Consider the following 56895-nt stretch of genomic DNA (forward strand, 5'->3'; position numbering starts at 1 on the left):
CTACATCACATATAGAAATAAAATCATTGATGCCTTGATCTTTCATTTCAACTTCCTTAAGCCAATTTAACTGTTTCATAATGAATTTTCAAATGAGGTGTTCGATGCGTAGATTAATTTAAATGGGCGCAAAAAGATTGAGTTATATCAATTTGCTATCTAGTATTGCTATTTTTGATCAGAGTGCTCTTTGATCTATTTGTGTATCGAATTTATATGCGACATTTTATTTTTTCGCTAAATTATTATATTTGCTTTTTATTCATTGGCTTTTTGTGTGTTTTGTTATTTATTCATGCTGGCAATTTGTTTGGCTGTTCTGTGCTTTTCATATAACTTAACCGTCTTACTGATTCCTTTTCGTTTTTTAGCCTGCCGTCTCGTTGTCGATATAGTCTTCAAAACGTCTATCAAAAGGAACTGTCTCGTGAAATTTCGAATGGGTGCGCTTCTCCTGACCGGCCTGCTGCTCGCGGGCTGTGACCAGGGCGGCAATAATGCCAGACACATTAAAGTCGGCGTGATTAATGGCGCTGAGCAGGACGTGGCGGAAGTCGCCAAAAAGGTGGCAAAGGAGAAATACGGTCTGGATGTTGAGCTGGTGGGCTTTAGCGGCTCGCTGCTACCCAACGATGCCACCAACCAGGGCGAACTGGACGCCAACGTCTTCCAGCATCGCCCGTTCCTCGCAGAAGATAACAAGGCGCACGGCTACAGGCTGGTTGCAGTTGCCAACACCTTCGTTTTCCCTATGGCCGGCTACTCCCGCAAGATTAAAGCGGTGTCTGAGCTGAAGGACGGCGCAACCGTTGCCATCCCTAATGACCCAACCAACCTCGGCCGCGCGCTGCTGCTGCTGCAAAAAGAGAAGCTGGTTACCCTCAAGCCAGACGTTGGCCTGCTGCCAACGGCGCTGGATATCACGGCAAACCCGAAGAACCTGAAGATTATGGAGCTTGAAGGCGCGCAGCTGCCGCGCGTGCTGGACGACCCGAAAGTGGATGTCGCCATCATCAGCACCACCTATCTCCAGCAAACCGGGCTGTCTCCGGTACACGACAGCATCTTTATCGAAGACAAAAACTCACCCTACGTGAATATTGTGGTCACGCGTGAAGAGAACAAAGACGCCGAAAACGTGAAGGAATTTATCCAGTCCTATCAGTCGCCGGAAGTGGCGAAAGCGGCGGAGACCATTTTTAACGGTGGCGCGGTGCCGGGCTGGTAAGCCCCGATAAAAAGGCCAGCGCTCCGCTGGCCGTCAAAGCGTTACGCGGGCATCGGTTCGGCTTTCGGGCCACAGAAAACCCTGACCAGACTGTGCGCCGGACGCGCGGGCGCGCGCCAGATCCCGCGAGTTTTCGATGCCTTCTATAAGAATTGATTGCGCGATACCTGCCCTGACCTCCTGTACAAACGGGGCAAGCGGCGCGCGCTCGCGCAGCGCTGAGCGGTCAATTTTCACCCCATCCAGCGGCAGCGCAAGCCGCGCGAACGCCTCCGCCAACTCCCGGGTTAAATCGTCCAGCCAGATTTGCCATCCCGCCTCTTTTAACCGAACAAGCGTGGCATGAAGGCGACGTTGCTCATCCTCGCTCAGCCGTGTGATGGTGAGGGGATCCTGAATTTCAATCGTTAACCGCTGCTGATGGCGTAACGCCAGCAACAACTGAATAGCGCGTTCGTCGAGAAGGTGTTCTGCCGGAAGGTTTAGCCAGTAAGCGTCCCGGGCAGGTATCTGTAACAGGGTGTTGGCCTGCCAGAAGAAGATTTGCAGCGCGCTGCGCGAGGGCAGCGAGGCAAACAGCACCTCAAGATTGACGTTATGGATCTCCACGAGAACTTCATGCGCGAACACCTGGCCCGAATGAAGATCGACAAGAGGCTGGAATCGCAGCCCTGAGATACGTTGCAACAAGGGAGAGGGAAGAACGGTATACATGGAACAGCCTTCAGGAAATGAAAAAAGGTTCCCGCGGACACGGGAACAAAAGGCAAACGACACACGGTCAAATTCTTAATTCAGGATCCAGCGAATGCTCTGGTAAAACGAGGGACCACGCACGGCCTTAAGCTTGTTCATGGCGTTGTTCTTATAAAAGTAAACCAGCCTGACGTTACACCCCAGCTGACGGGCGATTTGCTTGGTTTTGAGATTGCAGGAATAGCCGCGCAATACGCTGGCCTCCTCGCTGGACAGCCTCGCCGGGGTGCGTAAGCGGGTCGTCATGCCTACGTTGTAACGGCCAGACTCTTGCGGCGTCTGGCTCATCAGTATTTGCCACAGCGCTTTGATATCCCCCAGGGAGACTCTTTTGCTGATGACTCCATCAACATGTTTGAATTTCAAATAGCCGGCGGATAACGAATAGATATAGATCTTCGCCGTCACTTGTTTCTGTTTAATACAGAGAATGTCGTCATTCGTCGTCACCCGGAAATGACGCGTATTCAACGGATCATAAATGATGATATCAAAGAGTTGTTCACTCATAGCAAGTTCTTCGATATGGGTAAATCCATGGAAAATAACGTCGTGTTTTTCATCAGGCTCACGCTTTCCAAGCGATTGCAGGCCAATCATCGTGAATTCGCAGCTGTCAACAACGGCAACGTGAATTGTTTTTTTATTTTGCATTGGCATTCTCCTTTCGCTGAGTAAACAGTCCATATAAGAGAAAATGGCGGTTCGCACTCTCTTATTAAAAGAATAGCGAGCACTTTTTTAAATAACGCGATGCGATGGCATCAATGTAAGCCAATACAAACCGTCGAGTAAAGCTGAAGCCAATTATTAGCGGAAGATAAAATTGAAAAATGGTTTTAATGGTATATGCAATTGTTTTAATCTTCTAATAATATTCATGCCAGATTTTTATTCTGTAAATGAGCGGATAATAAGCATCAGAAGGTTGATTAATGGGGTTAATCCACCGCCTTTTCAGTGATTTACTGCTGTTTCTGTAAGAAAAATTGTGATCGTGGCAGGGTTATCGACAGGGCTTTATCTGCGAGGGGAAACGGCGTGCAGAATAAAATAGAATTTTTTCTATGAATTTAATGTCCTTGTTCAGATTTTTAAGCCTGAGAAGGATAAAATCCTGGCGCGAAGAGGTTGTGAGTGGTGAGTACATAAACTATTATCATTTTCCTCCGGTCACGAGAATTTAGAAAAGACATGAATAATACTGAACGTATCGTAAGGGTAATGGTGTTTTACAAAATAAATATATTTAAAGAGATAATATTCCGGGCGCTCCAGGATCTTTTACCCGATTACATACTGAACATTACTCAGGTCGATTCCACAGAACAGGCGCTGGCGGCGGTGGCGGATAATAACGTGGATGTTTTCTTCACTGAATTTAATTATCTGCTTAATCATAAAGAGTGGAGTGCGGAGGTCAGCAGCCGTTTTACATCTTTATGTAAAACCCATCACGTCAGGCGTGTTCTGTTGGTGCCCGAGCTGCCTTACGGGCTGTTAAAAAAAGTTCTGGAGATGAAATTTGAATTAACCATCAGTCAGCAGGATGAATTGACTGAACTGAAAAAGGAATTACCCGCGTTGCTCATGGCGGACGGGCAAAAACCGTCGATCTCTTCGTGGCTCAGGCGGGTAATGCGGTCCGGCTCCCGGGCGCGTTCCATCCTCTCGGCCAGAGAGTGGGAGGTGCTCCATCTTATCGTGGAAGGATTTTCAACGACGGAGATTGCCCGTCATCGAAACCGTTCGGTCAGTACCATTGCGACACAGAAACACAATGCAATGAAAAAGCTGAATCTTTCCAACCACAGCGAACTGATTAAGTATGTGCAAGCGGTTGGAAAGATGGAGGAATAGTTCACATCAGGGATAGATAATATTCAGCGTAGCCGATGTATTGATCTTACCCTGGCTCACCTGGGCGGGCGCCCACACGTAATAGTACGCCGCCATCGGAAGGGTGAAATGTTCGTCCAGCGCCGCGCCAGCCGCCACGCTGAAAATCATCGTGGCGTTGCCACGGCTGGTGGTTGAGGTAGAGAAGGTCACCGGCGTTTGCGGGGCGTCACGTTTTATCAGGCGGAGCCCCACGCCCTGCGCCGCGCTACTGCTGCTGTCGATCAGCACCGAGCTGTCGGTTGAGAGCAGCTGCGTGCTGGACAGAAACATCTCAATTGCCCGATCGGAATTGCCATTAACCCCGACGTTCTGACAGCTCATGTTCAGTGAAAAAGGCGTCAGCCCCGGCTGTGAGGATGCACTGAGCTGGGGAATGCCGAGCGTCGGCAGCGCCACGGTCAGCCCCGCATTATCAAAGGAACAGGTAGTCAGTTTCGGCGCGTATTTGATGATCATCGGTTGACCAAACATATCTCGGTTGTCGTAAGGCCACTTGAACCCGCTGAATAACCACTGCGCTATCTTGATGACCTGATTGATTGGCCAGGTGATGATTTCCCAGATGGATAACCCGCTCATGTCGCTGACGAACAGAACGTCGCTCATGTTCGCCGTATCCCCCGTCAGGGTGGTACCGCTCTGGTTAACGAGGGTGAAGCGAACCGTAAACGGTGTGTTCAGCTCAGACGCCGTATGGCTACCGCTGGCAGACAGGGTTTTATTGGCCGGGGGATCGGTGATCTCCGCCCGCACCATATACTTGTTATTGCTGAACCCGAGGATGGTCGCGTATTTGCTGTCGGTCGAGAGGATCGGCGTGTAAGAAAATTCACTGTTACCCGTCGTACAGTTGAACGAGCCGCTGTACTGGGTGCTGAAGCTGCCGGTCCATGTGGGCGTGGCCGGGCTCAGCTTATCCGATAAATCAATGGTAATCGGTGTGCCATAAACGATGCTGCTGCCGGAGCAGGTGGCATAGCTCATCCCGCTAATGCTGGTGAGGAGCAGGAACATGAATGATCGTAACATTTTGATAATCCGTAATTAATGGCAAACCGATGAGGGGCTGTTCAGCCCCCAGGCCGGGGAGGAGATTTCGCACTTTCCGCCGCGGAGATGCACGTTGAGCGCGCGTGGCGGCTGTTCAGCACGGATATACAGTACGCTGGCCTGGCCGACATACCCGACAGATCCACCGTGTTCATCCAGCACTTCAGTGCCAAAGGGCAGCGGTTTGCCGTCGGTGCGCGTCGCATGAAGTACCCATGACTGGCGCTTATCGGTGTCGAAGCGGATATAACTCACCGCCCCGTCGTAAGGAGCCACGTTAGCCATATTGCCGATCACCTCCGCGCCAGCGCTGTTTTCCGTTTCGGTTAACGTAATGGCGTTTTTGCGATACGGGGTGGCGTAAGGGACCAGCGCCACGCCATCGCGGTTCGTCATAATGCTTTCATCGCCGTTCACCATCAGTCCCTCCGCCTTTGGCGCATCGACGATAGTCATGGTTGTGCCGGTTTCGTTTGAGGCGAGAACGTGCCACGGGTAGGCCACCAGGCTTCCGCGCCCGCTGAGCCCGGTCTGGCGGTAGTCGGAGGATTCGCTGTAAGAGCCACCGAGTGTCGCGAAGTTCGAACGGTACGCGGCGTTAACGCTTGCCGCATTTTTACCCCCACGCGCATTACTGCCGGAGAGGGTATAGCTCAGGCGGTTCGACGCCAGCGCGTTCCCGCTCATGCTGATATTGCTCTGTTCGTAATGCGAATCGCTGGCTGTCAGGCTGGAGGTGATCCACGCATTATTATCAAACAGCGAGAACGGCAGGCTGAGGGAGAGGTAAAGGCGCGTCTCTTCTTCACTGTCCCTGTTCCGTACCCGGCTGGCCGACAGGGTATAGCTGGCGCGGCCGATGGCGTTGGAATAGCCCATCTGATACTCGCGCGTGGTTTGCTGTGAGTTCCAGTAATCGCGCTGTGTGCCGGAGACAAACACCGTGCCCCAGTTATTGAGCAGGCGCTGATTAAGGTTAAGCGTAAAGGTATTCTTGGGCTGCGCCGCGCGCAGGGCGTCCCAGGTGCTTAGCGACATGTCGGGCGCAACGCCAAACCGATCTTCATAGTCGTCGTACTGCGCTCTCAGGCGCTGATACCCTTCGCGCGAATAGAGCGCGTCGCTGAAGCTGTAATAGCCTTTAGTGGAATAGCGATAGGCCGCCAGGGTGAAGTTGGTGGCGGTTGTATCGATAAATTTGCTGTACGACACGCGATAACTCTGACCGCTGCTGGTGCGATCCTGTAGGGTGGTTTTGGCGTGGGTGACATCAAACGAAACCGCGCCAAACGGAAGGTTCCACCCGGTACCGACAAGCCCGGCCTGGTAGTTATCGCTAATAATCGTCCCGGTATACCCGGTGATGAGGTTATTAAACCCGTAGCGCAGCGTGGCCTGCATGAATGCGGGTTCGGCATCGAGCGTGTTCTGATGCACTTTACCCGCCACTACGCTGTACTGGCTCACCCCTTCTTTTAGCATCCCGGGCACGGCGGAAAACGGCACCGTGAAGGACTGCTGTGAACCGTCCGCTTCACGCACCACCACCAGCAAATCGCCCGCGGAGCCGGTAGGCTGAATGCTGTCGAGGGTAAACTGGCCCGGCGGCACGTTCTCCTGATAGATCACGTTGCCATTCTGGATAACTTTCACCAGGGCGTTCGTCCTTGCCACGCCGTGAACCACCGGTGAAAAACCCTGCTGTGAATTTGGGCGCATCTTCATGTCCGACGCCAGCGACACGCCGCGCACGCGCAGGGAATCAAACAGATCGCCAGGAATATAAAAGTCACCCAGCGTCAGGTTGGATTTCAGCGAGGCCAGGGGACGGCGCAGGTAGCGGGTATTATTCTGCCAGCTACTCTCTCCGCTGGCGGTTTTCCGCCAGGCGCTGCTGTCGCGAAACTGCCAGCCGAACAGGTTGGCGCCGGAATCCAGCCCGGCATAAAAATCATCATTTGTGTCTTTCGCAGTGCCTTTCGCGCGGGTGTTATACCAGGTCGTGTTCCACGAGAGCATCAGCGCCGGTATCCCCTCGTCCCAGAACTGGGGGGCAATGTAACCTTCTTCAGTACGCAGCACGGCCGCCTGCGGAACGGTAAGCGCCAGACTCAGGGTGCTGGTATCGGTTTTGACTTCACCGCCCTGAACCAGATCGCACAGCTGGACCTGCCCGTGCGCAATGGCGGGCGCAGGCACGGACGTGGTGTTGATGCCAAGCGACCGGGCATCTTTCCAGGCAAGGCGGATGTCGTCACGCTGTTCGCCGTAGATGACGGTATAACGTCCCTTCCAGCTGCCGTTTACGTAGATATCCATCTCCTGACTGCCGGCAGGCATGGCGTTGTTTTCGGAAAAGCGAGACAGATCGGACTCACCGGATGCGCCAGCAAGCAGGGAGGGATCAAACGAGACGGCCCCTGATTTATGCGAAAGCAGAAGCGTGCAGACTGCCAGCAGACAGAGTCTGTTTTGTTTCATTTTCATGGTGAGTCTTTCCGATCACTGACTGGTGAAAGTCCGGGTTTTATACGCGCCAAGATCGTCCACATACATCAGCTGGAAGGTCTGTCCGCGCTTAACCGTATTTTTGGCGGCGACCGTCAGCTGCCCAAACGGGGAAACCATCGGGGACTCCTGGAGCAATTTCGTTTTACCCAGCGAAATATTGGCGACCGTAATATGGAACGGACTGTTATTTGTAATGCGAAAGCGATCGCCGTCGGCGGCGAGCGTCAGTTTCGCCACCGCGTCATCCAGCGTGCCTTTCAGCGCAGCGGGCCGATAAAAAAGTTTGATACGGGATTTAATCGCCAGCTGAACGGTATTCTGGTTTTGCAGATTTTCAGGTCTGGGCGGAATGTCGAGAACATTCAGGAAAAAGACGGATTCGCGATCCGCAGGCAAGCTGGACGGCAGCTTTTTAATACGAAGCTGTTGACCATTATGTTCGTTAACCTTTATCACCGGCGGCGACAACAGAAACGGCACATTGGCTGTTTCCGGCGTGGAATTAATATCACCGTCATCTATCCAGGATTGTACCAGAGCCGGCGCATCGCCCGTATTCATTAACTGGACGATCACCTCTTTGTTATTTTCAGGATAAAGGACACGGGTGCCATTAATGACAATATTGGCCCATGAGTGACCCGTGCTTAGCAGTAAGCCTGCCAGCAAAATTGCCTTGCGCATGATTGCAACCTTAAATACAGGCTCTGCGAAAACAGAGCCTGTATAATCACTATTACAGGTAGGAAATGGTATACGTTACGTTGGAGCTTAACTCGCCCACGGTGGCGGCAGCGGCGTTTGTTTTATAGTAATAAACGTCCAGCGTCAGCGTTTCGGAATCTGGCGCGGTCGCTGTACCCATAATATTTGTCGTGTAAGGCTGGTTCAGGGTAATAGGCGTAGACGAACCTGGCTCCACTAACGCAAAGCCGACATTACGTGCCACGCTGGCATCGCTTTCGTTCACGCTGTTATTCAGCAGGTATTTACCGTCAGTGGAAATATTATCCGCGCTGGAGAAATACACTTTCAGCGGGGTACCGGTCGTTCCGGCTGCTGGTGAACAACCAGAGAATGTCAGCGCAATAGATTTTTTATTTCGGGTGATCAGGCCAACCGTGGTGCCCGCATCTTTTACCGAAATAGGGGAAAGCGCAACGGTAAAGTCCGCGCTTTTACCGCCGTTAATGGTACAGGTTGTATCGGTAATAGCGCCGGTAAAGTTAATGATACCACCCGCCGAATTGTCTGCGGCCACTGCGCTGGTAGAGGCAATAGCGGCGGCCAGCAGTGATACGGTCATGATCGATTTGAACATGATAAACTCCATGAAGATTTGTGTTATTTAAAAGAATGTTAATCGGCTACACATGTCCCTGATGTACCGGCTAGACGCATGGCGACTCGGGATAATGCTTTGACGATATTATGTTGCACTAAAAAAGTACATAACAAAACATTATTCCAATAACTTCTAAAGTTTAAGATTATAATCTTGTCAGTATGTTTTTTTTAATGTTTTAACCTAAATGCGTTGGTTCGAAGATTTTTATTAATGCTTTAATAATCGTTAATTAATGAAGCTTTATGAATTCATCCCTCAATTAATATCACGCGACTTGACCACACAAACTTTAGACTTATTATTGCCTGGCAAATGCACAAAAATTTAACAATGGCGTAATAATAACATGAAGTATCTCATTGATCTTACAATGCTTTATGAAGTCGACACCGGTATGATCATGATTAATGGAGAGGAAGAGTCATCCATTAAGTTATCTAACCAGGCGGGTCGTCTGCTTTATGAACTTATCATCAATAATGGTAAAACACTCGACAGAGACGACCTGATAAAGAAGGTCTGGGAGGATCATGGTTTCTCTGGTTCTTCGGTAAGTCTGAATGTTGCCATAAGTGAAATCAGAAAAGCATTTCGTACATTAGGATGCGACCCTTTACTGATAAAAACGATACGTGGCAAGGGATTTAGCCTTGCCGCGCATATTGAACACCACACGGTCAGGCCGCCGGTTATTTCAACGCTTAGCGAAGAATCTGCCTCTGAAGCATTCGATACGCTAGCGCATAAGAAAGATGCCGATCCGCCTAAACAAATAATATCGCTGCACAGACTCTTTATCTCTCTCTGCACGTTATTACTGATTATTGTTACTGGGACCGCTGTTTTACTGTTGCACCAACGGGATTCCTATGCCGAGAGCCTGAAAGATTCTGATATGCATCTGCTCGGTAAAGTGGACAGGTGTACGATATACCTGATCGATAAGAATATGTATCAGCCGCGACAGCACTACTTTAATCACGTAAAAGAGGTCATCGCCAGTCAACATATCGACTGTCAACATCAGGTTGCAGATGCTTACTATTCCAGGTTTAAAAAGTCGCAGATAGAAAATTATTTCCTGGCCATCTGTTATCAGCAGGACAGTATCGACGATTATAAGAACTGCATTTCTTACAGAAGCCTGACCGGGAGTTAAAATATGTCAAGGACTAAAATGAGTGTACTGTTCAGTATCGTACTGGCGCTGTCTGTCATCGCGTTGTTATGGGTCTATTTTACCAGAACGCAGGATGAGGGGTTTGGCTGCCAGTCAGATACCATTTCCTGGAAAACCTATTCCACGGGTGAGTCAACCGATATGTCGCTAACCACGCTTTTCCTGTTTAACAACAAAGATGTTGTGACGGTTATTCATAAAGGCGTACTCAAGAAAGAGGGCAAAAGCTACCTGATTGACAGAAATTACACGCTCAGCGTGGAAAAGGTCGACGGCAGCAATATCTTTTATATTAAGGATAAAAAGCTGAATAAATCTGAAGATGATGCGGCGCCGGATGGCGTTGTAAACGAAATGTTACTTGATAATATCAACTTCTTCTATATTACCAGCGTAAAAAAACATGCGTGGTTAATTAAGGGGCTGGTGTTGCCTGTAATGATGTGTGTGGCTGTCCCGACGTCCTGATATTTCTCTTTATTGAAAAATCGATATTTATCTATTACTCGGGAAATTGAGTAATTTACTCAATACGTAACAATAAGATACGAGAAATTTATTTATATTTTTATTGTTACTCTCCGTCGAGTGAATTTTTCTGTATTGCCTCGTTATTTTGCGGCTGTCTATACTCCGCCTCGAAAAAGGGGCTCCCCTTTTTATACACGTGGATTCTTTTTTGAAGGACTAAATAAATGAACAAACTGAACGCTATCGTTCTGGGCTCCCTGCTGTCTGTTTCTGCCCTGAGCGCAGTTAATGCAGCTGAAACGACGGCTTCTGCCACCTGGCAGGCAACCGCGACCAAAGACAGCGAATCCGATCTGGTTGTTACGCCAACGCGTGCTTTGAACTTCGTTTACAGCGCCAATACCAAATCTTTCAACACCGATACCGGTCTGTTTGATGTGGCTATCCGTGGCGATCACTCTACGGCGACCAGCTTCAAACTCGAAGCTATCCTCGACGATTCAAACAACACGCTGTTCAGCGTGGGTGGTGAAGCGACCAGGCTGAAAGTGGGTGCGCGTTGGGGCGGTAACGACCTGGGCTCTATCGGTGGCACCGTGGGGGCGAAATCGACCGCATGGACCACGCTGGTTGATTCTTCTTCTAACACCGGCGTCTCTTCTGGCCTGTGGAACCTGACCACCAGCGCAGGCGCGGCGGCAGATACCGAAATTACCGGCCAGGACAAATTCGTCTTCTACGTTGACTCCGCTCAGGACAACGCGGGTACTGCGAAAGAGTTCAAAGACCTGACCAACAGCCTGTGGGAAGGGACCGTGTCTGTTGCGTTCCGCGCAACCTGGGGCTAAGGCCTGATCGATCCAGGGGCGCAAGCCCCTGTTTAGGGAAATAGCATGTTTAACCTCAAATCCACCTTCTTATTTTTATTATTTATCTCTTCCTCCGCGCTGGCCATTAATGTGGGAAAAGTCACCACCATTATTTCTGCGGATGCTGACTCCACCGCCAAGGAAATAAAAAACGAAGCAGACAGCGTGCGTATTGTTTCTGTTCGCGCACAGCGGATCAGCAGCCCAATGGATGAAGGGATCGTCATTAATCCGGAGAAAGTGGACGAACTGTTGCTGACGCCCACGCGCATGGTAATGCCCGCCGGTACCAGCAATATCGTCAAATTTTACTATCACGGGAACGCCGATAACAAAGAGCGTTACTACCGCATTACCTTCACGGATGAAGGGGTAAGCGAAGAGGTGGACAGCGGTTCGCCAAAAAACGGCACCGGGATGACGCGTGCGGTGGTGAGCACCATTCTGGTGGTTCAGCCCCGGGATAAGAAGATTGATTTCGTCTATGTGGCGGGAAAAATAACCAATAAAGGGAACACCTCGTTTCGCGTCAATGCGACCGGGACCTGCCTGAAGCCGAATCCGGAATCCCCCGGCACGCCGTGTAGCAAAAACTTCTACCTGATGCCAGAGACCTCGCGCGCTATCGAGGATATCAACGTTACGGATAACCATTTTCATCTCGGAATATGGGACCTGAAACAGTTCATTCCTGTTAAGTAAGGATGCATGGTGAAAAATAAATTAGTGTTGCCGGTGATGATGGCTTGCGCATCCGGCACGCTGCCCGCGCTTGCGCATGCAGCCTCAAGCTCCGTGGTTATCGCTAATTACCGTTTTCCCGACTCGCTTTATGCACTGCTGGAGCAGGGGATCAAAATTCCCGTCTATCTGGTGAATACGCGTCCACACTCAGCACAACAAGGGAACCACGAAGGCACGGCGAACGAATATGTTCGTATCGGTGACGTGACGCTCTTTGCAAAAGATCTGAAGCTGGGGCTGAGGGATGTTCAGGTCCAGGAGTCTGATAACGGCATTCGTCTGTCAAAAGAGATGCGGGCGTTACTGCAAAGCATTAACGATAAGCAGTTTGATGACCAGATGCGTATTCCGGTTAGCGCGGGTTCGGCGTTCGAACTGGATCAGAAAAAAATGCGCCTGTTGCTGAATCTTTCGCAGAGTGACTACGGGGTGAATATTCGCCCGCGTGAGGTGGACATTGATGCGCCGGAGTCTGACGACCTGAGCGGCACGTTCTCCTACAACCTCGGAGCGTATCACACCGAGAGCGGCTACGGTGACAGCTGGTCGTCGGGCTATCTGAACGCGAGAAACTGGATCTCAATGGGCGTCGATCATGTCCTGATCGACGGCTCTGGCTACGTCAACGAGAACAGCAGCGATACCCAGATGAACGCGGTTATGTGGGAGCGCGACTATCAGGGGATGCGCTACGCCGCGGGCATGCTGAACGGCTGGGCGATGCAGTCTCTGGCGAGCGTCAGCGGGATTTCCGGCGGTGAAGTCTACGGCGTTTCCATGGGCAACCAGGCCAACTCCCGCAAGCGCGATAACACGCTCTCTCTGACGCCGGTGGTGGTCTATTTTCCCACGGCGGGCGAGGCCCGTATTCGTCGTGACGGGCAGCTTATCGGCATTCAGCGCTTTGACGTCGGCAACCATGAAATTGACACCAGCAGCCTGCCCTACGGGATCTACAGCGTCGAAGTTGAAGTGGTGAGCGGAAGCCGCACCGTGTCGCGCAGCATGTACACCGTAAATAAACCGTTCTCCAGCAACGTGTCGGAAACGCTGCGCTGGCAGATGTGGGGAGGGATGTATAGCCGCGATAAATCCGTCGTCAATTATAAAAAATACGCGAAACGCAAAAACGAGCAGGATAACACCTACTACTACGATTACGACACCAAACATAAAGACACCATGTCGCTGGTGGGAGCCTCGTTCAGCAAGCGCAGCGGGATGGTCGACTGGAACGCCTCTACCTACATGATGCGGGAACACATCGTCAGCGAGCTGTGGGCCTCCCTGAACCTGACGGGCTATTTCTCGGTGAATACCCAGACCATGGCCGCCTCCGACGGAACGTATCGCGCCAACTATGGGGCGAATCTCAGCCTGCCGTGGCAGATCGGCTCGGTGTGGTACTCCCATGAACAGCTCTCCAGCGGCAAGTTCCTGGATATCTATGAGAGCAAGGGCAACACCTGGGGCGCCTCCTTTAGCCTGCCGTCATTCGGCCTGCCCTCGGCAGGCAACCTGAGCCTGATGCGTCAGGAAGACGACCTCTATCGCTATAAACGCTATCAGCTGGACTACTCCCAGGGGTTATACGCCGGTCGCTACGGTACGGCGCGCCTGCGGGTGGGGATGTCGCGCAACAAATACGACGGGTATTACGAAGAGAAAGATCGTTACGTAATGCTCGATTTCGCCATACCGCTCGGCAATACCGTGTCGGTTGGCGTTTCCCACAATCGCGATACCGGCACGGCGTTGAACGTCAGCGCCAGCCGCCAGTTTGAGGGCGATTACCTGAAATCGGCTACCGCCAACGTCTCGAAAGCCTTTAACAGCCGCCAGGATCGCAGCGTAAGCGGCGGCGGCAGCGTGAACTTCGACACGCCGTGGAACAGCAACATCCTCAGCGTCCAGAGCGGCATGAGTAAAGGCTGGAACTCCACGCTGACCAGTGACGGCAGCGTGGGCTGGTCCAAAGAGGCCATCGCCGCCGGGAAAGGCACCGAAAGCGCAGGGGTGATTGTCAGTACCGGTCTCAAATCTGATGAAGCGCTGACCCTGAAGCTTAACGGCCGGGCAGAACGCATCAAAGGGGATAAAACCTGGCTGTCGCTGCCGGCATACCAGGCTTATGACCTGGAAGTGATGAACAGTGAAACCGGTACGGAAAGCTATGAGATTGGCGCGAATGCGCGTCGCCATATCACGGTTTATCCGGGTAATACCGTGGTGATGAAGCCGCAGGTGAAGAAAATCGTCACCCTGTTTGGTCGTCTTGTGGATGCAAACGGGGCCCCGGTTGGCGCCATGCAGATCAAAAACCACGTCGGGCTGACCCGGACGGAAAACGACGGACGCTTCGTGATCGACGTTGATAAGAACAACCCTGTCCTGAGTATCGCCACGCCGGACGACAGCGTCTGCGAAGTGCGCCTGGACATCGAGTCTAACCGCGGTGCGCTGTGGCTCGGGGACATCTCCTGCGACAAAGGCGATTTCGTCTGGCAGGAAGCAAAAGGAACGCAGGAACGTGACGATGAAAAAGATATTCGCTCTTAATTTACTGCTGATGAGCGCGGCGGCCCAGGCGCAGGAGCTGCCCTATTTAGCCATTAATAACCCGGACAATAACGGTACGGGAAACAGCGCGGGGCTGTTTAGTCTGAACAGCACGTCGACCGCGTTTTTACACGGTTCGCGCGAGTGGCCGACCCTGAGTGCGAAAACGAATAACGGTATCGCCACTTACATCCCGGACAACAGCTACAGCGGTCCGGCAGGCAGCGCGCTGACCATCGACTTTTCGGTGACCGGTTCCAGTGCCTCTCCGTTCTTTAAAGGGACGGCGTGTTCCTCGTCCTGCGGCAACACGGGGTACACCCCGACGACCAGCTATACCGACACGTCGATGGTGGTTAAGCCGCCGGTGATGGAGCCCGGCACGTCATACGGGCGCTGGGTACTGGGCGATCCGTTCTTTAACTATCTGCTCAACGCCGCGCCAGGGGATGAAGTGACCATCACCTCCACGCCGCAAATCAGCTCTATCAACAAAGTGACCACCACCAATACGCTTCACAAGGTGGGCACGCTGACCATGACCAACGCCAGGGCGCTTAACCTGGGGATTGACCCGATCAGCGGTGAGGTGACGATTGTCGATGGATCAACGGGGGCCACCTGCACCAAATACACCCGCAACACGGTCTCTGGCGTCCTGTGCGACCTGCTCGAATACACGTTTGTTGGGGAGGATATCTCCGGTTACAACGGGGGGCTGGCGCTCACCTCTTCCCGCGTCAACAGCGTTCTGCAATCGCACATGAGCGGCGGCACCGGGCTTGCCGCCGAGCTGACCTTCGATGAAAACACCTGGTACAGTATCTCCGGCGGTATCCTGAGCGATACGCGTGTCCTGGCGAACACCTTCCTTGCAGCGCCGCAGAAAAACGGCGGCAAAGCGTCCCTTAAAATCTTTTTGCCGAAAGCGTTAATTCTGAGCGTGGCGCAGGCGGGGGACGGCAGCAACATTGGCAATATCGTCAGCCTGTGTCTGACGCCCGGCAACAGCTCGCTGGCGGCGGATTTCTGCTTCCAGCCGGGGGGCGGCCTGGTGATTAACCCTATCGAGCCCGGGCTGGAGATTGTGCCAGACAACCCGGATTACACCCTAGATCCTGACGGTCTGGGCGGCTCCGGGAAAGGTATTATCGGCGAAGCGCCCATTGAGATCCCCTACACCATCACCTACAGCGGGGCGCAAAAAGATGCGGCGATTGCGGTCACGGTAAAAGTAACCGGGCCTACCCAAAGCCTGAATGGGGTGGACTACTGCGCCTTTAGCGGCAACGGTTTCACGGTTCCCATTCCGGGCAACGTGCTGGTGGGGAAAAGCCAGACGCTGATGGCGCACAACTGTAAAGGCGAAGTACTGTCGATCCCGGCACCGGCCACCCATGCGGAAGAGTGGGACAAAATGAGTTCCGGCGTGACCGATATGTGGCTCTGGAAAACACCGCTGGTCCTCCAGTTCGTTATGGATAATCCGGTATCGAAAACCACCTATGACGGAAATAGCTGGTTTGGCGAAGTGACCGCGCAGGGAAGAATAGATGTTAGCGCATCCTGGAATTAATCAACCATGACTGGAAAATTCCTGGCTATTTTTGCAATAAATTGCTTCATTTCCACAGGGGCAAATGCTTTAATTATCGAAAGTCTGAATATTGATTTTCTTCCCGAAAGAGAAGTTGTTTTTCAGCCGATAAAAAACGATACCAGCGAACGTCAGAATTATACCGTTTCGCTTATTCAGGTAGACGTTCCTAAAGAGAAGGGAAAAGAAACCGAAATAAAAGATGGCGAAGTCATGTATTCGCCTAAGCAATTAACGCTGGGGAGCGGTGAACGCGCGGGTTTTAAATTTTATTATACCGGCCCGCATGACAACAAAGAGCGATACTATCGCGTAAAATTCACCGAGACGCCGCTCCAGGCAAAGGTTGTCACGCGCAAAGGCCAGCGCATCCAATCGGATGTGGTGGTCTCGCTTGAGGCTATTTTGATTGTCCGTCCATGGACACGACATTTTGATTATGCGTTTAGCAACGGGGTGGTGAGTAATACCGGGAATACCTATTTTAAATATGTTTCCTCGGTCGGGTGCAGTACGCAATACAACAATTCAAAATATATTCCGCCGGGGCAACGGCTGGAAATAGATAATGCCGGGCAGGCTGCAAGGCGGATGATTATTTATGGCAATAAAATTATTCCGCTTACCACCTGCCCGTAGCAACCGCTTTCCTTCATAAAAGGAAATTAGCCTTTAGCATCATGCTAAAGATCCATCACTACAGGAGATAAAAATGAAAGCGATTTCATTCGTAGAAGCGAAAGACATTATCGGTGGCGCGTTAAACCCGTTCGCTGGTCTGGTTAAAGGTGCACAGCTGGGTTACGACACCGGCGCAAGCATCATGGGCATGGTTGGCGGTGTGGTTGGCGGAATTCTGGGTGGCGCAATGGGCTTCCTGGGTGCGCTGGTTGGTAGCTACAACTAATTCACGTTAACAGGAAAAGACTCATGCAAGTTATCGATTTCAAAAAAGCACAGGCCATCATCGGTGGTTGGGATCCGTTTGCTGCTGCTATTCAGGGCGCAAGCGCGGGCTATAACGCGGGCAGCCAGATGTTAGGCGCGCTGGGCGGCACCATCGGCGGCGTGTTCGGCCTGGTGGGCGGCTTCATCGGCGGTTTCTTCAGCGCCTAAGCGAGAAGCACGTTGTACGCATGGCCCGCATTGCCGGGCCATTTTTTTATTTCAGCCACGGATCATTATGTTTTCGCTCTTTCAGTATAAAAAACAGGGTAAGACCCCTGTTATTCGCCAGCATGAATTTACCGAATGTGGACTGGCCTGCCTGGCGATGGTGTTGGGGCACTACGACCACCATGTCTCCGTCAGCCAGCTGCGCCGGGAGATTTCCGTTTCCGCCGATGCGGGAACCTCAATGGCGGAATTGATGACCCTTGCCAGCGATAAAAATATGTCTGGCCGGGTGCTTAAAGGCGAAATCACTGAAATAGAAACGTCTGAGCTGCCGCTCATCGCCTTCTGGCGCGGCAACCATTTCGTGGTCATCGTGAAGATCGACAGCCGCAGCGTGACCGTTCACGACCCCGCCAGCGGCGTGCGTCGTTACCGTCTGAAAGAGGCGGAAAAACTCTTTTCCGGCTATGTTCTTGAGCTTAAGCCCACGCCGTGCTTCGAAAAGAAATCCCCGGATGAAAAGCTCACGCTTGGCCGGTTAGCCAATAAATCCCCGAGCCTGTTCCAGCGCCAGCTGCTGCTGTTTGTGCTCTGTATTTTTACCCTCATCACCATGCTGGCAAGCCCCACCTACGTGCAGCTGATTATGGATGAGGCCATTTCCCGCAGCGACAGCGATCTGGTGATCCTGCTCACCGCGATCTTCGCTATCGTCTTTATCTTTGAAGTCATCGGTAAATTCCTCAAGCAGCTGCTTGAGATCCTGATGCGTAACATTGCCTATGACGATTTAAGCCAGTCCGTGCGCCACTACATGCTGCGCACCCAGACCAGCTGGTTCCGCTCGCGCCCGCCGGGCATCGTGCTGGCTATTGAGAAATCGCTCCACGCCTGCGCGGAGTTCATCAGCAATGGTTACGTGCAAATTCTCTTTTCCAGCCTGATCGCCGTCACCAGCCTGCTGTTTATGCTGCTGTATAACGTCAAAATTGCGCTGCTGACGATGCTGCTGATGGGCGTGTTTTTCCTGATCCGCTTTTCGCTGATCGGCCCCTATCAACGCGCGGTGGATGACTCCATCGAGCGCACCGCCCAGTATGAATCCCTGCTGGTGGAGACGCAGAAAGGGATCATTACGCTCAAAGCGAACAATATGGAGCAGGCCCGGGATGCGGTGATGGATAAATCCCAGCGCGAACACATCGCCGGGCTGATGCGTAAAGAGCGGCTGCTGGCCCGCTTTGACGTGGCTTCGCTGCTGGTGATCAATGCCGAGCAGCTGCTGGTGGTCTGCTTTGGCGCGTGGCTGATCCTGGAAGGGCAGATGAGCATCGGGATGCTTTACGCCTATATCAGCTATAAGCGCTATTTTTCCGATGCCATGGTGCAGGTGGCGCAGAAGCTGCTGGACAAAAATGCCCTCAAGGGGCCGCTGGATCGCGTGGGCGACCTGCTGTTTGCCCCCTCTGAAACCAGCCAGTTTGGGAAGCGGATTGTCACCTCGCCGGTCTGTCTGCAATTTGAGGATGTCTCATTTGCCTATCCTGGCCGGGAGGCCACGCTACAGCATATCAATATGACCCTGAAGCAGGGCGAAGAAGCGGTGATTGTGGGCCAGAGCGGGTCGGGAAAAACCACGCTGCTGCGTCTGATCTCCGGCATGCTGCTGGCATCGTCTGGCACGCTGCGGATCAATAAGATCCCCATTGAGGAGTGCGATCTTTCCTCGCTGCGTCAGCACATCCGCATCGTCCATGCGGACGATATTCTCTTCACCGGCTCGATTCTGGACAACATCGCCTGCTTTGACAGCGCACCGGATAAAGAGCAGGTCATTGCCGCGTGTCGGCTGGCGGAGGTGGACCACGTCGTCGCCCGGCTGCCGCACGGCTACGAAACGGAGATGCTGCCGGGGAATACCTTTTTCTCTGCCGGGGAGATGCAGCGTCTGGTTCTGGCGCGCGCCCTGTACAGCCAGCCTAAGCTTCTGCTGTGCGACGAAGTGACGGCGAACCTGGATAAAACGACCGCGCAGAAAGTGCTGGCGAACCTGCGTAGCCTGGGGATTGGCCTGGTGTTTGTTACCCACTCGCCGGACGTGGTGGGCTGCCAGGGGCGTCTCTATACCATGGAAAACGGCACCCTGCGGGAGAGTGAGCAATGATGTTTCTGCCGCGTCTCTATGCGCGCCTGTGCGCGCGCCAGGCCGGGCGCACGCTGCTGGCAAACCGGATCACGCAAAACTACAGCCAGTTTATGCGCTGCCCGGAGGCCGATGTCCCGGCTGATTTTCTGCATCAGAACGCCCATGAGCTGAGCGGGTTTAACTTCGTGGAGCAGATCTTCCCGCCCGCGCTTTGGGCGCGCAACGTCCGCTTCGATCTGCACGCGTACGTGGCGCAGTGGACGCAGGAGCAGGCGTTTTACAGTTCATCTCGCACCCTGCTTCTGGGAATGCGCTGGGCGGGCTTTGGTCTGATCGTGGATGCGCTGCTCGCCACCGCGCCAGCCGATGTGCGCTTTCAGTTTATTACCCGTCACCCTGCGCTGCATAAGCTAATGGCCGCGCACGAAGGCCGACGCGCCAGCTCGTTTTTCGCCCCTCACCGCCTGGTGACGGTGCTGCTGATGGACGAACGCCTGCCGGATGCGCCGCTGTTCTCCACCCAGGCAGGGGATCAAAAGGCGTGGTTAACGGATGTCTCAACGCGGTTTTTATCGCGCTATGGCTACAGCGTCCGAACGCTGCTGCCGATCTGTTCGCTGCACGCGGCGGAGTTTGGGCTGGAGAGTCAGGCGTATGCGCCAGAGGATTACCGTCAGGCCGCCGCCGACACGCTGAACGCGCTGCGCAAAACCCCCACGCTCTGGAGTGCATGGGACGATCTTTCAGTGATTTATCATGGATGACATATCGTGAAATTAAAAAACCGAAGCCGACAGCGGCGGGCGCTGATCCCGCATCATTTCTCAAAAAGCTATCACATCAACGCGCCACGGCTGAAAGCCGTGCTGACCTTGTTCATCACCTTTTTTCTCTGCCTGCTGGTCTTTGCGATTGTCTTTAACTTTTCGGAAACCACCCTGGCGCGCGGGGTGCTGATCCCGGCGCAGGGCGATGTGGAAGTCCGCGCCAGAGAGTCCGGTACGCTTGTGGATTTTGCCGTACGGCCAGGTCAGTACGTGAAGGAAAACGATCCGCTGTTCACCGTGTCACAGGACTATGGCGGCAAGCAGGGCTCGGTGGTGCAGTTTGACCGCCAGCAGATGGAAGCGGAGAAGAAGCGCAGCGAGCAGCGCATCCAGGCCATTGAGGACTCGATTGCGTCGTATCGCAAAAATCTGGCGCAGCAGCTGGCTCTCACTGACAAGCAGATCGCCGTTTCCCGCGATAAGGTGAAGAAGCTGCGCGCGTTGTTAAAAAACAGCACCGACACCTACGAGGCGTGGAAATCCGTCTCCGGGAAGGGCTATGTATCCAAAGTGGATCTCGATAAAAGCCACAACGATGTGCTCAATGCGCAGCTCAACCTGACGCTGGAGGAGAGCACTATTCTTGAGCTTGAGGCACGAAAAACCAGCCTGACCGACAGCACCCAGTCGCAAATTGACTCTCTGAGCGAAGAGCAGCTGTATGTGAAAAACCGCATCAGCGAAATTGACCGCAACCTGTCCAGCCGGGGAAGTTCCACCATGGCGATGCTGGCCCCTTCCGACGGTTACGTGGTGGCGATTAACTTCCCGCCTGGCCGGGCCATTACGCAAAATAGCGAGGTGGTGGTGGTGATCCGTAAAAATACCGCGGCGACGATGGAGGGGTACCTGTATGTTCCGGCAACGGGGGTGGGGCGCGTGGCGAAAGGCGATAAGGTCAAGCTGCGCTTCGACTCCTGGCCCGTAGACAAATACGGTTCCGTGGAGGCGACGCTGTCCGATTTCTATGAGGTAAACATTGATGCCCATTCGGCGCTGATCCCGCTCCAGGAAGGGCAGAACTACTACCTGGCTAAAGTGCGCGTCCCCTCCTGGTTTACCGACCCGGACAAGAAAAAGCGCATGCTGATGGGCGGAATGACGGTGAACGCCGATATCGTTATCGATCGTAAGCCGCTTATCAATCTGCTGATTGCGCCGCTGGAAAGGGTGCGCAAGCGGTTTATCGATTGACCCGATTTCATCGACCATCGCCCTTTAGCCCACATTCTTAACGGCACCCTGGGGCTATTCTCCTTCTCATACCAACCGGAGGATAGCCCATGAACATTACGCAAATTCGCAATGCCACCCAGCTGATCACTTACGCGGGAAAACGCTTTTTAATCGACCCAATGCTGGCGCCAAAAGGCACTTATCCGGGTTTTCCCGGCACGGCGCGGGCTGATATTCGCAACCCGATGGTCGATCTTCCCGTTGACGTTCAAACGCTTCTGGATGCTGACGCGGTGATCGTCACCCATACCCATGCCGATCACTGGGATCAGTACGCCGTTGAGCTGATCGCCAAATGCAAGCCGATCTACGTGCAAAATGATAGCGATGCCGCGCTGCTGCGCAGCCAGGGATTTACCAACCTGACGATCATGTCCGGGGAAACAACGTACGGCGATATCCGGATAGTGAAAACCCACGGCGGCCAGCACGGTACTGACCGCGCCTACGCGGTGCCGGAACTGGCAGAACGGCTAGGCGAAGCCTGCGGCGTGGTCTTCAGCCACCCGGATGAGAAGACGCTCTATATCGCCGGGGATACTATCTGGCGTGAAGAGGTGGCCGCCGACCTGCAAAAACACCAGCCGGATGTGGTGGTGCTTAATGCCGGTTATGCGCATGTGATTGGCTTCGGGCCAATTATCATGGGCGAGCAAGATGTGCTGAACGTCCACTTCCAGCTGCCACAGGCGCAGCTTGTCGCGACCCATATGGAAGCTCTCAACCACTGCCTGCTGACCCGCCGCGCGCTGCGCGAGTATGTTGATGCCAACGAGGCAGGTGACGCGGTGAGCATTCCCCAGGACGGCGAAACCGTTATATTCTGACTGTTAAAGGGGACAGGAGAGACAGATGCCGCTTATTAACGTTGCCATTGTCGCGGTGGACGGGTTTAGCCCGTTCCACTACTCCGTCCCCTGCATCCTGTTTGGCGACACGGTATCCGGGGAAAAGCGCTTTAACGTCACGATCTGCGCTGAAAAACCGGGATTCCTGAACTCGAAAGACGGTTTTGCCCTGCATGCGACGCAGGATTTTTCCGCGATCGCATCGGCTGAAATTGTGGTTGTACCCTACTGGCAGCACGTTCTGGAGCGCCCGCCTCAGACGCTGCTCGACAGCCTGGTTCAGGCCAGAGACAACGGGGCGGAAATTGTTGGGCTGTGTCTGGGATCGTTTGTGCTGGGCTATGCGGGCATACTCAGCGGCAAACGGGCCGCCACTCACTGGGAGTTTGAACGCCAGTTCCAGTCGCTATTTCCGGACGTCCGCCTGGATATCAACGCCCTCTACGTGGATGACGGCAATATGATTACCTCGGCGGGTACCGCCGCCGCGCTCGACTGCTGTTTGTATATCATCCGCCAGCGCTTTGGCAGCGTCGTCGCCAATCAGATTGCCCGCCGGATGATCGTCCCGCCGCACCGAGAGGGCGGGCAGGCGCAGTTTATTGCGCAACCTGTGCCGAAAGATACCCGTGATGGGCGGATTAACTGTCTGATTGACTACCTTCAGCAGCATATTTCCGAACCGCATAACCTGGACTCTCTTGCGGAAGTGGTGTCGATGAGCCGGCGCACGCTGACCCGCCATTTTATCAAAGCGACGGGCATGAGCGTTGCCGACTGGCTTACCGCCGAGCGCCTGCGGCGCAGCCAGGTCCTGCTGGAGTCCGGCAACCTGCCAATCGAAAACGTCGCCGGGCAGGTGGGGTTTTTATCAGCGGTGACGTATCGGCAGCAGTTTAAGGCGCGCTTTGGCGTCAGCCCGGCGGAGTGGCGCAAGACGTTTCGCATTAAGCCGTTTGCAGCGAAAAATAATGCTGGCGCGATGGAATAAAAAGACGTGGGCGGCTTCTTTGCCTTTAAAGCTGGCGGCAATGGGTATGCATCAGACGGGTTACAAGCACTTCTCTTCCGGTTAAGATAATCCACGTTACTTTCCAGAAGAAAAGGTAGTGGCATGAGCAATATTGAAACGCAGTTACTTGAATCAGGTTTCACCGTAAAAGAATTAGCGTACCTGAACCGAAACATTAGCCGTTATGGTTCATCCCTGCTCGAGGTGGTGCTTGAGTTAGGTAAGCGATTTATCATGGTTCTGTGTATTACTGCGGCTGTGGCCCTGATTTTCCTGGCGCTTCTTTTTTTCGCTGAACATTATAATATTGTTTCCGGAGGCATTTCTCTTGTCATCGTATTGATTATTGCCTGGTTTTTTCAACCCCCGATCATTACCTACAAAGCCTGGCGCTTCAGAAAGAAATATATTAGTTCTGTCCAGACGCATTAGAAATTAAATCAAACGAGACTTTTGCAGAGACACCCCAGCCGACAATTTTCATAGTGAGCGCTGCGCGATTCATTCCGTCGACCTTGCGGTAGAAATCCAGCGGGAGATAGCGAAACAGACGCCATGATTCGGGTTTCCGGATGGCGCCAAATACCGTATAGACGCTTGCTGCCAGGCTTACGCTGTTGAATACTCCCAGTGCTGATTCACGTTTAAATCCCATAAACTGAGCGATATCCATGACGCCATCTGCCAGCATACCTTCGGAGTTTGGTTGATGTTGAAGCGTTCTGTTAATTTCTTTTGAAATGGCATTTGCACCATCAATAACCAGAATCGCTCCTGCAAGCGCACCCACTGGATTCATTGTCATCATTGCACCAACACCTGCAACAATCTGTAACCCTGAAAGCACAACCTTAATCGATGAGATAACGTAACCGACGACTTTATTATTTTCTTTAACCAGTTCAATCTGAGCAAAAAGCTGAGCTGTACGGGAGCGAAGCATTCTGCTTTGCTCAAGAAGACTTTCGTTCTCAGCCCGAATGTTTTTCAGGCATTCCATGCACTCCTCATCACTTCTGGCCGCCCGGGTAGCACTAAATTGTTGCATCACAAACTGCCGAATATCATCCATAAATTTAATCCGTGCGAGTCCGTCGCTGAGATGTTGCCCTCCGACAATATTCGCAGTATTGATGAGCTTGCGGGCTTCAAGATTTATCATTGTTTCAGCCCATGCACGGGTGTTCTGACCAGGGAAAAGTGCAATATCCATTTTAATTTTCTCATCTGATAACCAACGTTTACAGATTATCCTGGCATCAGAAACTGGCAATAATAAATTGGATAATCTGTCGCGAGCGCAGAATTCGCCAAAGGTATATACCGACGGAAATCATCTTCGTCGTTGATGGCGATCATGAGATGGTGATTGGCTAAAATGGATGTAAGAAACATAGACTTACCCCAGCCTCTCCATCCTCGTCTCCCCCTCCGCCATCGACAGCTGATACAGCGAAAACGATCGGTGCTTCTCAATCAAATGCGCCAGCTCCGGCGAGTGGCTGGTGAGCCAGATCTGCGAATAGCGGCTGGCCTCGGCAATGAGGCTTGCCAGGGCGGGCAGCATCTGCGGATGCAGGCTGTTTTCCGGTTCGTTGAGGGCGATGAATGCGGGAGGGCGCGGGCTTAACAGCGCCACCGCCAGGCACAAAAAACGCAGCGTGCCGTCGGAGAACTCTGCCGGTTCCAGCGGCCTGCTCAGCCCCTCGCGCTGCATCATCATGCGGAAGCGCCCGCCGGTGTTGTCGCTGTAAAACACGCAGCCGGGGAAGGCCTGGTCGAGAATGCGCATCAGCAGCAGCTCGTCGCCAATTTCGACAATGGTCTGAAACGCGGCGGCCAGGTTCGCGCCGTCGCTGGCCAGCACCGGGGAACGAAAGCCCACCTGCGGCGCACGGATCGCCGAGCCGGATGAGACGGAAAACTCGTGATAAAATCGCCAGTTACGCAGGGACTCGCGCATCTGCGACACTTCGGGGTAGAGGTGCGGTTCACCGAGCTGACCGAACACCGACTCGTTCTCATACAGCGTACCGCTGTGGGTCACTTTTTCGTGATGCACGTTGTTCAGGAATACCGCCTGATTCTTACGCTTCATCAGCTGTGACGACGGGCGACGGTGCTGTCCGCCGAGCCAGATAGATTCCTCCTTGATCACCGGATCGAGCTGAAACTGTGAGGGGTAGGGCAGCTTTTCCACGAACCCGACCTGAAGCTCATATTCATAGGTTTCCGTTTCCACCGCCAGGTTCATGCGTCGCAGCTGGTCGCTGCGGGTTTTGCCCGCCCAGAACACTTTCAAAATTCCCCCCTCGTTCGCCAGCGCCTGGGAGAATTGCCCCTGCGCCGCGCTGTGCATCAGGTAAATCGCTTTATAAATATTGGATTTTCCGGTGCCGTTGGGGCCGAACACGATATTGAGCTGTTCCAGCTCAAGCGACATATCGCGAATTGAGCGGTAGTTCTGAATATGCAAATTTTTGATCATCGGGGTACTCCGCTGCGCACGCTTAAACTGTACAGAATTACAGTATTTTACGCTGAGCGCAAAAAAAAGACGACAGTGAGGGTGTCGTCTAAACGGGGTACTGCTTTGGGCCTCTGTGGGTCAACAGGGCCTTCGCTTCTTTCTTATCAGGTAACGGCCAGACGCAGACCCAAATCATCAGGATAGGGATCAAAGTAGTTTTGCGTCATCAGATACCGGTCAGGGTATTCAGCCAGATAATGCTTCAGCAGCGTCAGCGGCGCGAGGATCGGCAGCAGCCCGTCCCGGTAATGCAGGATCACATCCCGCAGTTCTCTACGCTGGCGGCTGTTCAGCTGGTTACGGAAATAGCCCTGAATGTGCATCAGCACGTTAGTGTGATTCTTCCGCGAAGCGGGTTTTTTTAGAATGGTCATCAGCTTGTCGCGATAGGCCACGAAAAACGCGTCCAGATCGTCCCACTCGTGCAGTGATGCCACGAACGGGCCAATTTCACGGTAGCCTGCCTGATGGTGCGCCAGAAGCTGAAGCTTATAGCGGCTGTGAAAGTCCAGCAGGGCACGGCGCGTCAGGCCATTTTTACGCATTACGTTCAGTTCGTGGAGAGCGAAAACGCGCTCAACAAAGTTTTCCCGTAGTACCGGATCGTGCAGGCGACCGTCTTCTTCGACGGGCAGCCAGGGGAAAGTTTCAAGGAGGGCGGCGGTGAACAGCCCGACACCCTCCTTGCGGCCCCGGTTGCCGTTTTCGTCGTACAGCCGCACGCGCTCCATGCCGCAGCTGGGGGATTTTGCACAGACGATAAAACCCGCCAGATCGCCGATTTTCGGCAGATAATCTGCCGTAAATGCGGCCATCTTCTGCGTGACGTCATCGTGCGGCGCTTTGCTGAACCGCATTTCTGTCTCGCCGCCGGTGGTCATCACCAGACGCAGCGCCGGACGAGGCGTGGGCAGGCCGATAGCCATTTCAGGGCATACCGGACGGAAAGCGACCCACTGCGCCAGCTCATCCATCACAAAGCCCATACGCTTATGCCCGCCGTCAAAGCGAACGGCGGAACCGGTCAAACATCCGCTAATACCCAGCACAGGTTTTGTTGTCATGGTGTGCACCTCCCGATCTCATACCTAAAAGTTACACAACAATGCGTATTTGTCCAAGTATTGGCGGGATTATTTTTAAATCGTCTTTAAAATCAAGAGCAATCAGCTGCCCTTGTAGGTTGAGTAACCGTACTGGCTGAGCAGAAGCGGGATGTGCAGTTTTTCATTGGTGCGGGTGACGGTGAACAGCACCGGCACTTCCGGGAAGAAGGAGTCCAGCTTTTTACCGTGGAAGTAATCGGCGGTTTTGAAGGTCACTTTATACACGCCAGGCGCCATATCCTGATCCTGCGGATAGAGCGATTTGATGCGCCCGTCGTGGTCGGTTTTACCGCTGGCAATCGGGGTCCACTTGTCCTGCTCCTGCTTCTCCAGCGTGACGGCCACATCCGCTGGCGGCATACCGGTTTGCTGGTCCAGAACGTGAACGCTCAGGGTGCCTGCCGGGGCGCTGAACGCGGCAGGCGCGAAAGCCATTGCAGCCAGCATCATCAGAGGGAGTGTCTTTTTCATCGTGTTTTCCTGTTGAGTTATCGGTGACAGGAAAACGTTAGCACTCGCTGTGCGAAAAAATATTCAACTTTTCGTGAAGATTGCCTCAGCAGAAAATAATCAGAGGATAATCACCTCAAGAGAAACCTGCTGCTGCCACTGCGCAACCTGCTTTTTCCGCGCGGCGGTAAGTTTACCGCTGGTGACCAGCAGCCATTTGCGGTCCGGGAAAATTTCCGGGGCCAGCGCGGCAGGGGGAACCGGCAGTATGTCGATGCGGTGGCCCTGGCCGGTGCGCGTCAGAGATTCAAGCCAGATCTCACACGGGTCGTTCAGATGCCAGCCGCTGATGAGGATGTTATCGCCCGGCGCTTTTTTATCGCCCTCAAGGCAAAACGAGGTATAGGCGATGAGGATGCCGTCGAGGATCTCACGCAGCGTCATGGCGGCGGCGACGTTGGCCGATATCTGGCTGCGCAACGGACGCAGCACGTTAGTGACCAGCTCTGGCCTTGGGTATTCGCGTCCGGCGTCGTAAATCATCTGACGCAGGGACTCAATTTTCCCCTCCTGCAACTTTTGCAGCATGGCCTGTTGCAGGGTTTGCCAGTTATTGGCGCGGCGCGGCGCAGGGCGTTCCAGCAGTGATTTTACCTGACCGATGGGTACGCCTTTTTTTACCCAGTCGAGGATTTTCAGCGCCTGCTGAACGTCCTCATCGCTGTACAGGCGGTGACCGCCGTCCGTACGCTCGGGTTTGAGCAAGCCATAGCGTCGCTGCCACGCCCGCAGCGTGGTGGCGGTGATGCCGCTGAGTCTGGCGAATTCGCCGATGGAGTAAGCCATGTCTGCATCCGAAGAGAAGGAGTTGTCTCAATATACTACGAATATTCCCCGACGGGATGAAGCGCCGCACGGGTGCGCTACACTTAACGTCCAACCGCGTAAATGAAAGGAGTTCTCATGAGGCTATGGCCTGTCGTTACCGGTGTCGCCATTGCGCTGACGCTGGTTGCCTGTAAATCTCCCACGCCGCCGAAAGGCGTGCAGCCCATTACCGGCTTTGATGCCAGCCGCTATCTCGGCAAATGGTATGAAGTCGCCCGACTGGAAAATCGCTTCGAGCGCGGTCTGGAACAGGTCACCGCGACATACGGCAAGCGTAGCGATGGCGGTATCAGCGTACTGAACCGCGGCTACGATCCGGTGAAGAAAAAATGGAATGAGAGCGAAGGAAAGGCGTACTTTACCGGCGAACCGACCACGGCTGCGCTGAAGGTATCGTTCTTCGGCCCGTTCTACGGCGGCTATAACGTGATCAAGCTGGATGATAAGTACCAGTACGCGCTGGTCAGCGGCCCGAACCGCGACTATCTGTGGATTTTATCGCGCACCCCGACCATTCCGGATGCGGTAAAACAGGACTACCTGAACACCGCACGCGAGCTGGGCTTCTGGGTCGATCAGCTGGTGTGGGTGAAGCACTAACCTACTGATACGAAAAGGTGATGCTTGCCAGGGCGTTGGCCGAGCCGGGGACCAGTTCACCGGTTCGGATGTACTGCGCCTGGAACGGCAGGGACAGCGTTTGTGCCGAGCTGGTGGTCTGAATGAAAAACTGTCCCGTCGTACCTGCGGACGAGCTGTCCGGCCCCATCATCAGCGGCCCGGTACCGTTATAGAAAAACTGTACGCCAATGCCGGAGGCCGTGGAGTCCCCGGTCAGCGTCACGACCGACGAGGTATTTGACGGTGTGGTCTGATCGGTCATCACTGCGTTAACCGCCACGTTCTCATCGCAGGTCAGGCTGACGTTAAACTCCCCCGACGGCGAGGTGCTGCCTACGCTGGGCAGCGTGTGAACATCAATGGTGCCCAGGTCGACGTTGGCGCTTTTCGTGCCTACCGTGCAGCCGCTTGCCGTCACCGTGATGGTGGTGGGGTTGATGATCACCTGCGCGGTTTTCACTTCGTTGTTATAGGCCGTCAGGATCGCCGCGTTAATGGTCGGGGTCTGGTATACGCCGGATTTCAGCGGAACGCCGGTCTTGATAAACGTCACTTTTGCCGACCAGCCCAGTGCGGTGGCGTAACCGTTAGTCCCATCGGCCGGATAGCTCTGCGTAATGCCCGTCTGCATCGGGACATAGGTGGTGCCGTTATAATCTTTAAGCCCAAGAATGAAGCCGATGCCGGGCACGCCCGTTTCAAATACCATGTAATTTGCGCCATCAAGAATAACCGTGATGCCGGTGGCGGTTATACTGCTGCTCGGCTCCAGCGTCCCTTTAGAGCAGGTAAATACCAGGCCGCACCAGAACACTTCCGAGACGCTCGCAGAGGCGCTCCATTCAGAGCCGATCGTCTTTCCAGGCACGATGGAGTCTGCCGGGCCGGACCACGACATGGGCGTTGGCGAGAGGGTGATATCCGATGTCCAGGAGAGGGCAAGTGCCTGAGAGGACATGAAAAACAGGGCTAAAAACAGTAAACGCATTATTGATACTCCGTCGTCCAGGTTGCCACTGCCGAAACGTCTCCGGCATTGACCGGCGCACCCGTGGCGGCCAGTCGCGCATAGAAGGTCATTTTTACGCTGTCATCCCCCGCTGCGCCGTAAGCAGCGGTTTGGGTGTCCAGCGGGATAAGTACGCTGTCTTTATCCAGAATCTGCACCGCCACGCCGGTCGCGCCGCCGTCAGCGACTTTCAGAAGCTGCGGGTTTTCGTCATCCGGCGTACCGCTGAAGCGGACTTTCACACCAGCAAAGGTGGGGCCGCACGCTTCAAGGGTGAGCGTGAAGGGCGTTTTGATATTGCTGACCGCGCCCGCCTCGCTAAATTGCTTCACGCCGAGGGTGCCCAGCGGCACGTTTTGCTCCTTCGAATCTTCCGAGACAATGCAGGTATTGCCGATCACGTTGCCGGTCACGGAAACCAGCACGTCATAGCCGCGCGCGGGAACGGTGATGAACATCAGCAGGATCAGGGGGAGGAACCGGATGGTTACTGACATATGACCTCCTGGGAATAAAGCCCGGTGCGGGCGTGATAATTCTGCGGGTTCAGCGCATAGCGGATCGTGCAGCGCTGGGCGCTGTTGCGCCCCCATACGGCATGCAATGATCCCTCCGCTGACAGGCCGGTCAGATACACGCTGCCGCCGTCGCCGACGATACCGCTGGCTTTGTCATCCTCTGACGAGACCAGCGTACCGAAGGGGAGCACGTCTTTAGCGTGACGTACGATAAACATCGCTTTTGCCCCCTGACGCGTGGTGAGGGTGGCGCGAACCAGTGCCCCGTCGGTGGGGATTTTATTGGCGATGGCGTTCTCAAGTTCCACGTCATTGCCCACGGTGGTGACATCCAGCGCAACCTGATTAACGCGATATGGCGTGGCGTATGGGATCACCGCATAGCCCCGGCTGTCGGTTTTGATGCCCTTGTGGTTGAGCACGGCGACATGGCTGGCGCCCGGGGCTTTCACCAGAATATTGGTGTTCCCGAGCGGCTGGCTCAGCGTCAGACCATCCTCATGCAGCACCGCACCGCCGCTCATCCCGTAACTGAGGTTGCGGGAGTCACCGGCGTAGCTGTAGCCCAGGTTATAGTCTCCCCACGCGCCCTCGTATTGCAGCGCGGCATCGCCGCCGTAGTGCTGCTGCGCGCTGTAGCGCTGGTTGACGCTATAGAAAAGATTCTCCTGCCCCGGCAGATAACCACTGACACCGGTACTGGCGGTGGTGCCAGCGGGATCCGCATGGGTAGCGGTAAAACGGAGACGGGTCGACAGCGCCGGGTTACCCAGCGGCACCGACAGGGACAACGCGAGGATATTGTCTTTCTTGTTGTCGTACAGGCCAGAGCTACGCTGGGCGCTGATGCCAAGCGACAGGTTACGAAACGTCGCGTTCCACGCGAACTGCAAACTTTGCGTGGTTTTTGACGTATTCCAGTAGGTTTGTTGATCCCAGGACAGCGACAGCGCGCCGTATTCGCCCATCGGCTGCGACAACAGCAGCTGATTTTTTGCCTTACGCGACATATGCAGGTTGTAAACCGTGTCGTAGTGAGTGGTGACGGTGCCATCGTCTTCCACGGTCTGTTTTGGCGCTCCGCCCGCCATGCCTTTGTAAGTGGTATCGCTGAGGGTATAAAACCCTGCCGTTGAGTAACGCAGCGAGAAGAAATTGACTCGCGTACCGATATCGTTCAGCAGCTTGCTGTACCGCAGGCGCACCGAATCACCGGTGTAGTGCTGGTTATCAGCCAGCTGGCTGCGGGCATGGGTGAGGTCGAGGGAGTAGGCGCCAAAGCGGCCGAGATTCTGCCCGATACCGAAGGCCAGGCCGTTGTAGCGATCGGAAAACTGCGCCCCGCCATAAAAGGTGAGGCCGTATCGCCAGCCCAGGAACAGCTCGCCCTGCGCGAAGGAGGGCGAGATCTGATTGCCCGCAGGGCGGTATTTCCCCGCACCCAGAGCATATTTGACCTGACCGTTACGCACCAGATTCGGCACGCTGGCAAAGGGCAGGGTGTATTGCGTCTGGCTGCCGTCGCTCTCCTGAATGGTGACCGCGAGATCGCCGCCGGAAGAGGTCGGATAGAGATCTTTCAGCACAAACGCCCCCGGCGGAACGGAGGTTTGATAGATGACGTTACCGTTCTGGCGAACCGTCACCGTGGCATTGCTGCGCGCGATGCCACGCACTTCGGGCGCGTAACCGCTCAGGCTGGCGGGCAACATATTGTCATCGGTCTTCAGGGCAACCCCACGCAGGCCAACGGCGTCAAACACCTGCGATGAGGTGAACGTTTCACCGGCATAAACCTGGGCACGCAGGGCGCGGATATCCCGCTGTAGCCAGGTCTGGACGTGGGTGAGCTCGTTACTCTCTTTGGTCCACGTGGTGAAATCACGCAGCCGCCATGCGCCCAGGTTGGCGCCGCTGTTGAGGCTCACAAACAGCTGTTGTTCCCGCGTGCGCGTCTCGCCCCGGTAGTCATTATTCGCGCCATTGACCACATAGTTCAGCCAAGCGGCAGGGATGCCGGACTCCCAGCTCTCCGGGCTGACGTACCCGCGCGGCAGAGCGCGCATCGCGCTTTGCGGTACGGTGAAGTTGAGGGTAAGCGTCCTCTGGTCAAAATCAAACCGGGTATCGGCGAATGACCGGGTTAAAAAAATGCAGCGCTGCGCAGGCGGCAACTCACCCCCTTTAGCCTGACGGCTGTCGATGCCAAGTGCGGCGAATTGCGCAGGCGTAAGGCACGGCAGGGCTTCACCGGCGGTGTTTTCAGCGACGCGAAACGTGACGTTACCTGTGAACGCGAACTGGGTGTTGATATACACGTTAAGATTGTACTCGCCCGGCGGCAACGCGCTCCCGGCGTTGACCCAGGCGAGATCGGCGCTGTTGGCGCGCTCGCCGTTGAGAAACGCAGGATTAAATTGCAGCTCGCTTTCGGCAGCCACGGCTTGCCGAATCACCAGGGCGATCGCCGTGGCGCACAGGATTTTAATTTTCATGTGGTCACGCCTTACTGTTTTTATTATTGGGACAATGACGTGCGGGTAACGGGCGTCCAGGCGCCATAATCGTTAATCGTCTGGTAGCTTAAGCTGCTCGCATGGCTGAAGGTGTCTGCCAGCGTCACGCTGGATTTCGGCGGCACCATGACGGGCGACACCGGCCTGCCATCAATTTTCACGTTAATGGTGGTGAGGTAATACGGCGTTGGGTTGGTCAGCGTGACCTTGCCCGCGCGGTAGGCGCCGGCAAGGTTTTTCCATGCCTCCCCTGCACCTTCCCTGAGCCGCTCCGGGCGATAAAAGACCTTGATGCGGTTGGCAGAGGCGAATTGCAGCGAATTGCCGGAACCGTTTTTAACCTGCTGTGGGATAGCTTTGACCGTCATCCAGTACAGCGTCTCGCGATCGGCTGGCAGGGTGTCGCCGCTGAACATGATTTTCACCGCGCTTTCGCTGGCGGGCTTCATGACGTACAGCGGCGGCGTGATGACGAAGTCGTTGGTACGGCTCCCTTTCTCGTCTTCCATCCATGACTGGATCAGAAACGTGGCATCAGGGTGGGTATTTCTTACCTGCATCATCGTCTGCGCTGCCGCGCCGGTGTAGATCAGCCGCGTTGCGCCTAACCCCACGCCGCCTGCGTACACGGCGGATGAACATAACGTGCCAGCCAGACAAATCCATGTGTTTACGCGCATAGTGCGTCTCCTGAAAGCTGAGTAAGACCCGGCCAGCAGACCGGGCCTGAAGATTACGAATAGGTCACGGTGTAGGTGGCGACCGCGCTGGCATCACCCGCCGTGGCGTTGCCCAGTGGGGAGTAATATTTCGCGCTGAAGTTCAGGGTGTTCGCCCCCGCACGCAGGGGGATCGCTGCTGCCGGCTCACCCAGCCTGACGACGTTGCCCTGTTCGTCATAAAGACGGATAGCGACATGCTGCGCCGAGCCCGCGCCGCCGTTTACTCCCGCGGCCAGGCTATTCACATCGGTATTGTCCGGCGTACCGGTGAAGGTGATAGCCACGGTCGTTGCGGCAATAGGGTTCTCTTCCGTGGACGCGGAAGTATCGGCGATTTCGCAATCTTCCAGCGTGATGGAGAAGGCTTTTGCGGTACTGGCTTCACTGCCTGCGGCAGCCAGCGTGGCGGTACGCACTTCCCCCATGTCGACGTCGATATTGGCGCTACCGGCGCTGATGGCACAGGCGGAGGTCACCACTTTACCGCTGAAGTTAACCGTGCCGCCGCTGGTGGTGGCGGCCAGTGCTGAGCCCGCTGGCAGCAGGGCGGCAATGCTTAATGCCAGCAGAGAATGGCAAGTAAGGCGTGCTTTCATTTCATAGTTCCTTGATTTTTTTATTACGAGATTTGCTCTGAAAGCGGCAGGTCTAACTGGTTAAAAAGACCAGCAAATCTGTCTTATTCCTGAGCCCGAGTTTCCTTATCGCTGAGCTTTTTAAGGCGCTCACGCGGCGATAAGAAAGTTTCTCCAGTTCTGCGATGTAACGTATATCCAGTCCGTTCCTGAGTTCCTTTAATACCCTCCTTTCTCCAGGCGTCAGCGATAACGCCGCTGGCTGCTTTTGGGGCCGATAATGGCTATCGACCATTTTTGCTAGCTTTATCCGCCACTGATAAACCGTGTTCTGTAGCGAGATATAGGCATCAATATCTTCCCGGACCCATAACAGGGAATGGGCAGAGGTTGAGTACAGGCAGATAATCACTTCAGGCTGCGTGACTTTGATTTTTTTTAAATATTTCAGTGAGTCATACCCTGTATGGTATTTCTCTGCGCCGGATATAAATAAGATATCGATACGAATCGACGACAGCGCCTTATCCAGTTCCTGATAACCTCCTTCGATGATAATGATGTGAAGGTCGTCGCGGATGCTGCTTAATAACGTTTTAATGCCGTTTCTTGCATAATGATCGCCGCCCATCAGTGCAACAGTTATATGCTGTGTTATTTGGCTATTGTTCGTCATGTTATTCCTCGATTTATAATAGTAATCAGGCGAATTATTTATAAGGTTATCGCCAGTATTCTCGAAGCAATGACGTATTGCATACTGTAGGCCTACTATACGTCGGCCAATAAAGAGGTAATCTGAATTAATCTAAAATTGTATTAATTACTAAGATCGAGACCGGTTACGACGCTTCCCTCTGATTGGTCTTATTCCGCTTCGCTTTCTGTAAATTATGATAGCCGCTATTTTTAATGAAAATTTAGCTTTGATAAATGTTTTGTAAGGAGTTTGTCGTCTGGTGTCAGTGCGGGTGTGAAGTTGCTGACGGGGAATAACAATTTACGAATGTTATCATCGATAAAAACTGATAGAAAGGTGGCTTAAAAGCATACAAAAACCATGTAAGTTATTGATATTGGTCAGGTTGAGAAAACTTAAGGCTTAAGGGTGCTGAATATTTCAGACACGCATGTCCGTGGCGTACAATGTTTTTTTATGTAGATATTTGTCAATGTCAAGAGGCGAGGAGTGCGCCAAAAGGTGAGGCCCTGATAAATGAGATGCTGCCGATAGTCAGATACTTCTGTGGATCGGAAATTCACTTCACAAAACATCATAATGAAGATGATCGCGGATGAAGCGGCTCTGCAAGCCGCATTCTACAAGGGTTGAGTTCTTATGCAGGTTCAGTGAAGCTTAAGGGATGAAATATAAATTAAGATTTTTCGCCAATGGCGAAGATATACAGCATGACGTTAATCAGTCACATTAATCCCGACGTGAATGTCATCCCATACATGCTGTGACCCAGGTTCAACATCTGTTAACCGGAGAATTCATACTGCCCCTATGCATAAGCATTACGTTATAAATAATATCGTCGAATTTCATCCTGCGGCCAGCACGTTACGTGATATCAACAATCCTGACCGTGTGGTTGTGTTAAATTCGCCAGCAGGCCGATGCCTGTTGTTATTAATCGACAGAGCGGGGTCGATTGTCACTCAGCAAGAGTTCCTTGATATTGTCTGGCAAAGCCGCGGCATGCTTGTCTCCTCCAATACCTATTACCAGAACATCTCCATCCTGCGCAAAGGGCTCAAAAAGATTGGTTTTGAAACTGACCCTATCGTTACCATTCCGCGGATTGGGTTGACGCTGGCAAGCGACACGCAAATAACCGTCAGAGAGTCTTCACCTGTCGCGCCTCAACCCGCAGAGGAACAATGTGTGGAGGCGCCAGCGATCGAGGAGGTCTCTGCATCCTCCGAGCCAGCAACGCCCGTTGCCATGAAGCCCACGCGCTGGCTGGCTGTCGTCATGGGGCTATTGATCGTCCTGGCCGGGGCAGGCGTGACGGGATATATGAACGCCACAGAAAACCGTTTTGTTGAGGATTACCGTTTTGCGGCATCCGTCGGAGCCTGTCGCGTTTATCTTGCGAACGACATTCAGACTCACGCTGAACGCGCTTCAGCGCTGACCTATGTGGAACAATTCAAGGCTGAATGCGCGCAATATCCCTGGGTTTACATCAGCTGGTACGCTCTGCTTCCTCGTGCGTCGGTTATTCGCTGCGACCGGCCAATGAAAGAACCGAACCGCTGTATATCTGATTATTTCCTGAAGGATAGCTAGCATGACTCGTTTTCGGCAGATGCTGTATATCATCGTGACGGGCCTCGTCACCGCAGGCGTGCTGACGGGCTATTACCTGTGGCACCGAACTTACGTTCAGCCTTTTTCATGCCAGGTTAATCTGGTACAGCACCATCCGGATGAGACGCTGACGGTCTGGCTGAATTACACCTTCGACGGGAAACTCGGCACCCTGAGCATGAATGGCCGGGCAAAGAGCGATCCGGGTAAAACCATCGACAGGAAAATTTCCTTTCGGGTGGAGAGACAAGATCATCTCTATTTGCTGACGTCAGAAAAAAATATGACGTTCCCGGACGATAATGTCGAAGACAGCTGGCTGGAAAAATATGAACCGCAATTTTTTGTCTATCCGGGCAAGAGTATTTATATGCGGATCAATGAACAACATAATGGTAACTATATCTTTACCTTAGGAACATTACCGACATATGTGTGTCGTGGTTCAAAAAAAGAATGATATAAACGAGAAAAACATTATATTTTCCTCCCGTCTCATTTATGCTTGATTTAAAACATCAGGATTATCTCAGAAATAAAAAGTGCGACAGATCATGTTGCGATAATGTAATTAATTTTAAATTTGGCAAGTAAATGAAAAGTGTATTTGACTCCTCCGATGGGGGGAAATCAGTACCGGAAAAGTGTCTGCATATTGGGTTGATATTATGGCCCCGTTATTCACTCCTGGCCGTCTCCGGGTTACTGGAGGCGCTGCGTTATGCAGCGAAAGCTCAGGATAAATTAGCATTTAAAATCAGCCTGATAAGTGAATTTCCTGATATCCCGATTATCAGCAACGCGGGGATTATCATGAGACCGGATTCTCCCCATGCGCCGCCGGACAGTTTTAACTACCTTGCTGTTATCGGCGGTGAATTGCAGTATCTGGACTTAGGGTATCAGGGGGATAAAGCGTATCTGGCACATGCCCACCATGCCGGGGTTCCGCTCATTGGCATTGGCACCGGCAGTTTTGTCCTCGCACAGGAAGGATTGCTGAATGAACGACGAGCGTCCATCCATCCTTTCCACCTTGATGCATTTCGGCAGGCTTTCCCGCTGGTTTATGCTGAGCAAGGGTATGATTTCATCGACGATGGCGATGTGCTGACCTGCCCGGGCGGTATTTCCACCCTGACGCTGGCAACTGAGCTTATCCGCGCCCATGCCGGGGATGATATCGCCAGCAACACCTGTCAGCGTTTGTCGCTCGTTCCGCATGAAATTGCCACCCCGCGTCCGGCGAATTTTGCGCTTATCCCTGACTCGCGGTTGCGCCGCGCCGTCATGCTGATAGAACAGTTCCTGACCCGGCCGCTCACTACCGCCGGGCTTGCGCGAGAAGTGGCATTGAGTGAACGCCAGCTCAACCGCCTGTTCCACGCAGAATTCGGCAAAACGGCCCGCGAATTTATCCGCAGCGCCAGACTGCGCTATGCTTGCTGGCTGCTGAAGAACTCACAGCAAAGCGTGACAGATATTGCGCAGCGGATGGGGTTCAGCGACTGCGCGCACTTTATTCGTCATTTTCAGACGGAGTATGGTTGTACGCCTGGCGTGTGGCGCACGTCGCAGAGTTAATTTTCTGAGGTGGATGTAAAATGCGGTTTATGTAGTTGCGCCATCAACTGCGGATACAATCGCGCTAGAGATGAAACGCAACCCGCTTGCCAGTGGGAAGTTCCACGTTAATGCTAAGTTTTCCGCCCATCGCTTCGATGTAACGCTTAAGCGTAGCAATCTTAAGATCGTTTCCACGCTGCTCCAGCTGTGTTACCGCAGGTTGACTTACGCCCATAAGATCGGCGACATGTTTTTGCGAAAGCTGGAGCTCTTCACGCAGAAGTTGCAGACCGGTTTCGAGGAACATTTCCTCTGCCATCTCCTGAATGCGCTGTTGGCTTTCCGGTGAGCGTGACGCAATCACTTCATTTAAGGTTTTCACTTGGCTGCCTCCAGGCTTGTCAGATGAAGGGTGAATTCGGCATCTGCAATGCGAATCAGTTTTTCATAAAAGGTTTTGTCATTACGCTTATCGCCCGCGCAAAGCACAATGGCCTGACGTACAGGATCAAACGCGAAGAACGCACGAACCGGGCGACCCGAATATTGAATACGTAACTCTTTCATATTCTTATACTGTGACCCTTTAACGGTATCCGCATAGGGACGAGGAAGACGCGGTCCATAATTTTGTAGATTTAACAGGTCTGCCAATACCTTTTCCTGCAACCCATCTTCCTATTCAAGCAACCATTGCTCGAATACCTTACTAAACAGTACCGTCCACATGCTTTCGTCCATGATAAGCTGTAGCTTATAAAAAGAATATAAGCTGTAGTTAATAAATGCAATGGCTGTCAGTGGCAGCCAGGGCGTGAGTGGCAGGAGTATGACAAAGAAGGTATATCAAACGGATGGTGCAAGTGAGAAACTGCGAGGCGCTTTCCAGCATTTCTTCGAAATAAACATATAGGGCGGATGATCCGACTGGGAGATTCTTCAGGCACTTGTTATCCATAACAAAGCCATTTACCAGTTATTCCTGGAGCGCCTGGTCTGCCCTAACCGAAAGCGAGGAAGCCGGGAAGGCAATAGTGAAATGTGTTGCGATTGTCCTTCTTGTTGAACCTGTAAGTAAGCCTTACAAGTTGCTTTTTATTCAAGCTCACCTTCTTCGTAAATGGCTTTGATATGCTGAGTTTTGGCTTGCGGTGTGACCTGAAAAAGAGCCGCTCTGACTGCTTGCGACAGCCAGAGTGTTTCATGTTTAAAGCGACATGTGATGCGAGCGGTTCCGTCATCACAGGCAAACATAACAAATCACCTGTCGGAGATTGGATTACGTCTTATCAGCCATGTCGTTTTCATATCTTAAACGCCTGTTGCACAAGACGGTTTGCGCGCCAGAAACAGCCGCTAAGCCGGGTGGTTTGTATTTGATTTTGCGAGGCGCTTTTCAGCATGTGGAATTTGGATCGCTGCAAGCGCGTCCTCTATCTCAATAAGCTTTGCTTTCGTCCGTTTATAGTCATCCTGCAAACGTTGCTCCTGCTCGTTATACGCCACCAGAACGATGCATCCTTTCATGACCTTTACCGTGACCTGCTGTCCGGTATCAAACCCCGCTGCGCGCAACCACTTACCGGAAAGGATGATTTTCGGCGTAGATTTGTCGTAAACATTCGGGCGGTAACCCACAATTAACGAACGCTCGGTTCCGGATTGGTCGGTGTCTGGGGTAGAATGCGAATCAGCCATAATCAACTCCTTGATAGTTGGTGAGGTTAGCTCTCGTCCGGTATTGCGAGTACCTGGCGAGGGCGTTTCAATTTGAGGTCTTCGTATGATAAGGTACGTACCTCAGTGAAGATATCTTGCTCTTGTAGGTACGTACATGTCAACAGCTAAACGCGACCCTAACAAATCTAAATCCGGAAAAGCACCGACGTTTCAGATTCGTATTACGCCGGAGTTAAAGGCACAGTTTGAGGAGGCTGCGAAGGCTGAAGGGATGAGTTTGGGGAATTGGCTCAAGACCTTAGGAAGAACAGAACTACGGAAACTGGGTATTGAGCCAAAAATGTAGTTTAGTTTTCTTGCGACTTATGAATATCAGGGGCATCAGGAAACGAAACCACATCCATTTTCAAGGCACTTTCACCTGAGAAGATTGAAGCCAGTCCTTTACGAATTTTTTGGTTATCTAGGTTCATTTGTCCGTGCGCAATTGGCCTATAAATAGCATTCTGCAAATGAACTCGATCAAACTCGTAACCTATATCTTCAGCCATTACAGAAAGTAAACTTACAAACAGTCTATCGCTATTCTGATTCCATATAGCACTGCCACTTTCATTTTCTGGGCAATGTGTACATAGGTGGGTGAAATATTCTTTCCATGCATCAAGAACTTTTTTCTCAGATTTTGTTCTCTTGTTTATACTTCTTTTTATATCACCATAGAATGCTAAATCGATCATGTTAAGTGCTCTAACGTGCTCATTAGAAAGGCGAGCTTCTGCAGATCTTGTAGCCATTAGTTCTGTAAATATATTTATTTTAATATTTCTTTTTTCTGAGCTTTTTTCTATGATCTTCTGAACTCTTACAGCGAGTAAGGGACTTATTAGCGTAGCAAAAATGGTAGCAATAGCTAGTGCCCAGTTCATTTCGTTTCCTTAATTTTGACGGTAATGACAATACAAATGGAAATGAAGGTACGTGATATAATGTGAGGAAACTTGGCGGAAGATCACAGGAGTCGAACCTGCCCGGGAACGCTGGCGCCCCCAACTGGATTTGAAGTCCAGCCACCTCACCGGAGATGACGATCTTCCGCGCCTGCATTGCTACATGGAGGCGGGGCGCATTATAGCTACTTTCAGGCATTTACCACATACCCCACACCACTTTTTTCACCTCTCTTTTGACCTTAACCCCCCTGTTTCAGCTAATTCTTAAGAAAATCCTCAGGTTAGCATTTCGTGCTCACCAACTTTTATCCCGATCACAAAAAACAAGAAACGTAATCTCTTAACCAGAAAACGCAATACCCGCCCCTGAAACAATGGTTTAAAAAACGGTAACCGGTCTCAGCGCCCCCTACAGCGTGAAGGATAAAAATATGAGCGAAGTCTTGTCAGTAAAAGAGAAGATTGGCTACGGCATGGGAGACGCCGCCAGCCATATCATTTTTGATAACGTCATGCTTTATATGATGTTTTTCTACACCGATATTTTTGGTATTCCCGCCGGGTTTGTCGGCACCATGTTCCTGCTGGCCCGCGCGCTGGATGCGATCTCCGACCCGTGCATGGGGCTGATTGCCGACCGCACCCGCAGCCGCTGGGGTAAGTTCCGTCCGTGGATTTTGTTCGGCGCGATCCCGTTCGGCATCGTCTGCGTGCTGGCGTATACCACGCCGGACCTCAGCCTCAACGGTAAAATGGTTTACGCCGCCGTTACCTACACCCTGCTGACCCTGCTCTATACCGTGGTCAACATCCCGTACTGCGCGCTGGGCGGCGTGATCACCAACGACCCGACGCAGCGTATCTCCCTCCAGTCCTGGCGCTTTGTGCTGGCGACGGCGGGCGGCATGCTCTCTACGGTGCTGATGATGCCGCTGGTAAACCTGATTGGCGGAGACGATAAAGCGTTCGGCTTTCAGGGCGGGATCGCTGTGCTGTCGGTGGTCGCGTTCCTGATGCTGGCGTTCTGCTTCTTCACCACCAAAGAGCGCATCCAGGTGCCACCGAGCACCACCTCCATGCGGGAAGATCTGCGTGATATCTGGCAAAACGACCAATGGCGCATTGTCGGCGTGCTCACCATCCTCAACATCCTCGCCGTCTGCGTGCGCGGCGGGGCGATGATGTACTACTGCACCTGGATCATGGGCTCGCCGGAGGTGTTCGTCGCCTTCCTCACCACCTACTGCGTCGGCAACCTGATTGGCTCCGCGCTGGCGAAACCGCTCACCGACTGGAAGTGCAAGGTCAGCATCTTCTGGTGGACCAACGCCGCCCTGGCGGTGGTCAGCGTGGCGATGTTCTTCGTGCCGATGCATGCCACCGTGCTGATGTTCGCCTTTATCTTCGTCATCGGCGTGCTGCACCAGCTGGTGACGCCGATTCAGTGGGTAATGATGTCCGATACCGTCGACTACGGCGAATGGACCAACGGCAAACGACTGACCGGCATCAGCTTTGCGGGCACGCTGTTCGTGCTGAAGCTCGGCCTGGCGCTGGGCGGGGCGATGATCGGCTGGATGCTGGCAGGCGGCGGCTACGACGCGGCAGCCAAAACCCAGAACAGCGCGACCATCAGCATCATCATCGGCCTGTTTACCCTGGCACCGGCGATCTGTTACGTGCTGAGCGCCATCATCGCCAAACGCTACTACACGCTGAAAACCCCCTTCCTGACCAAAATTCTGCGCGAGCTGGCGCAGGGCGCGCGCCGCAATCAGCAGGAGTTTGAAAACCTGCCGGTCAGCAAAGAATTGCAGAACTAAGAGGACGTAAGCATGAAAATCAGTGATGGAAACTGGCTTATTCAACCGGGCCTGAACGTGACCTATCCGGTGCAGGTGTTCGACGTGGAGCAGCAGGGCAATGACCTGGTGGTGTATGTGGCGCCGCGTGACGTGCGCGAACGCACCTGGCAGCTCGACACGTTGATGTTCACGGTGCGCCTGTTTGCCCCGCAGGAAGGGATTGTCGGGGTGCGCATTGAGCACTTCCAGGGTGCGCTGAACAACGGCCCGCACTATCCGCTGAACGTTCTGAAGGATGTAAAAGTTGAGATTGAAAACAACGCCGAATTTGCCGAGCTGAAAAGCGGCAGCGTCAGCGTGCGCGTCGCCAAAGGCGAGTTCTGGGCGCTGGATTTCCTGCGCAACGGCCAGCGCATTACCGGCAGCCAGCTGAAAAACAACGGCTACGTGCAGGACAGCAATACCGATCGCAATTACGTGTTCGAACGTCTGGATCTGGGCGTGGGGGAAACGGTCTACGGCCTGGGCGAGCGCTTTACCGCGCTGGTACGCAACGGCCAGACGGTCGAAACCTGGAACCGCGACGGGGGCACCAGCACCGAGCAATCCTACAAAAACATCCCGTTTTACCTGACCAACCGCGGCTACGGCGTGCTGGTGAATCACCCCGAGAACGTCTCGTTTGAAGTCGGCTCCGAAAAAGTCTCCAAAGTGCAGTTCAGCGTGGAAGGGGAATATCTGGAGTACTTCGTGATCGACGGCCCGACGCCGAAAGAGGTGCTGAACCGCTATACGCAGTTCACCGGGCGTCCGGCGCTGCCGCCTGCCTGGTCGTTCGGCCTGTGGCTGACCACCTCCTTCACCACTAACTATGACGAAGCGACGGTGAACAGCTTTATCGACGGCATGGCCGAGCGCGACCTGCCGCTGCACGTGTTCCACTTCGACTGCTTCTGGATGAAGGCCTTCCAGTGGTGCGACTTCGAGTGGGACCCGGTGACCTTCCCCGATCCGGAAGGCATGATCCGCCGCCTGAAAGAGAAAGGGCTGAAGGTCTGCGTGTGGATCAACCCGTATATCGGCCAGAAATCCCCGGTATTCCGGGAGCTGAAAGAGAAGGGCTACCTGCTCAAGCGCCCGGACGGCTCCCTGTGGCAGTGGGACAAATGGCAGCCGGGGCTGGCGATCTACGACTTCACCAACCCGGACGCGTGCAGGTGGTATGCGGACAAACTGAAAGGCCTGGTGGAGATCGGCGTCGACTGCTTCAAGACCGACTTCGGCGAGCGTATCCCGACGGAGGTCCAGTGGTTTGACGGTTCCGATCCGCAGAAGATGCACAACCACTACGCCTACATCTACAACGAACTGGTGTGGAACGTGCTGAAAGAGACGGTGGGAGAAGAAGAGGCGGTGCTGTTTGCCCGTTCTGCCTCCGTGGGTGCGCAACAGTTCCCGGTACACTGGGGCGGCGACTGCTACGCCAACTACGAATCGATGGCCGAAAGCCTGCGCGGCGGGCTGTCGATTGGCCTGTCCGGCTTCGGGTTCTGGAGCCACGATATCGGCGGGTTCGAAAACACCGCTCCGGCGCACGTCTACAAACGCTGGTGCGCGTTCGGGCTGTTCTCCAGCCACAGCCGCCTGCACGGCAGCAAATCCTACCGCGTGCCGTGGGCGTACGATGACGAGTCCTGCGATGTGGTGCGCCACTTCACGCAGCTGAAATGCCAGCTGATGCCGTACCTGTATCGTCAGGCGGCGCTGGCGCGCGAGTTCGGCACGCCGATGCTGCGGGCGATGATGCTGGAGTTCCCGGACGATCCGGCGTGCGATTACCTCGACCGCCAGTACATGCTGGGGGATTCGGTGATGGTGGCGCCGGTGTTCTCCGAGGCGGGCGACGTGCAGTTCTACCTGCCGGAAGGGCGCTGGACGCACCTGTGGCACAACGATGAAATCGAGGGTAGCCGCTGGCATAAGCAGCAGCACGATTTCCTGAGCCTGCCGGTCTATGTGCGCGACAACACGCTGCTGGCGCTGGGTAATAATAACCAGAAGCCAGACTATGCGTGGCACGAGGGGACGGCCTTCCAGCTCTTCAACCTGAGCGATGGCGCAACGGCGGTCAGCGAAGTGCCTGCGGCGGACGGTTCTGTGGTGTTTGCGCTGAAGGCGTCACGTCAGGGCGACGTCGTGACCTTTACCGGCGCGGGAGATGCGCAAAACTGGTCGGTATGCTTGCGCAACGTGCAGAAGGTCGGCGGCGTAAAAGGCGGTTCACATGCGGGCAGCGAATGGGGTGTGGTGGTGAAAGCCGAGGGGGATGAGGTGGTAGTTCACCTCTGAGCTGGAAAAATGCCCGGTGGCGCTTCGCTTACCGGGCCTACGGTAATTATGCGGTCTGATGCCCTCTCCCTGTAGGGAGAGGGTTCCCCAGTAATTTGAAAGCAAAAGCGATAACGTTGCCTCAGAATAACTGAGGGCTTTCAGCGATGCCTCGGTCCGGCTGTAAATCGCTGAGGCGTTTCCTGTAGGCCGAGAGGGCGGGCTTTACAGGGATGTTACCTCCGCCCGTCCCCGATAAGCCGGAAGGAATAAGCCGAAGGTACCGCGAAGCGGCGATTTTCCGCCGGAAGCCCGGGTTGCCAGGGTGGTGGCGACTGAGCCACCCTGGCACGTTCACCGGTCATGTCGTGACAGAGTAGCAAGGAACATAACGTGAACGGAATGACCACCAGAGCCGTATTTTCCCCCTCACCCCAGCCCTCTCCCTCAAGGGAGAGGGGGCCGTCTGTGCAGGCATTATTTTGTGGGGAACCCTCAGCCCTGTGGGAGAGGGAACCAAAACCTCGTAGGCCGGGTAAGGCGAAGCCGCCACCCGGCTTTTTACTGTGCCGGAGCCACCGCCGACACCATCCCGCGGGTCATCGTCTGTTGCACCTGCCGTTTATCCATATTCACCGCGCTCAGCTTCCCGTTCACCGTCGGCTTCAGCGGCGCATTGGCCTGCACGCTGCCGCTGGCGGTGAGCTGAATATTGCCGTCGCCCGCAATCGGCAGCGCTGGCCAGCCCCACTGCTGCAAAACGTTGAGCGGTACACCGCGCCCGTTCAGGCTCACGGTGGTTTGTCGCTGTGGCAGCTGTGACACGGTGGCGGTTGCTTCCAGGATCCCTTTCTCGGTAAAGGCGCTCAGATCGGTAATATTTACCGTTGCGGCGTTGGCATTCAGCGCCAGCGACGGGCGACGCACGTCGACGCGGTTAAAGGTTGCTGCCGCCCCGTTGAGGGTTGCGTTACCGCCCCACACGCCCCACTTGTGATCCTGCGCCAGCCGCAGATTAGCGCCATAACCGTCGAGGGAGGTGATCTGCCACGGGAACGCCGGATCGATGTCGATCACCAGGTTGCGGCTCAGGCCAAATTTTTTCAGCGTCACGCTGTTCAGCCATGCCGGGAGCGGGTCCATCCACAGCGTTTTCCAGTTTTCCGGAAGCGTATATTCCAGCCCGGCAATGGCAACGTCGTCCAGCACCAGCGCCTGACCCTCGCGCAGCCAGTTGCCGGAGGTGCGCACCATGCCCCCTTCCCAGCGGGAGGTGAACTGACGCAGCGCAATGCCCTGCGGGGAGAATTCCGCATTCAGGATAGGGTCAAACAGATGCAGCGAGCCGTAGATAAATTCGCTGGCGTTCATGGATAACCGTCCCTCCTGGCTTTGCCAGTCACCTTTACTCAGGGTGAGGTTACGCAGGCTGAGATCAAGGTCGGTTACCGCCCAGTCTGGCCCCTGTAGACGGGCATCGGTCACTTCCAGCCGCCCAATCTGTAACGAAGGCAGGGTGGAGAGAGGGGCGAAGAAATCCAGCAGCGATTTGTCACTTTGCAGGCGAATCTCATTCAGACGCAGGGTGTTGATAATCCAGCCACCGTCGGCATTACGCAGAGCCGAGCCCGTCAGCGAGCCGCGCGCCATATCGGCACCGATGGTATTCAGCACCACCTCTTTGCCGTTGAGTTGTCCCTGAATCAGCACGTTGTTGGCCGGTATGCCGTTGAGCGTGAGCGACCCGGCGCTCATCTGGATTTGCGCATTTTTTCCCAGTACGTTCCCCGCCTCGGGCTGCCACGGGCTGACGCCGCCGGTCACCTTTTGCGCACTGAGATCCCACTCCGTATTCGGGCTGTTAAAGGCCATGTTATTCAGTTGCAGACGGTCGGCCTGGAACGGCAGCGGCGCCGTCTGCGGCGATAAATTCAGCGTGCCATCGAACAGGGTGATGGCATCCATATGCAGCGGGTCGGTGATCTGGCGGCTGCTTAAGCCAATATCCACTTTTTTAGCGACCAGCGTGGCCGGTTTGCCATCTCGTCCGAAGGTAACGTTTTCCAGAAGGATGTGAGAAGGGGATGAAAAGCGGTGATCCATCAGGTCAAAGTTGAGCTCGTAATCGGTATTCACCGTGATCCAGCTGCTGACCTGCGATGCGCCCCAGCGGGTCTGGAGCAGAAAATAAAAGGCGAGCACTACAATGAGCAGGGCTACCAGAAGATAGATAAGCAGCTTTCCAATAAATTTCATGGTCTTCCTTCCCGCGAAACGCACATAAGGGTGTTATGCACGATTTATGCGCAATGCTCAAGGCGGGAATGGTGTAAAGAGATGTCACGGCAGGCATTGACAGCCTGCCGTGTGGGGATCAGTTCTTTTCAGGCGGGAAAATGAGATTCAGCACAATAGCGGTAATACCGCCCGCGGCGATGCCGGAAGAGAGCAGGTTTTTCACCCAGTCCGGGGCAAACTGCAAAATCATCGGCTGCTGGGAGACGCCAAGCCCTACGGCGAGAGACAGCGCAATAATCATGATTGCGCGGCGGTTCAGCGGCTCGCGGGAGACGATACGCACGCCAGAGGCCGCGATAGTACCGAACATCACCAGCGTTGCTCCGCCCAGAACCGGCTCAGGGATGTGCTGCACAAAGCCGCTTACCGCCGGGAACAGGCCGAGGACCACCAGCATCAGCGCCACCACGAAGCCCACGTAGCGGCTGGCCACGCCGGTCAGCTGGATCACGCCGTTGTTCTGGCCGAAGCAGGAGTTCGGGAAGGTGTTGAACACCGCCGAGACAAACGAGTTCAGTCCGTTCGCCAGCACGCCGCCTTTCAGACGTTTCATGTACAGTGGGCCGGAGACCGGCTGCTCGGACACGTCGGAGGTGGCGGTGATATCGCCAATGGTTTCCAGCGAAGTGATCATAAAGACCAGCATCAGCGGCAGGAGCAGACTCCAGTCAATGCCCAGGCCGTAGTAGAGCGGCGTTGGCACGGTAATCAACGCGCTGTTGGTTGGGGTGGTGTTTTCCGGCAGCATGCCCAGCGCCCACGCCAGCAGGTAACCGGCCGCCATGGCGATCACCAGCGATGCCACGCGCAGGTACGGGTTACGCTGGCGGTTAAGCAGAATAATGATCGCCAGCACGACGCCTGCCAGCAGCAGGTTTTTCGGCGCGCCGAAGGTATGGTCGCTCATTGCCGCGTAGCCGCCCCCGATGGAGGTCAGACCCACCTGGATCAGTGACAGGCCGATAATCATCACCACCACGCCGGAAACCAGCGGGGTGATCACCCGGCGCGCCAGGTGCAGAACGCGGGAAATGATCATCTCTGTGCAGCTTGCCAGCATCAGGGTGCCGAAAAGCGCCGCCATCATCGTCGGGACATCTGCGCCGCCGGTTTTCAGTGCCGTACCGCCCATGATCAGCGGCGCCACAAAGTTAAAGCTGGTGCCCTGAATCGACAGCAAACCCGAGCCCACCGGACCCCAGGCTTTAATTTGAATGATGGAGGCCACGCCGGAAGCGAACAGAGACATACTGATGATGTGTTGCGTATCCTGCGCCGGTAACCCCAGCGCCTGGCAAATCAGCAGAGCCGGCGTGATGACCGCAACGAACATCGCCAGCAGGTGCTGGCAGGCGGCAAACAGGGTTTGAGGCAGCGGGGGACGATCTTCAAGGCGGTAAATCAGTTCGCTGTTTTGCTTCTGCGCAATCGGTTGCGCATCAGCAGACTCCAGAGTGTTAACAGACATCGGCGGCAATCCCACGGTGGAAAAGCGGGCATTTTATCTGACCACCTGGTAAAAGCAAACGATTGCCAGCAAAAAAAAGAGAGAAAATCTGCCGCTGTGAGCAGCTTTTCTACAACCCACCAGGAAAAAAATTACACTTTTTGCGTCGGCGGCTCATGACGAGCATCACCCGGCCCAGGATAACGCCGCGTGTGTATGGAATACGCGCATAACAGGAGCCTTTTATGATTCATCTCGATACGTTGTCGACCCTTGTTGCCGCAACGCTGGTTCTTCTGCTTGGTCGCAAGCTGGTACACAGTGTTTCCTTTCTGAAAAAGTACACCATTCCTGAACCTGTCGCCGGTGGATTGCTGGTGGCGCTGGCCCTGCTGGTGCTGAAAAAAAGCATGGGCTGGGAAATCGATTTTGATATGTCCCTGAAAGATCCGTTGATGCTGGCCTTCTTTGCCACAATCGGCCTGAACGCCAACCTCGCAAGCCTGCGTTCGGGTGGCAAGGTGCTGGGCGTGTTTCTGATTGTTGTGGTGGGCCTGCTGCTGATGCAAAACGCCATCGGTATCGGTATGGCGTCGCTGCTGGGGCTGGATCCGCTGATGGGTCTGCTGGCGGGGTCGATTACCCTGTCAGGCGGCCACGGAACGGGCGCGGCGTGGAGCAAGCTGTTCATCGAACGCTATGGCTTTGAAAACGCAACGGAAGTGGCAATGGCCTGCGCGACCTTTGGCCTGGTGCTTGGCGGGCTGATTGGCGGCCCGGTGGCGCGCTATCTGGTGAAACACTCCACCACGCCGGAAGGCAGACCAGACGATGAAATGGTGCCAACCGCATTTGAAAAACCGGACGTTGGCCGCAGCATCGCCTCGCTGGTGATGATTGAAACCATCGCCATGATTGCCATCTGCCTTACCGTGGGCAAAATCGTTGCGCAATGGCTGGCGGGAACGGCTTTCGAACTGCCAACCTTTGTCTGCGTGCTGTTTATCGGGGTGATCCTGAGCAACGGTCTGGCGCAGATGGGCTTCTACCGCGTCTTTGAGCGCGCAGTGTCCGTGCTGGGGAACGTCAGCCTGTCGCTGTTCCTGGCGATGGCGCTGATGAGCCTCAAGCTGTGGGAACTGGCCTCGCTGGCGCTGCCGATGGTGGCGATCCTGGCGGTGCAGGCCGTGTTCATGGCGCTGTATGCCATCTTTGTTACCTGGCGCATGATGGGCAAAAACTATGATGCGGCGGTACTGGCTGCGGGCCACTGTGGGTTTGGTCTGGGAGCGACGCCAACGGCCATCGCGAATATGCAGGCGATCACCGAACGGTTCGGCCCGTCGCACATGGCGTTTCTGGTGGTGCCGATGGTGGGCGCATTCTTCATTGATATCGTCAACGCGCTGGTCATTAAGCTCTACCTGATGCTGCCGATGTTTGGCTGACCGTCAGGCGTTGGAATACCGCTCGGTTTCCGGCATCCAGCGTTCAATTAACGCTGCCGCCTGTTCGGGGTAGCGTTCATGAATATGACGCGCAAGGCGTTGTACTTCGGGGATCATGGCCTGATCGCGCAACAAATCCGCCACTTTAAATTCGGCGTTACCCGTCTGACGCGTGCCCAGCAGTTCGCCCGGGCCGCGGATCTCCAGATCTTTTTGCGCAATGACGAAGCCGTCATTGCTGTCGCGTAATACCTGCAAACGCATCTGCGCGGTTTTCGACAGCGGGGCTTTGTAGAGCAGCACGCAGTGAGAGGCGATCGCGCCACGGCCCACGCGGCCTCGTAGCTGGTGGAGCTGCGCCAGGCCCAGGCGCTCCGGGTTCTCAATAATCATCAGGCTGGAGTTCGGCACGTCCACGCCCACTTCGATGACCGTGGTCGCGACCAGCAAATGCAGCTCGCCCTGTTTGAACGACTGCATCACCGCCTGCTTCTCGGCAGGCTTCATGCGCCCGTGAACCAGACCGACGTTCAGCTCCGGCAGGGCGAGCTTTAACTCTTCCCACGTGGCTTCGGCAGCCTGCGCTTCCAGCAGCTCAGACTCTTCAATCAGGGTACAGACCCAGTAAGCCTGACGTCCTTCGTGGGTGCAGGCGTTGCGCACGCGGTCAATGATGTCGCTGCGGCGCGTGTCCGGAATGGCGACCGTTGTCACCGGCGTACGGCCCGGGGGGAGTTCGTCGATGGTGGAGGTATCCAGATCGGCATAGGCCGTCATCGCCAGGGTGCGCGGAATCGGCGTGGCGGTCATGATCAGCTGATGCGGGTGGAAGCCCTGTTGCAGACCTTTCTCCCACAGCGCCAGACGCTGATGAACACCAAAGCGGTGCTGTTCGTCGATAATGACCAGCGCCAGGCCGTTAAACTGCACCTGTTCCTGGAAAATGGCGTGCGTGCCGACAATCATCTGCACCTGCCCGCTGGCAATGGCTTCCTGCTGCGCAAGGCGCGCTTTGCCCTTCTGCTTCCCGGCCAGCCAGCCCACTTCTATTCCCAGCGGGGCGAACCAGTGACGGAAATTGTTGGCGTGCTGCTCGGCCAGCAGTTCCGTCGGCGCCATCAGCGCCACCTGCTTACCGTGGGCAATGGCGCGCAAAGCGGCCAGCGCGGCGACCAGCGTTTTACCGGAACCCACGTCGCCCTGCACCAGGCGCATCATTGGCACATCCAGCGCCATATCACGTTCTATTTCAGCAGTGACGCGCGCCTGGGCGCTGGTGGGCTTAAACGGCAGTGAGGCCAGCAGCTTATCTTTGAGCTCATCACGCTGGCTTAATGGCTGCGCGTGGAAACGCTGCGCACCTGCGCGCAGGGCCAGCATGCTCAGGTTGTGAGCCAGTAATTCCTCAAGGATAAGACGCCGTTGGGCGGGGTGTTTACCGCTCTCTAAATCAACAAGCTGAAGCGTTGGCGGTGGACGGTGCAGGGTGCGCAACGCCTCCGGCAGGCTCATCATGCCCTGCGCCAGCTCCGGCGGCAGCAGCTCGTTAATGGCGCAGGTATCAAGCAGCTCCAGCGCCTGATCGGTGAGCTTGCGCAGCGTAGCCTGTTTAATGCCTTCAGTGGTTGGATAGACCGGCGTGAGCGTCTCCTGTAGCTCAGGTGAGCTAAGATCGCCCTGCACGCGGTATTCCGGGTGGATCATCTCCGCGCCGTATTTGCCCCGTTTGGCTTCACCGTACGCAAGTACGCGTCGTCCGGTAGCAAGGCTGTTTTTCATTGCCGCATTGAAGTTGAAAAAGCGCATGGTGAGAATACCGGTGCCGTCGCTGATCTGGCAGGTCATCATCCTGCGTCCGCCAAAGGTGATGTTGCAGTTCAGCACTTCCCCTTCAACGGTGGCGTAAATAGCGGGCAGCAGATCGCCAATCTTATAAAGCTGAGTACGGTCTTCGTAGCGCAGGGGGAGGTGGAGCAGGAGATCCTGCACGGTGTGCAGGCCAATCTTCGCCAGTTTACTGCTTTGTGCCGCGCCCACGCCCGTCAGGCTGTTGAGCGGTATGGCGTCCAGCAGGCGGCCTTTCATGATTTACCCCGCGTACTGCATGGTGGACCACCACTCGGCATCGGCTTCAATTTCGCCCTGCGCGTTGACGTGGGGGTAAGGCAATTTCTTCTGCTTCGCAACGCGAGCCAGCACCGGATAGCCACCTTCAAACAGCAGGCGCTGCTGCTCCTCTTCCGGCAGCATGCTGTTGCTGCGCTCGTACATTCCGGCATTCTGACGCTGGCGCTGCGCTTCATACAGGATCAGCGCCGAGGCGACCGACACGTTGAGTGACTGGACCATGCCGATCATCGGAATGATGATGTCCCGATCGGCCAAATCCAGTGCTTCCTGCGTGATCCCCGTTTTCTCCTGGCCCATTAAAATACAGGTCGGACGGGTGTAGTCGATCTCACGGAAATCCACGGCTTTAGCAGAGAGGTTGGTTGCCAGAACCTGCATGCCACGCCCTTTCAGGTGCGAGACCGCTTCACCAATAGTCTGGTGAGTTTTCACGGATACCCAGCTGTTGCTGCCTGCGGCGGTGGAGGCCATGGTACGCATACGTGCGCCTGGCCAGACGGCGTGGACTTCATGCACGCCGACGGCATCTGCGGTGCGGACGATAGCAGAGACGTTATGAGGTTTATGGACCTGCTCCATGCAGACCGTCAGATCAGGCTGACGCCTGGCGAGCATTTCGCAGATTCGCTCGTAACGTTTTGAATTCATAATGCTAGTTTCGGTTACGGGTGACTTTAATGACATCTGGCATCACGCGGATCTTGCGCATAATATTGGCCAGATGCACGCGGTCACGGGCGGTCAGGCGAATAAAGGCGCTATAAACGCGGCCATCTTTTTCTTCCGTATTCAGGCTTTGAATGTTGGATGAGGCCGTGTTGATCGCTGCCGTCAGGTTCGCCAGGGCACCCTGGTGGTTGAACATATCCACCTTGATTTCAGTGATAAATTCCTGGGCCGTCTCTTTATCCCACTCGACCGCCATGAACTTCTCAGGCTCTTTCTGATAGCCACGGATGTTACGGCAGGATTCATGGTGGATCACCAGCCCTTTACCCGGGCTGACGTGCGCAATAATCGGGTCGCCCGGGATAGGACGGCAGCATTTGGCGAAGGTGATGAGCACCCCGTCAGCGCCTTTGATCGGCAGGTGACCATGATTTTGCGTGGTGGCAGGAACGGCTGTCGTTTCGCCTTGTTGCAGGTTCTTCGCCACGACTACGCTCATGGCGTTGCCGAGACCAATCTCTGCCAGCAGGTCATCCAGCGAGGCGAGCTTCATACGCTCCAGCTCATGCTGAATGTTTTCTGGCGGGATCTCTGCCAGTTTGCGGCTGCCACCCAGCGCGTGATTGAGCAGACGACGCCCCAGGCTAACGGAGTCGTCGCGCTTGAGGTTTTTCAGCAGCTGGCGGATTTTTGCGCGCGCTTTTGAGCTCACGACAAAGTTCAGCCAGGCGGCGTTAGGACGTGCCCCCGGCGCGGTAATGATCTCCACCGTCTGTCCGCTGAAAAGCGGCTGCGACAGCGGATAAGGCTGCCTGTCGACGCGGGCACCTACGCAGGCATGGCCGATATCGGTATGCACGGCGTAAGCGAAGTCGACCGGTGTCGCGCCCGCAGGCAGTTCGACAATGCGCCCTTCCGGCGTGAAAACGTAAATCTCATCCGGGAAGAGATCGGATTTAACGCTCTCGATAAATTCAAACGAGCTACCTGCGCTCTGTTGCAGCTCCAGCAGGCTCTGCATCCAGCGCTGGGCGCGGATTTGCGCGGTGGTGCTGCTTTCGCCGCCGTGCTCTTTATAAGCCCAGTGCGCCGCGACACCCATCTCCGCCATCTGATCCATATCTTCGGTACGAATCTGCACCTCAACAGGGACACCGTGCGGGCCAATCATGGAGGTGTGCAAAGACTGGTATCCGTTCGCTTTTGGAATGGCGATGTAATCTTTGACGCGCCCCGGACGCGGCTTGTACAGGCTGTGCATCTGCCCCAGCACGCGATAACAGGTGTCTGAATCGTGGACGATGACGCGGAACGCGTAGATATCCATGATCGAGTGAAAACGCTGCTCTTTGAGCACCATTTTGCAGTAGATAGAGTACAAATGCTTTTCGCGACCGCTCACGCGGCACGGAATGCCCGCTTCCTGTAAGCGCCCTTCGATTTCAGAGAGGATCTTTTGAATCATCTCTTTACGGTTACCGCGAGCGGCTTTCACCACCTCTTTAATCACGCGATAGCGGTTCGGGTACAACGCCTCAAAACCCAGCTCTTCCAGCTCGGTTTTAATGTGATGAATACCTAAACGGTGCGCCAGCGGACTGTAAATTTCGAGAGTTTCACGGGCGATGCGGCGACGTTTATCCGGGCGAAGTGAGCCCAGCGTGCGCATATTGTGGGTGCGGTCAGCCAGTTTGATGAGAATGACGCGGATATCCTGCACCATCGCCATGATCATCTTGCGGAAGTTTTCGGCCTGCGCCTCTTTCTTATCGCGGAATTTCAGCTTATCAAGCTTAGAGACCCCTTCCACCAGCTCGGCAACGCTTTTGCCAAACAGCTGTTCCATGTCCTGGTAGGTGGCAGGGGTATCTTCAATCACGTCATGCAGCAGGGCGGCCATCAGCGTTTCGTAGTCGAGTTTCATCTCGGCCAGAATACAGGCCACCGCTACCGGGTGCGTGATATAGGGTTCACCGCTTGAACGTGTCTGGCCCTCGTGAGCGTCACGTGCAACGAGATACGCCTGCTGAAGACGCTTAATCTGGTCTTCAGGCAGGTAGGTTTGAATCAGTTGATTCAGGCTTTCAAACAGATACAAGGGCGACCCGCAGGTTTAATTAACGACGACCTTCAGCAATAGCGGTAACAGCTTGTAATTCAGCGGCTTCCTGCTCTTGCTGCTCCTGGCGCTCACGCACGTCGAGGATCTGGTTGTTGATCAGACCTTCTTCGATTTCGCGAAGTGCAATAACGGTGGTTTTATCGTTTTCTTCCGGTACCAGCGGATCTTTACCGCCTACCTGCATCTGACGAGCGCGACGCGCGGCGACCAGCACCAGGTCAAAACGGTTACCAATTTTCTCTACAGCGTCCTGAACAGTTACGCGTGCCATACTTAAAATGCTCCACAGGTGAAGAAATGACTGGGCATGATACTGAAAGTGGGTTCAGTCTGCCAACAGTTTGGTGATTAATGCGTCATGTCGCTGCTTCTGGCGGCTCATACGCAGACGTTCTGCGCGAAGGATAGTTTTGAGATCGCTCAGCGCGGCATCAAAATCATCATTCACAATAAGGTAATCATATTCCGCGTAATGGCTCATTTCTGCAACTGCCTGCGCCATACGCTTCGCGATAACTTCTTCGCTGTCCTGGCCGCGACCACGCAGGCGGCGATCCAGTTCATCTTTCGATGGCGGTAAAATAAAGATACTGCGCGAATCAGGCATTTTCTTACGAATTTGCTGCGCGCCCTGCCAGTCGATATCCAGGAACACGTTCACGCCGGTCGCCAGAACCTGCTCAATGGTTTCACGCGAAGTACCGTAGTAGTTACCGAAAACTTCTGCGTGTTCAAGAAACGCGTCTCTGCCAATCATCGCTCTGAATTCGTCGTGATTCACAAAGAAATAGTGTTCACCGTGCACTTCACCCGGACGCGGTGCTCGCGTGGTGTGAGAAACAGAAACCTGCGTATCGTACAACGGTTGGGTTTTTAACAGTGCCTGAATAAGGCTGGATTTACCCGCGCCACTAGGGGCAGAAACAATATAAAGCGTGCCTTGAGCCATGAGAGTCTTTTGTATGTGTTAACGAAGAAGTCCTACATACGGGCTTATTATACACGTCGCCGCTGTGTGACGTAGCCTTTGTCACACTTTTTCCCCTGGATGATTAAATTTTGCGTGCCGTTTTCAGCTTTTACCTTCTTTTTGCTGCAATAAAAACAATGCGCTGAAGCGCGCTCGTAAAATGCAATTTTGCAGCTGGTCTGCGGCTCCCGGGCAGGGTATACCCTTCGCAAAACAGGGAGGGGTAATAATGGTGAAATGGATAAGCATACTGATGATCTTCTTAAGCAGCAGGGCGATGGCAATCTGTCCGGTCTGGTCACCGGCTAAAGCCGGGCAGGAGATCGCGGCCCTGAAGGCGCAGCTGACCCGCTGGAATGATGATTACTGGAAGCAGGGCCGCAGCGAGGTGAGCGACGACGTTTACGACAGGCTTAACGCCCGCTTAAAACAGTGGCAGCGCTGTTTTCACGATGAGCCGCTGCATGACGATCCCCCTGCCGCCAGCGGGACGGTGAAGCATCCCTTCGCCCATACCGGCGTGCATAAAGTAGAAAGCAAGCAGGCGCTTAGCCGCTGGATGGCGACGCAGCAGGATCTCTGGGTACAGCCAAAGGTGGATGGTGTTGCGGTCACCCTGGTCTACAAAAACGGCAAGCTGGTGCAGGTGATTAGCCGGGGCGACGGCTTACAGGGGGAAGAGTGGACGGCACAGGCGCGAATGATCCCCGCTATTCCGCAAACGCTGGCCGGGCCGCTTGCCAACAGCGTGTTGCAGGGTGAACTTTTTCTGCTGCGCGAGGGGCATATCCAGCAGCGGATGGGGGGGATGAACGCGCGTGCGA

56 protein-coding genes and 1 tRNA gene (2 of these 57 running past the window's edge) are annotated in these 56895 nt (G+C 54.5%); 26 read left to right on the forward strand and 31 right to left on the reverse strand.

Going from position 1 to position 56895, the window contains the following annotated elements; translation table 11 throughout:
* Positions 1 to 46 carry the beginning of a hypothetical protein gene (locus RS584_RS00280; protein ID WP_032674176.1) on the reverse strand. Its footprint begins 428 nt before the window's first position, so the window shows 46 of its 474 coding nt (coding positions 1–46); it begins with the start codon at positions 44 to 46; the stop codon falls past the left edge of the window.
* Between the two features lie 393 nt (positions 47 to 439).
* On the opposite strand from RS584_RS00280, the gene nlpA reads away from it, so the two are divergent.
* The gene (nlpA, locus tag RS584_RS00285; protein ID WP_315750043.1) at positions 440 to 1228 is read left to right on the forward strand and encodes a lipoprotein NlpA; all 789 of its coding nucleotides are present in this window, start codon (positions 440 to 442) and stop codon (positions 1226 to 1228) included.
* Between the two features lie 33 nt (positions 1229 to 1261).
* On the opposite strand, the gene RS584_RS00290 is transcribed toward nlpA, so the two are convergent.
* Together RS584_RS00290 and RS584_RS00295 are read right to left on the reverse strand one after the other, a co-directional pair.
* Positions 1262 to 1942: an EAL domain-containing protein gene (locus tag RS584_RS00290; protein WP_315748746.1), complete on the reverse strand. Its 681-nt coding sequence runs from the start codon at positions 1940 to 1942 to the stop codon at positions 1262 to 1264.
* Positions 1943 to 2017: 75 nt separating this feature from the next.
* On the reverse strand, positions 2018 to 2638 hold the full coding sequence (locus RS584_RS00295; RefSeq protein ID WP_015570093.1) for a LuxR C-terminal-related transcriptional regulator: 621 nt from the start codon (positions 2636 to 2638) through the stop codon (positions 2018 to 2020).
* A gap of 570 nt (positions 2639 to 3208) precedes the next feature.
* Here RS584_RS00295 and RS584_RS00300 point away from each other — a divergent pair.
* Entirely contained in the window at positions 3209 to 3844 is a 636-nt protein-coding gene (locus tag RS584_RS00300) for a LuxR C-terminal-related transcriptional regulator (protein ID WP_045356877.1), read from the forward strand.
* A 6-nt stretch (positions 3845 to 3850) separates the two neighbouring features.
* Here the strand turns inward: RS584_RS00300 and RS584_RS00305 are convergent, their stop codons facing one another.
* Genes RS584_RS00305 through RS584_RS00320 form a run of 4 tightly spaced genes read right to left on the reverse strand, consistent with a single transcriptional unit; the run spans position 3851 to position 8768 of the window.
* Positions 3851 to 4915 (reverse strand): fimbrial protein, encoded by a 1065-nt coding sequence (locus RS584_RS00305; RefSeq protein ID WP_032103777.1) that lies wholly within the window; start codon positions 4913 to 4915, stop codon positions 3851 to 3853.
* A 15-nt stretch (positions 4916 to 4930) separates the two neighbouring features.
* The gene (locus RS584_RS00310) at positions 4931 to 7423 is read right to left on the reverse strand and encodes a fimbria/pilus outer membrane usher protein (RefSeq protein ID WP_315748747.1); all 2493 of its coding nucleotides are present in this window, start codon (positions 7421 to 7423) and stop codon (positions 4931 to 4933) included.
* 15 nt (positions 7424 to 7438) lie between these two features.
* Entirely contained in the window at positions 7439 to 8131 is a 693-nt protein-coding gene (locus RS584_RS00315; protein WP_015570089.1) for a molecular chaperone, read from the reverse strand.
* A gap of 52 nt (positions 8132 to 8183) precedes the next feature.
* Positions 8184 to 8768: a fimbrial protein gene (locus tag RS584_RS00320; RefSeq protein ID WP_017383657.1), complete on the reverse strand. Its 585-nt coding sequence runs from the start codon at positions 8766 to 8768 to the stop codon at positions 8184 to 8186.
* A 373-nt stretch (positions 8769 to 9141) separates the two neighbouring features.
* On the opposite strand from RS584_RS00320, the gene RS584_RS00325 reads away from it, so the two are divergent.
* The 15 genes from RS584_RS00325 to RS584_RS00395 all read left to right on the forward strand — a co-directional run bounded on the left by RS584_RS00325 (position 9142) and on the right by RS584_RS00395 (position 23832).
* Complete coding sequence (locus RS584_RS00325) at positions 9142 to 9954, forward strand: transcriptional regulator (RefSeq protein WP_015570087.1); 813 nt, start codon at positions 9142 to 9144, stop codon at positions 9952 to 9954.
* 18 nt (positions 9955 to 9972) lie between these two features.
* Positions 9973 to 10443, forward strand: a complete 471-nt coding sequence (locus tag RS584_RS00330) for a hypothetical protein (RefSeq protein WP_017383656.1) — start codon at positions 9973 to 9975, stop codon at positions 10441 to 10443.
* Between the two features lie 227 nt (positions 10444 to 10670).
* Positions 10671 to 11294, forward strand: a complete 624-nt coding sequence (locus RS584_RS00335) for a common pilus major fimbrillin subunit EcpA (protein WP_062938357.1) — start codon at positions 10671 to 10673, stop codon at positions 11292 to 11294.
* 45 nt (positions 11295 to 11339) lie between these two features.
* On the forward strand, positions 11340 to 12017 hold the full coding sequence (locus tag RS584_RS00340) for a pilus assembly protein (RefSeq protein WP_015570085.1): 678 nt from the start codon (positions 11340 to 11342) through the stop codon (positions 12015 to 12017).
* 6 nt (positions 12018 to 12023) lie between these two features.
* Positions 12024 to 14618 (forward strand): CS1-pili formation C-terminal domain-containing protein, encoded by a 2595-nt coding sequence (locus RS584_RS00345; RefSeq protein WP_015570084.1) that lies wholly within the window; start codon positions 12024 to 12026, stop codon positions 14616 to 14618.
* Positions 14596 to 16194, forward strand: coding sequence for a hypothetical protein (locus RS584_RS00350; RefSeq protein WP_015570083.1), 1599 nt, complete (start codon positions 14596 to 14598; stop codon positions 16192 to 16194). Before RS584_RS00345 ends, RS584_RS00350 begins: the two co-directional genes overlap by 23 nt.
* A 6-nt stretch (positions 16195 to 16200) precedes the next feature.
* Complete coding sequence (locus RS584_RS00355; RefSeq protein ID WP_193042209.1) at positions 16201 to 16854, forward strand: hypothetical protein; 654 nt, start codon at positions 16201 to 16203, stop codon at positions 16852 to 16854.
* A gap of 73 nt (positions 16855 to 16927) precedes the next feature.
* On the forward strand, positions 16928 to 17122 hold the full coding sequence (locus RS584_RS00360; RefSeq protein WP_013094846.1) for a hypothetical protein: 195 nt from the start codon (positions 16928 to 16930) through the stop codon (positions 17120 to 17122).
* A gap of 23 nt (positions 17123 to 17145) precedes the next feature.
* A complete protein-coding gene (locus RS584_RS00365; RefSeq protein WP_001196016.1) occupies positions 17146 to 17331 on the forward strand; it encodes a hypothetical protein in 186 nt (61 codons plus the stop codon).
* Positions 17332 to 17398: 67 nt separating this feature from the next.
* A complete protein-coding gene (locus RS584_RS00370) occupies positions 17399 to 19495 on the forward strand; it encodes a peptidase domain-containing ABC transporter (protein ID WP_017383654.1) in 2097 nt (698 codons plus the stop codon).
* Positions 19492 to 20241, forward strand: a complete 750-nt coding sequence (locus tag RS584_RS00375) for a hypothetical protein (protein ID WP_033487009.1) — start codon at positions 19492 to 19494, stop codon at positions 20239 to 20241. Before RS584_RS00370 ends, RS584_RS00375 begins: the two co-directional genes overlap by 4 nt.
* A 6-nt stretch (positions 20242 to 20247) precedes the next feature.
* Positions 20248 to 21498 (forward strand): HlyD family secretion protein, encoded by a 1251-nt coding sequence (locus RS584_RS00380; protein ID WP_017693988.1) that lies wholly within the window; start codon positions 20248 to 20250, stop codon positions 21496 to 21498.
* Positions 21499 to 21587: 89 nt separating this feature from the next.
* A complete protein-coding gene (locus RS584_RS00385) occupies positions 21588 to 22367 on the forward strand; it encodes an MBL fold metallo-hydrolase (protein WP_315748748.1) in 780 nt (259 codons plus the stop codon).
* A 25-nt stretch (positions 22368 to 22392) separates the two neighbouring features.
* Entirely contained in the window at positions 22393 to 23379 is a 987-nt protein-coding gene (locus RS584_RS00390; RefSeq protein ID WP_315748749.1) for a GlxA family transcriptional regulator, read from the forward strand.
* Positions 23380 to 23502: 123 nt separating this feature from the next.
* Positions 23503 to 23832, forward strand: coding sequence for a hypothetical protein (locus tag RS584_RS00395; RefSeq protein WP_033487007.1), 330 nt, complete (start codon positions 23503 to 23505; stop codon positions 23830 to 23832).
* On the opposite strand, the gene RS584_RS00400 is transcribed toward RS584_RS00395, so the two are convergent.
* From RS584_RS00400 to RS584_RS00420, 5 genes are all read right to left on the reverse strand, one after another.
* Entirely contained in the window at positions 23810 to 24613 is an 804-nt protein-coding gene (locus RS584_RS00400) for a DUF4225 domain-containing protein (protein WP_315748751.1), read from the reverse strand. The two genes, RS584_RS00395 and RS584_RS00400, sit on opposite strands and share 23 nt — an antisense overlap.
* A 186-nt stretch (positions 24614 to 24799) precedes the next feature.
* The gene (locus RS584_RS00405) at positions 24800 to 25888 is read right to left on the reverse strand and encodes an AAA family ATPase (protein WP_023295682.1); all 1089 of its coding nucleotides are present in this window, start codon (positions 25886 to 25888) and stop codon (positions 24800 to 24802) included.
* A 146-nt stretch (positions 25889 to 26034) separates the two neighbouring features.
* Positions 26035 to 26994, reverse strand: a complete 960-nt coding sequence (locus RS584_RS00410; protein WP_193042207.1) for a YbgA family protein — start codon at positions 26992 to 26994, stop codon at positions 26035 to 26037.
* A 102-nt stretch (positions 26995 to 27096) separates the two neighbouring features.
* Positions 27097 to 27507 carry a hydroxyisourate hydrolase gene (gene uraH / locus RS584_RS00415; RefSeq protein WP_017693985.1) on the reverse strand — a complete coding sequence of 137 codons (411 nt, stop codon included), beginning with the start codon at positions 27505 to 27507 and terminating at the stop codon, positions 27097 to 27099.
* A 99-nt stretch (positions 27508 to 27606) separates the two neighbouring features.
* On the reverse strand, positions 27607 to 28332 hold the full coding sequence (locus RS584_RS00420; protein WP_315748752.1) for a MerR family transcriptional regulator: 726 nt from the start codon (positions 28330 to 28332) through the stop codon (positions 27607 to 27609).
* 117 nt (positions 28333 to 28449) lie between these two features.
* Here RS584_RS00420 and RS584_RS00425 point away from each other — a divergent pair, with 117 nt between their 5' ends.
* Positions 28450 to 28974 (forward strand): lipocalin family protein, encoded by a 525-nt coding sequence (locus RS584_RS00425; protein WP_315748753.1) that lies wholly within the window; start codon positions 28450 to 28452, stop codon positions 28972 to 28974.
* Position 28975: 1 nt separating this feature from the next.
* On the opposite strand, the gene RS584_RS00430 is transcribed toward RS584_RS00425, so the two are convergent.
* Genes RS584_RS00430 through RS584_RS00455 form a run of 6 tightly spaced genes read right to left on the reverse strand, consistent with a single transcriptional unit; the run spans position 28976 to position 35011 of the window.
* Positions 28976 to 29983: a fimbrial protein gene (locus tag RS584_RS00430; RefSeq protein WP_032104015.1), complete on the reverse strand. Its 1008-nt coding sequence runs from the start codon at positions 29981 to 29983 to the stop codon at positions 28976 to 28978.
* Positions 29983 to 30501: a fimbrial protein gene (locus RS584_RS00435; protein WP_047726340.1), complete on the reverse strand. Its 519-nt coding sequence runs from the start codon at positions 30499 to 30501 to the stop codon at positions 29983 to 29985. The genes RS584_RS00430 and RS584_RS00435 overlap by 1 nt, the downstream gene beginning before the upstream one ends.
* Entirely contained in the window at positions 30492 to 33017 is a 2526-nt protein-coding gene (locus RS584_RS00440; RefSeq protein WP_315748754.1) for a fimbria/pilus outer membrane usher protein, read from the reverse strand. Before RS584_RS00440 ends, RS584_RS00435 begins: the two co-directional genes overlap by 10 nt.
* A 23-nt stretch (positions 33018 to 33040) precedes the next feature.
* Positions 33041 to 33718: a molecular chaperone gene (locus tag RS584_RS00445; protein ID WP_315748755.1), complete on the reverse strand. Its 678-nt coding sequence runs from the start codon at positions 33716 to 33718 to the stop codon at positions 33041 to 33043.
* 53 nt (positions 33719 to 33771) lie between these two features.
* Positions 33772 to 34356, reverse strand: a complete 585-nt coding sequence (locus tag RS584_RS00450) for a fimbrial protein (RefSeq protein ID WP_315748756.1) — start codon at positions 34354 to 34356, stop codon at positions 33772 to 33774.
* A gap of 52 nt (positions 34357 to 34408) precedes the next feature.
* Positions 34409 to 35011, reverse strand: coding sequence for a helix-turn-helix domain-containing protein (locus RS584_RS00455; protein ID WP_015570068.1), 603 nt, complete (start codon positions 35009 to 35011; stop codon positions 34409 to 34411).
* An 834-nt stretch (positions 35012 to 35845) separates the two neighbouring features.
* On the opposite strand from RS584_RS00455, the gene RS584_RS00460 reads away from it, so the two are divergent.
* The 3 genes from RS584_RS00460 (at position 35846) to RS584_RS00470 (ending at position 38239) form a co-directional block, all read left to right on the forward strand.
* On the forward strand, positions 35846 to 36634 hold the full coding sequence (locus RS584_RS00460) for a transcriptional regulator (protein ID WP_315748757.1): 789 nt from the start codon (positions 35846 to 35848) through the stop codon (positions 36632 to 36634).
* A gap of 1 nt (position 36635) precedes the next feature.
* The gene (locus RS584_RS00465; RefSeq protein WP_315748758.1) at positions 36636 to 37115 is read left to right on the forward strand and encodes a hypothetical protein; all 480 of its coding nucleotides are present in this window, start codon (positions 36636 to 36638) and stop codon (positions 37113 to 37115) included.
* A gap of 353 nt (positions 37116 to 37468) precedes the next feature.
* Positions 37469 to 38239, forward strand: coding sequence for a GlxA family transcriptional regulator (locus RS584_RS00470; protein ID WP_229692537.1), 771 nt, complete (start codon positions 37469 to 37471; stop codon positions 38237 to 38239).
* A gap of 64 nt (positions 38240 to 38303) precedes the next feature.
* On the opposite strand, the gene RS584_RS00475 is transcribed toward RS584_RS00470, so the two are convergent.
* The 4 genes from RS584_RS00475 to RS584_RS00490 all read right to left on the reverse strand — a co-directional run bounded on the left by RS584_RS00475 (position 38304) and on the right by RS584_RS00490 (position 39919).
* Positions 38304 to 38603: a helix-turn-helix domain-containing protein gene (locus RS584_RS00475; protein ID WP_045335986.1), complete on the reverse strand. Its 300-nt coding sequence runs from the start codon at positions 38601 to 38603 to the stop codon at positions 38304 to 38306.
* On the reverse strand, positions 38600 to 38890 hold the full coding sequence (locus tag RS584_RS00480; protein WP_315748759.1) for a type II toxin-antitoxin system RelE/ParE family toxin: 291 nt from the start codon (positions 38888 to 38890) through the stop codon (positions 38600 to 38602). The genes RS584_RS00475 and RS584_RS00480 overlap by 4 nt, the downstream gene beginning before the upstream one ends.
* A 426-nt stretch (positions 38891 to 39316) precedes the next feature.
* A complete protein-coding gene (locus tag RS584_RS23370; protein WP_410493137.1) occupies positions 39317 to 39475 on the reverse strand; it encodes a hypothetical protein in 159 nt (52 codons plus the stop codon).
* A 102-nt stretch (positions 39476 to 39577) separates the two neighbouring features.
* A complete protein-coding gene (locus RS584_RS00490) occupies positions 39578 to 39919 on the reverse strand; it encodes a SymE family type I addiction module toxin (RefSeq protein ID WP_315748760.1) in 342 nt (113 codons plus the stop codon).
* 136 nt (positions 39920 to 40055) lie between these two features.
* Between RS584_RS00490 and RS584_RS00495 the strand changes: the two genes are divergently transcribed.
* On the forward strand, positions 40056 to 40247 hold the full coding sequence (locus RS584_RS00495) for a toxin-antitoxin system HicB family antitoxin (RefSeq protein ID WP_315748761.1): 192 nt from the start codon (positions 40056 to 40058) through the stop codon (positions 40245 to 40247).
* A 1-nt stretch (position 40248) separates the two neighbouring features.
* Here the strand turns inward: RS584_RS00495 and RS584_RS00500 are convergent, their stop codons facing one another.
* A complete protein-coding gene (locus tag RS584_RS00500; protein ID WP_017383635.1) occupies positions 40249 to 40830 on the reverse strand; it encodes a DUF6680 family protein in 582 nt (193 codons plus the stop codon).
* Positions 40831 to 40903: 73 nt separating this feature from the next.
* A tRNA-Sec gene (locus RS584_RS00505) sits at positions 40904 to 40998 on the reverse strand.
* Positions 40999 to 41285: 287 nt separating this feature from the next.
* Here RS584_RS00505 and RS584_RS00510 point away from each other — a divergent pair.
* Complete coding sequence (locus tag RS584_RS00510) at positions 41286 to 42677, forward strand: glycoside-pentoside-hexuronide family transporter (RefSeq protein ID WP_276867313.1); 1392 nt, start codon at positions 41286 to 41288, stop codon at positions 42675 to 42677.
* A gap of 12 nt (positions 42678 to 42689) precedes the next feature.
* Positions 42690 to 45008: an alpha-xylosidase gene (gene yicI, locus RS584_RS00515; RefSeq protein ID WP_315748762.1), complete on the forward strand. Its 2319-nt coding sequence runs from the start codon at positions 42690 to 42692 to the stop codon at positions 45006 to 45008.
* 540 nt (positions 45009 to 45548) lie between these two features.
* Here yicI and RS584_RS00520 read toward each other — a convergent pair.
* Together RS584_RS00520 and xanP are read right to left on the reverse strand one after the other, a co-directional pair.
* Complete coding sequence (locus RS584_RS00520) at positions 45549 to 47243, reverse strand: AsmA family protein (protein ID WP_315748763.1); 1695 nt, start codon at positions 47241 to 47243, stop codon at positions 45549 to 45551.
* A 118-nt stretch (positions 47244 to 47361) separates the two neighbouring features.
* The gene (gene xanP, locus RS584_RS00525; protein ID WP_015570053.1) at positions 47362 to 48753 is read right to left on the reverse strand and encodes a xanthine/proton symporter XanP; all 1392 of its coding nucleotides are present in this window, start codon (positions 48751 to 48753) and stop codon (positions 47362 to 47364) included.
* A gap of 224 nt (positions 48754 to 48977) precedes the next feature.
* Here xanP and gltS point away from each other — a divergent pair, with 224 nt between their 5' ends.
* Complete coding sequence (gltS, locus tag RS584_RS00530; RefSeq protein WP_315748764.1) at positions 48978 to 50180, forward strand: sodium/glutamate symporter; 1203 nt, start codon at positions 48978 to 48980, stop codon at positions 50178 to 50180.
* A gap of 3 nt (positions 50181 to 50183) precedes the next feature.
* On the opposite strand, the gene recG is transcribed toward gltS, so the two are convergent.
* From recG to gmk, 5 genes are read right to left on the reverse strand one after another with little or no spacing between them, the layout of a single operon-like run.
* Positions 50184 to 52265 (reverse strand): ATP-dependent DNA helicase RecG, encoded by a 2082-nt coding sequence (gene recG, locus RS584_RS00535; protein ID WP_315748765.1) that lies wholly within the window; start codon positions 52263 to 52265, stop codon positions 50184 to 50186.
* A gap of 3 nt (positions 52266 to 52268) precedes the next feature.
* Positions 52269 to 52958 carry a tRNA (guanosine(18)-2'-O)-methyltransferase TrmH gene (gene trmH / locus RS584_RS00540; protein WP_003860922.1) on the reverse strand — a complete coding sequence of 230 codons (690 nt, stop codon included), beginning with the start codon at positions 52956 to 52958 and terminating at the stop codon, positions 52269 to 52271.
* 4 nt (positions 52959 to 52962) lie between these two features.
* Positions 52963 to 55077, reverse strand: a complete 2115-nt coding sequence (spoT, locus tag RS584_RS00545) for a bifunctional GTP diphosphokinase/guanosine-3',5'-bis pyrophosphate 3'-pyrophosphohydrolase (RefSeq protein ID WP_003860921.1) — start codon at positions 55075 to 55077, stop codon at positions 52963 to 52965.
* Positions 55078 to 55096: 19 nt separating this feature from the next.
* The gene (rpoZ, locus tag RS584_RS00550) at positions 55097 to 55372 is read right to left on the reverse strand and encodes a DNA-directed RNA polymerase subunit omega (protein WP_000135058.1); all 276 of its coding nucleotides are present in this window, start codon (positions 55370 to 55372) and stop codon (positions 55097 to 55099) included.
* 54 nt (positions 55373 to 55426) lie between these two features.
* Positions 55427 to 56050 (reverse strand): guanylate kinase, encoded by a 624-nt coding sequence (gene gmk, locus RS584_RS00555; protein ID WP_006177710.1) that lies wholly within the window; start codon positions 56048 to 56050, stop codon positions 55427 to 55429.
* Positions 56051 to 56300: 250 nt separating this feature from the next.
* On the opposite strand from gmk, the gene ligB reads away from it, so the two are divergent.
* Positions 56301 to 56895: the start of an NAD-dependent DNA ligase LigB gene (gene ligB, locus RS584_RS00560; protein ID WP_315748766.1), read on the forward strand. Its footprint extends 1076 nt past the window's final position; only the first 595 of its 1671 coding nucleotides appear in the window; its start codon is at positions 56301 to 56303; its stop codon lies off the right edge, out of view.

Source organism: Enterobacter sp. DTU_2021_1002640_1_SI_PRY_ASU_LCPMC_013 (assembly GCF_032389435.1).
Lineage (GTDB): Bacteria > Pseudomonadota > Gammaproteobacteria > Enterobacterales > Enterobacteriaceae > Enterobacter > Enterobacter hormaechei_C.

Bases quoted from the DNA above. Each gene is read 5' to 3' on its own strand.
- RS584_RS00290 (WP_315748746.1), bottom strand. From the start codon at position 1,942: ATGTATACCGTTCTTCCCTCTCCCTTGTTGCAACGTATCTCAGGGCTG.
- RS584_RS00445 (WP_315748755.1), bottom strand. From the start codon at position 33,718: ATGCGCGTAAACACATGGATTTGTCTGGCTGGCACGTTATGTTCATCC.
- RS584_RS00510 (WP_276867313.1), top strand. From the start codon at position 41,286: ATGAGCGAAGTCTTGTCAGTAAAAGAGAAGATTGGCTACGGCATGGGA.
- RS584_RS00355 (WP_193042209.1), top strand. From the start codon at position 16,201: ATGACTGGAAAATTCCTGGCTATTTTTGCAATAAATTGCTTCATTTCC.
- RS584_RS00305 (WP_032103777.1), bottom strand. From the start codon at position 4,915: ATGTTACGATCATTCATGTTCCTGCTCCTCACCAGCATTAGCGGGATG.
- RS584_RS00300 (WP_045356877.1), top strand. From the start codon at position 3,209: ATGGTGTTTTACAAAATAAATATATTTAAAGAGATAATATTCCGGGCG.
- xanP (WP_015570053.1), bottom strand. From the start codon at position 48,753: ATGTCTGTTAACACTCTGGAGTCTGCTGATGCGCAACCGATTGCGCAG.
- RS584_RS00330 (WP_017383656.1), top strand. From the start codon at position 9,973: ATGAGTGTACTGTTCAGTATCGTACTGGCGCTGTCTGTCATCGCGTTG.
- RS584_RS00500 (WP_017383635.1), bottom strand. From the start codon at position 40,830: ATGAACTGGGCACTAGCTATTGCTACCATTTTTGCTACGCTAATAAGT.
- RS584_RS00295 (WP_015570093.1), bottom strand. From the start codon at position 2,638: ATGCAAAATAAAAAAACAATTCACGTTGCCGTTGTTGACAGCTGCGAA.
- RS584_RS00365 (WP_001196016.1), top strand. From the start codon at position 17,146: ATGCAAGTTATCGATTTCAAAAAAGCACAGGCCATCATCGGTGGTTGG.
- RS584_RS00465 (WP_315748758.1), top strand. From the start codon at position 36,636: ATGACTCGTTTTCGGCAGATGCTGTATATCATCGTGACGGGCCTCGTC.
- RS584_RS00425 (WP_315748753.1), top strand. From the start codon at position 28,450: ATGAGGCTATGGCCTGTCGTTACCGGTGTCGCCATTGCGCTGACGCTG.
- RS584_RS00410 (WP_193042207.1), bottom strand. From the start codon at position 26,994: ATGACAACAAAACCTGTGCTGGGTATTAGCGGATGTTTGACCGGTTCC.
- RS584_RS00420 (WP_315748752.1), bottom strand. From the start codon at position 28,332: ATGGCTTACTCCATCGGCGAATTCGCCAGACTCAGCGGCATCACCGCC.
- RS584_RS00470 (WP_229692537.1), top strand. From the start codon at position 37,469: ATGAGACCGGATTCTCCCCATGCGCCGCCGGACAGTTTTAACTACCTT.
- RS584_RS00450 (WP_315748756.1), bottom strand. From the start codon at position 34,356: ATGAAAGCACGCCTTACTTGCCATTCTCTGCTGGCATTAAGCATTGCC.
- RS584_RS00495 (WP_315748761.1), top strand. From the start codon at position 40,056: ATGTCAACAGCTAAACGCGACCCTAACAAATCTAAATCCGGAAAAGCA.
- recG (WP_315748765.1), bottom strand. From the start codon at position 52,265: ATGAAAGGCCGCCTGCTGGACGCCATACCGCTCAACAGCCTGACGGGC.
- RS584_RS00435 (WP_047726340.1), bottom strand. From the start codon at position 30,501: ATGTCAGTAACCATCCGGTTCCTCCCCCTGATCCTGCTGATGTTCATC.
- RS584_RS00325 (WP_015570087.1), top strand. From the start codon at position 9,142: ATGAAGTATCTCATTGATCTTACAATGCTTTATGAAGTCGACACCGGT.
- RS584_RS00320 (WP_017383657.1), bottom strand. From the start codon at position 8,768: ATGTTCAAATCGATCATGACCGTATCACTGCTGGCCGCCGCTATTGCC.
- yicI (WP_315748762.1), top strand. From the start codon at position 42,690: ATGAAAATCAGTGATGGAAACTGGCTTATTCAACCGGGCCTGAACGTG.
- RS584_RS00350 (WP_015570083.1), top strand. From the start codon at position 14,596: ATGAAAAAGATATTCGCTCTTAATTTACTGCTGATGAGCGCGGCGGCC.
- RS584_RS00460 (WP_315748757.1), top strand. From the start codon at position 35,846: ATGCATAAGCATTACGTTATAAATAATATCGTCGAATTTCATCCTGCG.
- RS584_RS23370 (WP_410493137.1), bottom strand. From the start codon at position 39,475: ATGTTTGCCTGTGATGACGGAACCGCTCGCATCACATGTCGCTTTAAA.
- RS584_RS00490 (WP_315748760.1), bottom strand. From the start codon at position 39,919: ATGGCTGATTCGCATTCTACCCCAGACACCGACCAATCCGGAACCGAG.
- gltS (WP_315748764.1), top strand. From the start codon at position 48,978: ATGATTCATCTCGATACGTTGTCGACCCTTGTTGCCGCAACGCTGGTT.
- RS584_RS00430 (WP_032104015.1), bottom strand. From the start codon at position 29,983: ATGCGTTTACTGTTTTTAGCCCTGTTTTTCATGTCCTCTCAGGCACTT.
- RS584_RS00400 (WP_315748751.1), bottom strand. From the start codon at position 24,613: ATGGATATTGCACTTTTCCCTGGTCAGAACACCCGTGCATGGGCTGAA.
- RS584_RS00385 (WP_315748748.1), top strand. From the start codon at position 21,588: ATGAACATTACGCAAATTCGCAATGCCACCCAGCTGATCACTTACGCG.
- RS584_RS00375 (WP_033487009.1), top strand. From the start codon at position 19,492: ATGATGTTTCTGCCGCGTCTCTATGCGCGCCTGTGCGCGCGCCAGGCC.
- gmk (WP_006177710.1), bottom strand. From the start codon at position 56,050: ATGGCTCAAGGCACGCTTTATATTGTTTCTGCCCCTAGTGGCGCGGGT.
- RS584_RS00520 (WP_315748763.1), bottom strand. From the start codon at position 47,243: ATGAAATTTATTGGAAAGCTGCTTATCTATCTTCTGGTAGCCCTGCTC.
- RS584_RS00345 (WP_015570084.1), top strand. From the start codon at position 12,024: ATGGTGAAAAATAAATTAGTGTTGCCGGTGATGATGGCTTGCGCATCC.
- RS584_RS00335 (WP_062938357.1), top strand. From the start codon at position 10,671: ATGAACAAACTGAACGCTATCGTTCTGGGCTCCCTGCTGTCTGTTTCT.
- RS584_RS00340 (WP_015570085.1), top strand. From the start codon at position 11,340: ATGTTTAACCTCAAATCCACCTTCTTATTTTTATTATTTATCTCTTCC.
- RS584_RS00360 (WP_013094846.1), top strand. From the start codon at position 16,928: ATGAAAGCGATTTCATTCGTAGAAGCGAAAGACATTATCGGTGGCGCG.
- RS584_RS00440 (WP_315748754.1), bottom strand. From the start codon at position 33,017: ATGAAAATTAAAATCCTGTGCGCCACGGCGATCGCCCTGGTGATTCGG.
- nlpA (WP_315750043.1), top strand. From the start codon at position 440: ATGGGTGCGCTTCTCCTGACCGGCCTGCTGCTCGCGGGCTGTGACCAG.
- rpoZ (WP_000135058.1), bottom strand. From the start codon at position 55,372: ATGGCACGCGTAACTGTTCAGGACGCTGTAGAGAAAATTGGTAACCGT.
- RS584_RS00390 (WP_315748749.1), top strand. From the start codon at position 22,393: ATGCCGCTTATTAACGTTGCCATTGTCGCGGTGGACGGGTTTAGCCCG.
- RS584_RS00310 (WP_315748747.1), bottom strand. From the start codon at position 7,423: ATGAAAATGAAACAAAACAGACTCTGTCTGCTGGCAGTCTGCACGCTT.
- uraH (WP_017693985.1), bottom strand. From the start codon at position 27,507: ATGAAAAAGACACTCCCTCTGATGATGCTGGCTGCAATGGCTTTCGCG.
- RS584_RS00455 (WP_015570068.1), bottom strand. From the start codon at position 35,011: ATGACGAACAATAGCCAAATAACACAGCATATAACTGTTGCACTGATG.
- RS584_RS00405 (WP_023295682.1), bottom strand. From the start codon at position 25,888: ATGATCAAAAATTTGCATATTCAGAACTACCGCTCAATTCGCGATATG.
- RS584_RS00315 (WP_015570089.1), bottom strand. From the start codon at position 8,131: ATGCGCAAGGCAATTTTGCTGGCAGGCTTACTGCTAAGCACGGGTCAC.
- RS584_RS00395 (WP_033487007.1), top strand. From the start codon at position 23,503: ATGAGCAATATTGAAACGCAGTTACTTGAATCAGGTTTCACCGTAAAA.
- RS584_RS00370 (WP_017383654.1), top strand. From the start codon at position 17,399: ATGTTTTCGCTCTTTCAGTATAAAAAACAGGGTAAGACCCCTGTTATT.
- trmH (WP_003860922.1), bottom strand. From the start codon at position 52,958: ATGAATTCAAAACGTTACGAGCGAATCTGCGAAATGCTCGCCAGGCGT.